Source organism: Aeromonas eucrenophila, from assembly GCF_000819865.1.
Taxonomy (GTDB): Bacteria; Pseudomonadota; Gammaproteobacteria; order Enterobacterales; family Aeromonadaceae; genus Aeromonas; species Aeromonas eucrenophila.
In genome coordinates, this window is record NZ_CDDF01000006.1 from 1 (window position 1) to 57671 (window position 57671).

The following is a 57671-nucleotide window of genomic DNA, read 5'->3' on the forward strand; positions in this document are numbered from 1 at the left end:
TTGATTCAAATTGTTAAAGAACGTCACGCTTATCGCGTTGAGGAGGCGCATATTACGCTCCTCACTTCGAAAGTCAAGCGCTTGTTTTCGCTTTTCTTTCGGCGCCCGCTTCACCAGGAAGCTAGCTCATCAGTCCGGCGTGTTCCGCCGTGCTGGTAGGGGCGCATTATAGGGAGCCAGCCCGCGATAACAAGGGATTTTTTGAAGAAAGTCACGGAAACCTCAAATTATCCAGTTAGAAACAGCTTACCCAGTGTATATATACAATGTTATCCACAAGCCGATGATTTCAGCGCTGTTTTATTGGCATTTAGCTGGCTCTTCCTTGCTTAAGGAATGCCATACTGAAGCGGATAATGGTCCATGGTAGCGCCCGGCCATAAAGCTGGTTACCATGGAGGTGAATAGAGTGTTGCACCTTTTTTGCTTTCATTTACAAAAGGTCTTTAAAGATGAATTTATCCAAGTTTCCCGTTTATATGCAGGCTGCCGTTCTCGCGCTGGTATTGGCGTTGGTCGGTTATCTGGTTGCCCAGGCCCTGCAGTTTTCTCTGAAAGCCGAAGTCATTTTTGCCGTGGGTCTGGCCATTGGCGGTTTCGTCGTACCGCTGTTCCTTAACCGGGCTCCCGCCACTGTGGCCGCACAGGCTGCAAACCAAGAGACTTGTACCTTATATGTAGGCAACCTGCCCTATCGCGCCAACGAGATCGCCGTGCGTGAGCTGTTTGCCGAACAAGGCCAGGTTATTTCCGTCCGCCTGATGAAAGACAAGGCCACCGGCAAGCGCCGGGGCTTTGGGTTTGTGGAAATGCCAGCCGCCGATGCGGCCAAGGCAATTGCTGCGCTCAATGACAAGGAGTATCAACAGCGCACCCTCAAGGTACGTGAAGCGAACGACAAGCGGGACAGGGATGAGCGGGAAGGCGACGACGTCGACGCCTGATACCTCAGTACACCACCTCTTCGAGTGATGACAGCCCCCATGCTTGCAAGGGGGCTGTCAGTTTTTGGGCCTCAGCGTCGAGCCGGGTGCAATATGCTCTGCCCTGACCACCCTCAGCGAGCTGGGTGGGACGGCTTGCCAACAAGTGATCCACCCTTCTTGCCACCGCACTGCCCGAGTCCACCAGCTGGCACTCAGGCATCAGCTGCCGGATCTCGTCACCCAGCAACGGGAAGTGGGTGCAGCCCAGCACCAGCGTATCCGGGGCATCCTCTCCTTCCAGCCAGTCCGCCAGCACCTCTCGCAGCAGCGCCATGTTGACCGGTCGACCCGCCAACTTCTGCTCGGCCTCGATCACCAACTCGGTCGCGCCCTTGAGCAGCACCCGCTTGCCCGGTGCGAACTGGGCGATGAGCTCATGGGTATAGGCGCGGCTGACGGTGCCCGGCGTGGCCAGCAGGCCGATGCAACCGTTGCGAGTCAGGGCGGCAGCGGGCTTGATGGCCGGCACGACGCCCACCACGGGAACGGTCAGCGCCTCCCGCAGGGAAGGCAGGGCTATGGTGCTGGCGGTGTTGCAGGCGATCACCACCAGGTCGATGCGATGCTCGGCCACCATGTGCGTCACCAGTCGGCAGCAGGCGGCGATCAGATCCGGCTCGCTCAGCTCGCCGTAGGGGAAGTGGGCGTTGTCGAAGCAGTAGAGATAGTTGTGTGCCGGCAGGGTGCGGCGGATCTCGCGATACACGGTCAAACCGCCCATGCCTGAGTCGAACACTAGAATATTGGCCACTTGAGCTCCCCCTTGGATGCGAAGCGGCGATCATACTCCCGCCAACGGCCCATAGAAAAGGCCCCGCACATGGCGGGGCCTCGCTTTTTCCTCTCTATATAAGCAGAGGTCGGGATCAGAGACGGTAATCGGCGGTCAGCTTGAACTCGGTGCCCGGTGAGGCGTAACCGTAAGCCGGCACATAGTCGCGATCGAACAGGTTGTCGATGCGGCCGCCCAGGGTCAGCTGAGGCAGTACATCGTAACTGGCCCCCAGGTTGACCAGGGTGTAGGAGCTCAGCACCACCCGCTCTGCGGGGAAGCTGCTGAAGTCCTTGTCATCCCGCTTGCCCACGTAGAGCAGCTCGGTCGACAGATCCACCGGGCCCAGCTGTACCTGAGTCAGCCAGCTGGCCTTCTGCTTGGCGCGGCGCAGCAACTGCTGATCCCCGTCGTTCTTGTCCTCGGTCTTGGTGTAATCGAAGCTCAAGTCATGACGCAACGGGCCGGTTTCCAGACCGAGTGCCACTTCCACCCCCCGGATCTCCGCATCGGTGTTGTCCGGCTTGCAGCTGGAGAAGGCGCTCTGGCAGGAGATCAGGTTCTGGATCTGGTTGCGATACAGGTTCAGCGACCAGTCCCAGGCGGTGTAACGGCCGGAGAAGTCCAGCTCCAGGTTTTTGCTCTCTTCCGGTTTCAGATCCGGGTTCTCGTAACCGGGATAATAGAGATCGAGGAAGGTCGGTGCCTTGAAGCCGGTGCCGTAGCTCAGGCGCACATTGTGGTTGTCGTCGATGTCCAGCCCCGTAGCGGCGGCCCAGGTATTGTGGCGACCATACTGCTTGTTGTCATCGGTACGACCGGACAGCTCAAACTGCAGGGCCTGCCAGCGATAGCTGCCCACCGCGAACAGACCGGTATTGTCGCGGTCCGGCGCATCAAACGACTGGCCATAGCTGCTCGAATCGGATTTCAGCTGCTCTTGCTGCCAGTCGGCACCACCGGTCAGCATCAGTCCTTCCACACCCGTCCAGCTGTTGATCCAGGAGAAGCGGGTCAGCCCGGTATGAATGGGCTCGGCGCTGGACTCTCCCTTGCTCTCCAGCCAGTTCTTCAGCTTGTTCTCGCCGTAGCTGGCCTCCAGCCGGCTGGTCAGGGCACCGCTCTGGTACTTGAGGCCGCCATCGTACTGGAAGGCCTGTACCCGGCTCTGATCCGCCGCCTGATAGGGGTCATCCATCTCGGTCTGGTTGTTATAACCCTGGGCGTTGAAGTCGGCGCTCCAGGCATCGTTGAAGGCATGATTCAGTCCGAACTGACCGTTCAGGCTGTCGAAGCCGTCCCGATCCGGCTGCTGGGCACCCGCCACCACGTCAAAGCCGTCGGTGCGCTCATAGCCGATCAGCATGTTCATGTCGGTCTGCTCGCCGAGCGCCTGCACGGTACGCACCTGCCCCTCTCCGTAACCGTGGCTGCCAACCCCGCCCTTCAGGTGGGTTTCGCTGCCACCCTTGGCCGAGGTCTTGCTGATGAGGTTGATGACGCCACCTATGGCATCCGAGCCATACACGGCGGCACGGGGGCCCCGGATATATTCGATGCGCTCTATGTTGCCGAGGGGGATCTGGCTGAGATCCGGCGTACCAGCCACCATGGCGGCGATGGGACGGCCGTTCATCAGCACCAGGGAGTGGTTGGAGTTGGTGCCACGGATGAACAGGCTGCTCATGTGCCCTCGCCCACCTAGCGTGGTGATCTGCACCCCCGGCAGGGTCTTCAACAGATCCGGCAGGCTCGACACCTGGCGGGCCTCGATCTCGGCGCGATCTATCACTATCACGGGAGCCAGCACAGAGCCGACGGATTGATCCACCCGGTTGGCGGTCACCACCATGGTGTCATTGGCAGGAAGGGAAGATTGGGCGAAGGCCGCCGCAGGCAACAGGGCAGCCGCCAATAATTTCTTGGACATTACAGATCCTTAAGTTCGCGTAAGCATCTTTCATGGCCGGTTTCTCTCGGCCAGAAATACGAACTTTGGCAGGTCTTCGGGCTGGGGGGCTGATGGCCTACGGCGACGGCTTCCCACCTGACGGCAGTGCCCTGATGTCGCTTCGTTCCCCCTTACCGCTGCGCGCCAGCTCCGGATTTTCACCGGATTCCCTATTAAGCATGATGCGCCAAAGCGGGAGGATTATAGGAAAGGGTGGCAGAAGAGTATAGCTATTTAGCCATCCATACGTCTTTTGCTCATCAAAACAAAAACCGGAGCTCGCAGGCTCCGGTTTGTCAGATTTATCAATAAGTTCGGCTATCAGTCTGCGTACTGCGCCTTGGGGGCCGGCAGGCGGATGGTGAGGGAGAGCACCAGGGCCACCACCATCAGTACCAGGATGAGGTTGAAGGTCGCCATAAAGCCGCCGAACAGGGACGCGACTATGGAGCCGATGATGCTGCCCAGCCCGAAGCCCAGGTAGATGACGCCGTAGTTCTTGGTCAGGTTGTTCAGGCCGAAGAAATCGCTCACCAGGGAGGGGTAGACGGTGATGGTGCCACCGAAGCTGAAGGCCACGCAGGCCACCGCCACGAAGAACAGGTTGGCATTGAGGGGCACGAACAGCAGCAGCCCCATGCCGCACAGGGTGATGACCTGGGCTATGGTGATGACCCGGATGCGGGACATCTTGTCAGACAGTATGCCCAGCACCAGCCGGCCACCCAGGTTGGCCATGGCGATCACCGCCACCGCATTGGCCGCCACCGCGGTCGACAGGCCGACCATGTTCTCGCCGATGTCCTTGGCCACGCCGATGACATAGAGGCCGCTCATGCAGGCGGTGAGGAACATCAGCGCCAGCATCCAGTATTGCGGCTTGCGCATCGCCTCGGCCAGGGTGAAGTCGCGGCTCTCGGTCTGCTGCAGAGAGGCTGCCTGCTTGGGTGCATCCTTCATCAGCATGCCGCCCACCAGCACCATGGACATGGCGATCAGCCCCCACAGCTGGAAGGTCGCTTCCAGGCCGTTGTTCGACAGCAGCAGCAGGTTGATGTACTTGAAGCCGAGACTACCGAGACCATAGGCGCCGATGGAGCAGGCGGAGATCAGCCCCTTGCGCTCCGGGAACCACTTCACGCAGTTGGAGAGGGTCATCAGGTAACCGGTACCGTCGGCGAAGCCCACCAGGATGCCGGCGCAGAGGTAGAGCATGGCCAGGTTGCTGGCATGGGCGGTGAGGAAGAAGCCGATGCCGAGCAACACGCCGGCGCCCAGGGTGACGTTGCGCACCCCGAACCGCTCCTGCAGCTTGCCCGCCATGGAGGAGGCAACCGCCAAGGACAGGCTGAGCAGACCGAAGGCGAAGGCCACCTGGCTGACCGGCTCGTCCAGCTTGTCGGAGAGCTGGGCGTTGAACAGACTCCAGGTGTAAACGGAGCCCAGTGCGAACTGGGTGATGATGGTACCGATCAGGGTCAGGTACCGGGTGCGGTTCATCTCTTTGGTCATGATGCGTCTCGGGCGATGGCCTTAAGGAAATTGAGCCCACTATAGGCAAGACGCAGCTCGTACCGACCGATTAAGGCATGAAATGCAGATCGGCGGGAATGAATGACAATCAGAGCCGCATCAGCTGACGGAACGCCTTGATGTTGCTGCGACTGACCGGCACCTCGAACGGCAGATCATGGAGCCGGATGAGGTAGGTACTGTTGAACCAGGGCACGATTTCGCGGATCTTGTTGATGTTGACGCAGTAGGACCGATGGCAGCGGAAGAACCCCTCCGCCGGCAGCCGGCTGACGAACTCGCTGATGGTCATGGGCATCACGTAGCGATCGGTGCGGGTATAGACATGGGTCAGCTTCTCGTCCGCCTCGGCGTAATAGATCTGCTCGCAGGGGGTGACTATGATGCGCTCCCCCTTCACCAGGTTGACGGTGCGATTCTGCGGCGCGCTCATCTCGGCCCCCTGCCCCGCCTGCGACTTGCCCGCGTGTTCGAGTTTTTGCAGCAGGCTGATGAGGCGCGGCTCGTTGTAGGGCTTGAGGATGTAGTCGAACGCCTCCAGCTCGAACGCCTCCACTGCAAACTCCTTGTAGGCGGTGACGAAGACGATGTGGGGCGGGTGGCTCGACTTGTGCAGGTTCTTGGCCAGCAGCAGGCCGTCGATGGAAGGGATCTGGATATCCAGAAACACCACGTCCACCTCGTGATCCTGCAGGTACTTGAACGCCTCCAGCCCATCCTCGAAGCTCGCCACTATCTCGATGCTGCTGTGCTGGTTCACCAGATAGATGAGTTCCTCACGGGCCAGATATTCGTCTTCAACAATGATGGCTTTCAACATGGCTGCATCTCTCGAGTCATATCTTCCTTCTCAATATTGATAGCGCTCAGCACGGCATGGCCTCCGGATCCGGCAGATAGAAACAGACTTCGGTGCCGGGTTCGAGCCGCCTGAGCTGCAACCCGTCCCCGTACAGCAGTTTGACCCGCTGATGAACGTTCATCAGGCCGATGCTGCGGCTCTCCACCCGGCCGGCGGCCACCCCGTCGATCACCGCCTGGCTGATACCGTAACCGGTGTCGCGCACCGCCACCCGGATGCCACCCGCCAGCTGCTTCACCTCTATGGTGACTCGGCCCGGCGCGCTGCGGGGCTGGATGCCGTGCAGTATGGCGTTCTCCACCAGGGGTTGCAGCAGCAGGCTCGGCACCTGGATGTGCACGTCGTCCACCTCGAACACCACCTCCAGCTTGTCGCCGAAGCGGGCCTGCTCGATGGCCACGTAGTCGCGCACCTGCTGCAGCTCCTCCTGGATGTCGATCAGCTCATCCCCCTTGTTGAGGTTGTAGCGCAGGTAATCCGCCAGGTTGGCAATGAGCTGGCGCGCCTGCTGGGGACGGATGCGGATCAGGGACGAGATGGCGTTCAGGGCGTTAAACAAAAAGTGCGGGTTGATCTTGCTCTGCAGGGCGGTGAACTCCGCCTTGCGGGTCATTTCCTTCAACTGCTCGATGCGCGACACCTCCATCTGGGTGGAGATGAGCTGAGAGAGACCCACCGCCATCTCCCGCAACGAACTGGTGATGCTGTGGGTGCGGCGGTAATAGATCTTGAGGGTGCCGCTGACGGCGCCGTTCTCCCGCAGGGGAATGATGATCACCGAGTGGAAATCCGACAAATGGTACTGGCGCAGATCGTTGTTGATGATGATCTGGTCCAGCAGCACGGCCCGCTGGGTCATGTCGCTGATGGCGTGGTGCTCGTCCAGCTCGTAGTAATCCTTGCCCACCCCCACATAGGCCAGCACGTCGCGGGTGTCGGTGATGGCCACCGCATCGGCGTCGATCTCGCGCCGGATCACCCCGCACACCTGGCCGAGGGAGTGACGGTCGATGTTCTGGAAGAAGGGCAGCGTCTGGTTCGCGATATCCAGCGCCAGCTTGGCCTGCTTGGCGGCAATCATCTCCTTCTCGTCGTCCAGATCCTGCACCAGCTTGATGATGAGGCCGATACAGAGCGCCCCGGCGATCATGGGATAGGCGATATGACTAACAATCTCAACCCCGACAGAATGAGGTTCTGTCAGGATCCAGATAAGCAGCATGGTCAACCCCTCACAGGCCATGCCCGCGAGTATCCCGTACAGCCAGAGCCGCGACTTGCGGCAGTTGAGGTGGATCCAAGTCGCCAGCAGGCCGGCGATGATGCTGGCGATGAGGCAGGGAATGGAGGTGTGGCCATCCATGTCGATGAGGTAGCGGTGCAGCCCGGAGATGACCCCGGCCGGGATGCCGACCCAGGGCCCGAACAGGATGCCGCCGGAGATGATGGCGATGATCCGCACGTTGATGAGCGCCCCCTCCACCGCGATGCCGGTGTAGGTGCTGAACACCGCGAACAGCCCGAAGATGCTGGCGACCAGCGTCAGCTCGGCCGGGGTGTGATCCCGTTTCTGGAACAGGCGCTGGAAGGGTCTGGTGCGGGTCAGCAGGAACAGCGTCATCAGCATCAGCGCCGCCCGTTCAAACACCGCCAACAACATCATCTGATTTTCGAGCATGGGGCCCTCCGGCCTAGGGCCACGACGGGCGCACTAATAGGGTGTATGGGGTCATGGGCTGCCGGCCCCGATCGAGGGGAAAGAAGAACACAGCAAGAGGGCAGCCCCTGAGCGGGCCACAGTTTACCTCAGACGACCCGCCAAGGGAGCAACGGCATTGCCGGCTGGCCAGGAGAAGGCCAGCCGGTTGGAGGGTGTCAGGACGAGAGGGTGGCAAGCCGGGCCGCAAAGCCCATGAAGAAGAGGCCAATCAGGCCGTTGCCGAGCCGGGCCAGGCGCCGCTTGCGCGCAAAGAAGCGCGCCATCAGGGTGCCGCCGAAGATCAGCAGGGTCAGATAGACGAAGCTCATGGCCTCCAGCATGCTCGCCAGCACCAGGTAGGAGACCCAGGTGTGGGCATAGTTGAAGTCGACGAACTGCACGAAGAAGGAGACGTAGAACAGGATCGCCTTGGGGTTGGTGAGGCTCAGGGTCAGCGCCTTGGAGAAGTAACGCTCGCCGGACTCGACCACGGATGCCTCCCCTTCTCTCCTGGCAACGAAGTTCGCGTGGAGGATCTTCACCCCCAGGTAGAGCAGATAGAGGGCGCCGAGGTATCGCACCAGGGTAAACAGCAAGGGGGTGGTGCGAATGAGGGAGGCGATGCCCAGATAGGCGCAGAAGATCAGGATGGCGTCGCCGACGAAGACCCCGAGGGCCGCCTTGTAACCCGGGCCTATGCCATGGGTCGCCCCGGTGCGCAGCACATAAATCGAGTTGGGGCCCGGCGCTATGATGATGAAAAACAGGCCGACCAAATAAGTCCAGACGTTGATGACTCCCAAGCTTTCGAACATGCTCCCTCCATGGCGGGTGATGAGCCGACTAACGACGGCAGGCTTTCTATACTAATCCGCCTCTAGCCAAGCACAAGATCCGAGCGGTCATCTGTTCACCCATCCTCTCGCCGCCCCGACTCCCACCCATTTTGCTATGTCCAGACGCGCCGGGATCAGGCATGGTAGAGGGATCCCAAGGACAACAGACACACCCACTCATGGAAAAGAGCCTCAGCACCGATAGCCCTCTCGTCGCGCCCCCCGCGACCGACACCCTCAATACCACCACCTATCCGGTGATCGCCGCGATCAGTTTCTCGCACCTGCTCAACGACATGATGCAGTCGGTGCTGCTGGCCATCTATCCGCTGCTCAAGCTCGGTCTCAACCTGTCGTTCGCCCAGATTGGCCTCATCACCCTCACCTACCAGTTCACGGGATCGCTGTTGCAACCGCTGATCGGCCTCTATACCGACCGCAGGCCCATGCCCTATTCATTGCCGTTCGGCATGGGATTCACGATGCTCGGGCTGCTGTCGCTGTCACAGGCCGGCAGCTTTGGCGCAGTGCTGCTGTCGGCCATGCTAATCGGCATGGGCTCGTCGGTGTTCCACCCGGAATCGTCCAGGGTTGCCCGCATGGCGGCCGGCAACCAGCCCGGCCTGGCCCAGTCCCTGTTCCAGATCGGCGGCAACCTGGGATCGGCCATAGGGCCGCTGCTCGCCGCGCTCATCATAGTGCCGCAGGGCCAGGGCAGCGCGGCCTGGTTCTCGCTGTTCGCCCTGGTCGGCGTCGTCGTGCTCAGCCTGGTCGGGCGCTGGTCCAGCCATCACGCAGCCAACTTCCATAAGCGGATGAAGGCGCACCTCGGCCACGGTCTGAGCCGCCGTCAGATCGGCTGGTCCCTGGCCATCCTCGGCCTGTTGATGTTCTCCAAGTTCTTCTACATGGCCAGCCTGAGCAGCTATTACACCTTCTACCTGATGGACAAGTTCAGCCTGTCACTGGACAGCGCCCAGCTCTATCTGTTCGCCTTCCTGTTCGCCGTCGCGGCGGGCACCGTGCTCGGCGGGCCCGTCGGTGACCGCATCGGTCGCAAGCGGGTGATCTGGATCTCCATCCTCGGCGTCGCCCCCTTCACCCTGCTGCTGCCCCACGTCGACCTGTTCTGGACCTCGGTACTCTCGGTCATCATCGGCCTGATCCTGGCATCGGCCTTCTCCGCCATCCTGGTGTATGCCCAGGAGCTGGTCCCCGGCAAGGTCGGCACCATCTCCGGCCTGTTCTTCGGCTTCGCCTTCGGCATGGGGGGCATAGGGGCCGCCCTGCTGGGCCAGTTGGCCGACGCCACCAGCATAGAGACCGTGTACCAGGTCTGTGCCTACCTGCCCCTCATCGGCTTGCTGACCGCTTTCTTGCCGACCATCCGAAAGGGCTAGCGGATCGCCCCGCGAGGGATACCGCCCATAAAAAACGCGGCCTGAGGGGCCGCGTCGGAGCAAATCAATAGAGCCGCTGATGCGGCTCTATTGTCTGGTATGGATGAGCGCGGGGGAACGTCAGCAATACTGGCCGGCGACCCAGCCGGAAGACCAGGCCCACTGGAAGTTGTAGCCGCCGAGCCAGCCGGTGACATCCACCACCTCGCCGATGAAGTAGAGACCGGGCACCTTGCGCGCCTCCATGGTCTTGGAGGAGAGCTCGTTGGTATCCACCCCTCCCAGGGTCACCTCGGCGGTGCGATAACCCTCGGTGCCATTCGGCAGGATCTGCCAATCCCCCAGCAGGGTGGCGATGGCCGCCAGCTCCCGCTCGTTGTACTGGCGCATCGGCTTGTTGACGAGCTGACCCAGCTCCACCAGCTTGTCGACGAAGCGCTTGGGCAGCTCGCGTCCCAGCACGGTTTTCAGCTCCTGGGCCGGATGAGCCTCGGCCCAGCCCCTGAGGGCAGCGGGAATATCCAACTCTGGCAGCAAATTGATGTGGATCTTCTGCCCTGGCAGCCAGAAAGAGGAGATCTGCAATATGGCCGGGCCGGATAGGCCGCGGTGGGTGAACAGCATGGCCTCCTTGAAGCGGGTGCCATCCTCGGCGGTCACCGCCACCGGCAGGCTGACCCCGGCCAGATCGGCGAACGCCTCTTTCTGCTCCTGATGCAGGGTGAAGGGCACCAGCCCGGCGCGGGTCGGCAGCACGGTGAGACCGAACTGCTCCGCCAGCTTGAAGCCGTAGGGGGTGGCACCGAGCTTGGGCATGGAGAGGCCGCCGGTGGCCACCACCAGGGAGTGGCTGCGCACCTCTCCCTTGCTGGTGTCGAGCAGGAAGCCGTCGTCCGTCTTGCTGACGGACAGAACCTCGGTCTGGTACTGCTGGGTCACCCCGGCCCATTCACACTCGGTGAGCAGCACCTCGACGATCTCCTTGGCGCTCTCGTCGCAGAACAGCTGGCCCAGGGTCTTCTCGTGGTAGTTGACCCCGTGCCTGTCCACCAGATCGATGAAATCCTGCTGGGTGTAACGCGCCAGCGCCGACTTGCAGAAGTGGGGATTGCCCGAGAGGAAGGCGTGGGGGCCCGCCTGATGGTTGGTGAAGTTGCAACGACCGCCACCGCTGATCAGGATCTTGCGGCCGGGCTTCTTGGCGTTGTCCAGCAGCAGCACGGAGCGACCCCGATAACCGGCCTGGGCCGCACACATCAAACCGGCCGCACCGGCCCCGATCACCACCACATCCACTTGCATCATCACAACCTTGTTTATCAAAAAATCACAGCATCGAGAGCGCCGTCATCAGGGCACAAACCGAGGCCTCGGTGTCCTGTACCAACAACAACGGCCCTCGAGAGGGCCGTCATTGTACTGACTGAACACTAAGTGTCCACGACTATCAGGCAGCGCCATCCATGATGCTGGCCGGGGCGCCCTTGGCCAGTTCGGCCAGCTCCTTGTCGATGAAGTAGAGGCCCTTGCCATCTTCGCCCACCAGCGACAGGCGATCGACGATGCTCTTGAACAGCTTCTCTTCTTCGTGCTGCTCGGCCACGTACCACTGCAGGAAGTTGAAGGTGGAGTAGTCCTGGGTGGTGAAGGCCACGTGGGCCAAGCCGTTGATGCACTTGGTGATGTGGTACTCGTGCTCCAGGGTGGTACGGAAGATATCGCCCAGGGAGTTGAACTCGTGGGGAGGCGCCTCGATGGCACCCAGCATCGGCATGGCGCCGGTCTCGCTCACGTAGGTGAACAGACGCTCCATGTGCTGGCGCTCCTCGACGGCGTGCTGGCGCAGGAAATTGGCCGCTCCTTCGAAGCCCTTGTCCTCACACCAGGCGCTCATCTGCAGGTAGAGATTGGAAGAATAGAATTCAAGATTAATCTGCTCGTTCAACTTCTCGATCATGGCTTTAGCCAACATGATGATTCTCCATGGTGATTTGATTCAGATTGTCGCCACTGTTGTAGCACGAATCAACTGTCCACTTCCGTCATAGGCCATTGTTGTGACGCATATTCCTCTCATCCTGACCCCCATACGGGCATAGAGAAGCAAAGAAGGATGGTGTAACCGGACTCAGCCTCTATGATGGCGCCAATGGTCAGGAAGAAGATGCAATGAGATTGGTGATGGTACTGGCGCTGCTCTGGACGACCCAGTTGCAGGCCTCCCCCCCGTTGTCGGAAGAGGCTGAATTGCAGGCGGCGCGTGATCCCGTCGGCTATTTGCAGCGCCTCGATGCCAGTCCGCAACAGGAGATGGAGCTGTTCCACGCCAGATCCCTGGCCAAGGCGGCACTGGGCCGCTATCCCGATGCCCTGCTCGACAATGCCCGTGCCCGCGCCCTGGCCACCGCCCGCCAGGAAAACGCGCGGCTGCTGGACTTCCAGCTGCAGCAGGTGGCACTCACTCTGGATACAGAGGCGCCACAACTGGCCCTCAGCCTGCTGGCCCAGCTGCAACCCGCCCTCGGCGGCCACCCGGCCCAGCAGTCCGAATGGCACGCCCTGAACGGGCTCGCCCTCTACCGCACCCAGCAGTTCAAAGAGGCCATCGCCGAGCTCAAGACCGCCTTCCACCTCAAGCAGCAAGAGCCAAAGAGCGCGCTCTCCGACCTGCAGTGCGCCCGCGTGCTGATGACCCTTGGCAACCTCTATGCCGATCTCAGCCTCCACCGGGAGGCCGAAACCTATTATCAGGATGCGCTGGGGCTGATGGTGCGGCTGCGTGAGCCCAACAGTCAGACCATCATCAGGGCCAATATGGCGCGGCTCTACATCGACATGGCCCGCCCCGCCAAGGCGAGGAAGCTGCTCGATGCCCTGCTGACCAACCCCGATCTGGCGCCGGACTATCGCGCCATCGTGCTCGGCTATCAGGCCATGGCCCTCAACGCACAGGGGGAGTGGCGTGCGGCCTGGCAGAGCCTGGACGAGGCCCAGGCCATCTATCAGCGGCTCGGCTATCCGCAGGCGGCCTCCCGCCTGACAGAGACCCGGGCAAGGACGTTGCAGGGCCGCGGGGAGAAGCAGCTGGCCTTACAGTTGCTGACGACCCGGCCCGACGCCATCACCATCGACGGCCAGGCGCTGCAGGCTCGCTTACTGGCGGATCTGGGGCGCTATCCCGAGGCGTATCGCGTCATGACCGAGTACATGCAGCATTACAAACAGCACTTCAATCAGACCCTGAGCCAGCATGCCAACGCCTTCCAGGCCGAGATGGAGCTGGCGCGCAGCGAGGCCAACAACAGGGCGCTGCAGCAGGAGAACGATCGCAAACGGCAGCAGCTGCTGTATCAGCAGAGCGCCCGTTACTATCAGCTGATGCTGGTCATACTGCTGGCGGGCGCCCTGATCCTGCTCGGGCTCACCACCCGCAGGCTGCACCGCAGCTCGCGCCACCTCTACAAGCTCGCCACCTTCGATCAGCTGACCGGGCTGCCGAACCGGCGCGCCCTGCTGGAGCGGTTAACCCAGCAGTGGCAACTGGACGAGCCGCTGACCCTGCTCATCATCGACATCGATCACTTCAAGCAGATCAACGACAGGCACGGCCATCAGACCGGCGACCTGGCCATCCAGAAGCTGGCCGAGGAGCTGAAGCGCTGGGCCCCCGACCTGCAACAGGTCGGGCGCTGGGGGGGAGAGGAGTTTCTGGTGGCGATGCCCCAGGACGGCACCACCTGCTGGCACCTGGCCGAACAGTTGCGCAGCCGGATCGAGAGCCTGGGATCCCCTCACATGACCATCAGCACCGGGGTGGCGGAGCGCTCCCCCGAGGATGACAGCCTGAATCAGCTGATCCACAGGGCCGACATGGCCATGTATCAGGCCAAGCGCCAGGGCCGCAACCAGACCATACTGGCGGCGGCCCCCAACCTGCTGTCCGAACTGACCAGCAGCGTTGCCTGAAGCGGGGCTAGATCAGCGCCCGCCGCTCCCTCAGGGCACCAGCTCGGTCAGTGACGCCTCATTCACCGGCGCCCCGTAATCGACCTCCTCCAGCTCGAAGCCATTGAGCTGCATGAAGTCCCGCTTCAGCCCGGCAAAATCCCCGAGGGCCTGGAAGTTGTCCGGCGTCACCTTGGACCAGAGCGCCGAGACCGCCGCCTGAATGGCCGGGTCCAGCTCGTGGTCGTCCATCCTGATCAGCCGGTTGCCGTCGGCCACCACCCCCTGGGGCCCGTACATCTTGTCGGCAAACAGGCGCCGCATCTGCTCGATGCAGCCCTCGTGCACCCCGCGCGCCTTCATCACCCCCATCAGCAGACCGAGGTAGACCGGCAGCACAGGGATGTAGGCGCTCGCCTTGGTCACCAGCGCCTTGCACACCGACACCCAGGCATGGCCGCCGAGTTGTGCAAGCTGCAGGTTGATGGTCTCGGCGGTGGCGTGCAGGTGCTCCTTGGCGTAGCCAATGGTGCCGTCTCTGTAGATCGGGTAGGTGGATTCCGGGCCTATGTAGGAATAAGCCACCGTCTGCACGCCCGGCGCCAGACAATCGGCCTGCTGCAGCGCCTGCAGCCAGAGTTGCCAGTCCTCTCCCCCCATCACGGTGACGGTGTCGCGGATCTCTTCCGGGGTGGCGGGTGCCAGGGATTGTTGCACCAGAGTGTCGTGTTCCAGATCCAGTCCCCAGCCGCTGAACGGCTGGCCCGTGGTCTTGAGCACGGAACGCACCTGAGTGCCGTCCGCCAGCACCCGGATGCCGCTCGCCAGGGAGTAGACCACCAGATCCACCTGCCCCAACTGCTGGCGGATGGTCTCCACCGCCTGCTGGCGCATGGCGTCCGAGAAGGCGTCACCGATCAGGTTGACGGCGATGCGCCCCTCCTGCTCCGCCGCCTGCCGGAACCAGATGTTGTTGTACCAGCCCGCACTGCCGAGCCCCTTGTCGGATGGCCCTCGCTCGAACGAGACACCGACGGTGTCGGCCCCGGCGCCGAAGGTCAGGGCGATGCGGGAGGCCAGCCCGAAACCGGACGAGGCCCCCAGCACCAGCACCCGCTTGGGCCCGTTGAAGTGGCCCGCCGCCCTGACGCCGGCGATCTGCTGCGCCACGGCGGCCCGGCAGCCGATGGGATGACAATTGCGGGCGACGCAGCCCTGGATCTGAGGATGAATAATCATGAGAAATCTCCGCTTGAACTGGCTACAGCATAGCCATGACGCAACGGATTACCTTGATGTCAGGGGGGATTGGGCACGGAAGGGCGCAGAAAAACAAGAGGGAGCACAAGGCTCCCCAAAGCGGTATTCAGATGCTTTTTGTTGTTTTGTGTTCATTGCGAAGCACGGGCACATCCTATTCCCCTCGCCGTTGCGGGGCAATACGCCGGCTGTGATCGGCTTCAAATTCCTGCTCAATTTACGCACAATTTTTCATCGAAGGCGGCAACATAGCCGTACAGATAACCCATTCCAATCCTGAGGCCGTGGTGACAGCACCGTTTTAGTTTCATCAGACATTGGTATAGTGAACCCAGGATCAGTGAGGAGAACTCCCATGAATGGAACCTATTACAAACACGTACTGGCCGCGATCGACCTGTCGGAAGACAACCGCAAGGTGATCGAGAAGGCGGTCGACCGGGCCCGCTCCAACGGCGCCAAGTTGTCCGTGATCCACGTCGACGTGGACCTCAAGGATCTCTACACCGAGATGATCGATATCGACATCGACAACGTGCAGGATCAGGTGATCGCCGAAGCGAAAGAGAAGCTGGAGGCCTTCCTGGCCTCGGTGGACTACCCCATCGAGAAGAAGCTGGTGATCTGCGGCGATCTGAGCGAGCGGGTCAACCAGGCGGTCAAGGATTACCAGATCGACCTGCTGGTGTGCGGCCATCGCCAGAGTTTCTGGAGCCTGCTCACCTCCAGCGCCCGTCAGCTGATGAATACCGTGCCCTGCGATCTGCTGGTCGTCCCCTTGCAGAAGTGATCAAACGGGCGTAGCTTGTTTATCCATGAACATGACCGCTTTCAATCACAACAACTGGTGGTGCTGCTCCTAAACAGGCGGCACCGCTTTTCTATGTGAGATTTCCAACAGAAAACACCGTGATCGCCGAGAGGCGGTCATTGTTTTTATCCCTTTGTCGCCTCCCGGCTCACCCCCAACCGGAGAGAATGACATGCATAACCCCATCATACTGACTGGCGACAGACCCACCGGCAGACTGCACATAGGCCACTACGTCGGCTCATTGCGCCAGCGAGTGGAGGCCCAGTCCCATTACCGCCAGTTCGTGATGATCGCCGATCTGCAGGCGCTGACCGACAACGGCCACAACCCGGCCAAGGTCACCGACAACGTGCTGGAGGTGATGGCCGACTACCTGGCGGCCGGTCTCGATCCCGCCAAAACCACCTTCTGCCTGCAGAGCGCCCTGCCCGCCCTCGCCGAGCTCACCTGCTACTACCTGAACCTGGTCAGCGTCGCCCGGCTGGAGCGCAACCCCACGGTGAAGGCCGAGATCCAGCAAAAAGGGTTCGAGCGCAGCCTGCCCGCGGGCTTCCTGGTCTACCCGGTCAGCCAGGCCGCCGACATCACGGCGTTTCGTGCCACCCATGTGCCGGTCGGCGAGGATCAGCTGCCCATGCTGGAGCAGACCAACGAGATAGTGCGCCGCTTCAATGCCCTGGTGGGCAAGGAGGTGCTGACCGAGTGCCAGCCAATCCTGAGCGACACCGGCCGCCTGCCCGGCATCGACGGCAAGGCCAAGATGTCCAAGTCCCTCGGCAACACCATAGAGCTCGGCATGTCAGCGGATGAGATCAAGCAGGCGGTGTTCGCCATGTACACGGACCCGAATCACCTCAAGGTGAGCGATCCCGGTCAGGTAGAGGGCAATACGGTGTTCGCCTATCTGGATGCCTTCCACCCGGACAAGGCGCTGGTGGCCGAGATGAAGGCCCACTACCAGCGTGGCGGCCTCGGCGACATGCGCTGCAAGCAGGTGCTGAACGACTGCCTGCAGGCCCTGCTCGCCCCCATGCGGGAAAGGCGGCAGGCGGCGATCGCCGACAAGGGGCAACTGCTGGCGTTATTGCATCAGGGAACGCAGCAGGCCCGCACCCTCACCGACGAGGTGCTGGCCGAGGTCAAGAGTGCCATGGGGCTGGATTACTTCGCCGGGCTGCGCTGAGCCGCCGTGCCCAGCGCGGCTTTGCCGTAACGCTCGAAGGCGAGCCGGTGCAGCAGCCCCTTGAACCAGCCAATCGCCTCGTCGTGGGCGGTGAGGGGGTGGCCCGCCATCAGATAGACGATGGGGATCTCCGGCTCCAGCTGATGGAGCCGCAGCGGGTAGTAACGGCAGAAGTGGCGGCCGATCATCTCCGGCACCACCACCAGATAGCGGCCGGTCGCCATCAGCTGCGGCACCGCCATAAAGCTCGGCAGCCGCACTCCCAGCTCACGCGCCACCGCGAAGCGGGCCAGCCAGAGATCCACCATGGCCTGGCTGTGTCCCCAGCTGGAGGTGTAAATATGGGGCCGACTGACCAGGTCGGCTGGCCCCAGCGCATCCGGCAGCTCGCTGCCAAGGGGTGACAGGCACACCAGCGGGTTGCTGAACCACTCCTCGCGCCACAACCGGGGCGACAGGTTGTTGGCATCGGCGAACCCGATCACCAGATCCAGCTCCCCCTTCTCCAGCTCCCGCTCGTAGTCGCTGTCCGCCAGCTCGCACACCTCCAGCCGACACTGGGCCGCCTGCTGGTGCATGCGCTCCACCAGCGTCGGCACCAGGCCGTGCTCCACCGAGCCCGGGGTGGCGATGCGAAACACCCGCTGGGCGCTGGCGGGATCGAACCCCTTCGCCTGGCGCAGCCCTTGCTCCAGCATGGCCAGCGCCTGGCGCACCGGCCCCGCCAGCGCCTTGGCACGCTCGGTGGGCATCATCTCCCGCCGGCTCATGACAAACAGCGGGTCATCCAGCGCACTGCGCAGCCGCCCGAGGGCATGGCTGACGGTGGACTGTGAGAGGTGCAGACGCTCGGCGGCACGGGTGACGTTGCGCTCCTGCATCAGCATGTCGAACACGGTGAGCAGGTTGAGATCGAGTCGGGAAAGGGGGAGTTCCATCGATAATGGCCATAGTGGAATGACGACAATTCATTTTTGGCATAGTAGCAGATTGCATAGAATGCGCGGGCAAATTACATCGGAGATTAAAATGCGTAGCTATCTGTTGTTGCTGGCGATCGGCCTGTTGTGGGGTTCCCAGTTCATCTTCATGCATCAGGCCGTCACCGAGATGCCCCCCATCATGGTGGCATCCGTGCGCGCCCTGTGCGGCAGCCTGACCCTGGGTCTGCTCTGCCTGTTCATGCGCCTCAAGAGCGAACACACGCCTTGGCGCACCTATATGCTGATCGCCCTGCTCGATGCCACCATCCCCTTCATCATGGTGGCCTGGGGTCAGCAGTACGTGGATAGCGCCATCGCCGCCGTGGTGATGGGTTGTATCCCCTTTGTCACCATCTTGATGGCACCCTTGTTGGTTTCCGGTGAAAAAATCACCAAGGGCGGCCTTGTCTCCGTGGTCATCGGCTTCGTCGGCGTGCTGGTACTGTTCTGGCCGAAACTGGCCAATGGCATGAACGCCGGCCTGCTCGGCGCCGTCGCCATCCTGTTCGGGGCCAGCTGCTTCGCCATCGGCCTGCTGATGATCAAGCGCTTCGCCAAAGACCACCCCGTGGTCGTCGCACGCAACATCCTGATCTCGTCGGCCGTGCAGTTGCTGCTGGCCGCGCCCTTCGTCACCGATCTGAGCGCGCTCACCATGCCGAGCCATCAGGCCATGGGAGCGGTCGCCGTGCTGGGCGTGTTCTGTACCGGCCTGGTCTACTTCCTCTACATGGCGCTGATCCAGCAGGCGGGCCCGACCTTTGCCTCCTTCAGCAACTACCTGGTGCCGCTGTTTGGCGTCATGCTCGGTGCCCTGTTCCTCGGTGAGCAGATCCAGTCCACCACAGGCGCGGCACTGGCGCTGATCCTGGGCTCGGTCGCCCTCAACCAGTGGGCACAGCAGCGTCGCACCCAGCGGGAGGCGACCCTATGTCAGGCATCCTGACCACCCTGTGCGGCGGTCTGGTACTGATCGCCGGCTGGCAGTATCGCCACCGGCTGGCCGGCGTGCTCGGCCTGCTGATGCTGACCCTGCCCTGGCTGTTCGACAGCAAGCTGCAGACCATGCTGAGCTATGCCCTGCACGCCTGAAGGCCGATGCTGAATGCGTGATGAGAGTGTACCTCTCTGTTTTTTGGGACCGTTTTAAAAAAACCTCCGATTTGTCCCCTCTACCGGCGCTCTGCGCCGGTTTTTTTATGCCTCCTCCCCGCTTCGCAGGTAGCGATACTCGAGCCGCTCGTTCTTGCGCGGGCCTGTGATCTGCCAGCCAAGCCTGAATCCGCCCGGCAAGGGGGTCAGCTCGGCACTGTAGTGATCCTGACCGCACAGATGGGGCTCGGCGGTCAGCCAGCGCCCGTCCGGCCCGGGTCGCAGCTCAAACAGCAGGACCGGCGCCCCGTGGCGCAGATGGGAGAGCGAGATCCCCCGCTCGCTGCGCCGCCACCAGAAACTGTTGTGCATGGCGAGCTCACGGCCATGGGGCGTGGTATAGCGACCCGCTTCGGCAAACAGCCAACCCCTCTGATGATCGGTCACCAGCACCTCTCCCTCCCCCCGCCCGTTCCAGTCGGTGGCGGAGCCCACCCCGTTGCTCGCCTCGAAGGCAAATGCTCCGATCTGTGGCAACAGTGCCCATAAACGCTGGATCGCGCCTTCCAACTCGGCCATCATAGCGCCCTCCAAATTGACAACTGACGACAATTCAATCACATGAACTACTTGATAGGGGTCACCCTGCTCTGGTCCTTCTCCTTCAGCCTGATCGGGGTCTACCTCGCCGGCCAGGTGGATGCCTACTTCTCCGTGCTGACCCGCATCGCTCTCGCCAGCCTGGTGTTTCTGCCCTTCCTGCGCCGCCGCTGGCTGAGACCCGATCTGGTCGTCAAGCTGATGGCACTCGGCGCCACCCAGCTCGGCATCATGTATCTGTTCTATTACCACTCCTTCCTGCTGCTGACGGTGCCTGAGGTGCTGGTGTTCACCATCTTCACCCCCATCTACGTGACGCTGATCCACGATCTGCTGGAATCCAGATTCAAGCCGACCTACCTGTGGGGCGCCCTGCTCGCCGTGCTGGGGGCGGCCGTCATCCGCTTCGATGGCTTGACCGAGAGCTATGTGATGGGATTCCTGGTGGTGCAGGGGGCCAACATCTGCTTCGCCATCGGCCAGGTCGGCTACAAGGTGCTGTTGGCGCGGGAGAAGGAACAGCCCCCCCAGCTCGCGGTGTTCGGCTGCTTCTATCTCGGCGCCCTGGTGATCGCCCTGCCCGCCTGGCTGCTGCTGGGCCAACCCCAATACCCGACCAGCAACCTGCAATGGGGCATTCTGCTCTGGCTGGGGGTGGGGGCATCCGGGCTGGGTTACTTCCTGTGGAACAAGGGCGCGACCCTGGTCAGCAGCGGCGTGCTGGCCATCATGAACAACGCCCTGATCCCGGCCGGTCTGCTGGTCAACCTGGTACTCTGGGGCAAGGATGCAGACCTGCTCAGGATCTCACTGGGCGGCTTGCTGATGCTGGCCTCTCTCTGGGTCTGTCAGCGTCAGCCGGCGCATAAAGCGAACTGACGATCAGCCGACCGATGGGCCTGCCGATGCAGGCCTTCTTTGAGCCACCGGCATCATCCGGTGAGTGAGCGCTGACTAAAAATCAACCGATGACGGTGTTGTGCTCCCGTTTGGCCTGGCCGTGACAGGAGGCCAGCCGGGCCAGCAGGTGATCGATCTGCTCGGCGCTCTGGCTCTGTACCAGCCCGATGCTGACGGTCACCGGCCGCTCAGGCAGCAGGTTGGCATCGGCAATTTCGAGGCGCAGCCGCTCGGCGATCTCCAGACCGCTCAGGCGATCGGTCTGGGACAGCATCAGGATGAAGCCATCCTCGTCCCAGCGGGCGAAGGGATCTTCCCGGCGCAGCTCCCGGCGCACTATACGAGCCAGCTTCGCCAGCATGGCATCGCAGGCCACCTCGCCAAACAGCTGCAATATCTTGCTGCTGTGATCCACTGTGAATTGCAGCAGGCAGAAGCTGCCGCTCTCGTGCGCCAACCGCTCATCCAGCAGCAGCTCGAAGTAACTGCGGCTCTCGAGACCGGTGAGGGGGTCCGTGTGGTGGCGTTCGTCCGCCTGAGGGGCGGCCGGATCGAGATGGCGGACCACCCCCAACAGCTGACCCTGTCCATCACGCTGTATCCGCTCCTCCAGCCGGAGGTAGTGGCCCTGATGGTGCAAGATGCGGTATTCGAGGCGCAGCCCGTTACCCTGGCCGCTCTGGCAGGCCCTGACGGCCTCTTCCAGCCGGGTGGCATCGTCCGGGTGCACCCGTGCCAGCCAGCCGAGGTCATCCAGCTCATCCCCTTCCAGCCCCAGCAGTGCCAGGCAGGAGGGATCGCGCCTCAGCCCCAGCTCCGCCGACCAGACCCAGATCCCGGCCTCCAGCATCGCCATGGCTTGCGCCATCAGGGACATATCGAGCCGGGTCACGGTCTCAACCCAGGGAGTTACATCTCTTTCCATCACACGCCTCGAAACCGGATCCAAATATCAGCCCAAATAAGTAGCATTGGCGCTCCCGCCGAGCAACAGGCTCGGCCTGCTTTTCCCTACTAGCCCACCATCGGTCTCCAACACGAATTGGAAGCCAACATACCGCTGGCACTCAGCCCGCGGTGCCCTGATAACCAGACATCAGCGCCTGCCAGTTTTCCGGCACGAAGTGGAAGCTGGTGTGCAGTTGGGACTCCTTGGTGAAGGAGCGCAGCAACCGCTCAAGGTTCGCCTGCTGCCAGCTGCCGGGGGAGCGGATAGCCCCCTTGTCGAAATCGATCACCCAGACCTTGCCCTCCTTGTCGAGCAGCAGGTTGTGGCTGTTGAGATCCGCGTGATAGACGCCGGCATCATGAAGCTGACGCACCGTCTGGCCGACCTTGTGCCACACCTCGCCGGCGATGCTGCCCTGCTTGAGCAGCGCCACCAGATCCTTGGCGCCGCGGATGCGCTCGATCAGGATGTCGGCACGATAGAAGGGACCCTGCTTGACCATGCGCGCCGCAAACGGGCGCGGCACCGGCAGTCCCTGCTCGCTCAGCCTGGCCAGCAGGCGGTATTCGGCCATGGCGCGGCTGGTCTCCACCCCTTCAAACCAGAAGCGATCCCGCACCAGCTTGCCCACCATGCCGCCGCGGTAATAGTGGCGCAGCACCAGGTGGCGCGACTCATCCTTCACAAACCAGGTCACCCCGCGACCGATGGCGGAGCCCACCACCTGGCGATGGGTCTGCCACCAGGCCGGATCGAACAATTCGGGGGAAGGGTCGCGGAAGGCCCCTTCGGCATACCAGCAGATCTGGTTATGGATGGTCTGTGTCAACATCTGAAGATTCCGGTCGATAGTTGGGCGCAATGCATCAATCCATGAAGAATGTGCCGGTCAGGCATGCCAGCGGGTGCGATTTTACAATCCACAAGGGAGTTTGCATAATGCCATCCATCCATTCTGCCACCATTGCGCCACATCATGCCGCTGTTCCAAACGCCACCTTCTTCCATCTGCATCCTGCGGCTCTCCGCCATCGGGGATTGCTGCCACGCGCTGGCGCTGGTGCGCGTCATCCAGCGGGAGTGGCCAGAGACTCGCATCACCTGGATCACCGGCAAGATTGAAGCGACACTTTTTGCCGACCTGCCCGGGGTCGAGGTCATCGCCTTCGACAAGAGCAAGGGCTGGCGTGGCTATCGCGCGCTGTGGCAGAGGCTCGAGGGCCGCCAGTTCGACGCCCTGCTGCACCTGCAGGCCGCCCTGCGGGCCAGCATCGCCACCCTCGGCATCAAGGCCAAGGTCAAACTCGGCTTCGATAAAGAACGCGCCAGCGACGGTCAGTGGTTGTTCACCAACCAGCGCGTGCCCTCGCCCGCCTCTCCTCATGTGCTCGACGGCTTCCTCGCCTTCGCCAAGGAGCTGGGCATCCGGGATCTGACGCCGGACTGGCAATTGCCCATCAGTGCCGAACACAGGGAGTGGGCCAGGGAGAAGGTAGCCGGCAAACCCACCCTGCTCATCTGCGCCGCCGCCAGCAAGGCGTTCAAGAACTGGACCGCCGAAGGTTATGCCGCCTTGGCGGATCACGCCGCCGGCAAGGGTTTTCAGGTCTACCTCTGCGGCGGTCCGGCCAAGCTGGAGCGGGATCTCGCGGCAGAGATAGCCCGGCTCAGCCACAGCAAGCCGGTGGATCTGGTGGGCCAGACCAACCTCAAACAGCTGCTGGCACTGATCGCCGAGGCTAGTCTGGTGCTGGCACCGGATACGGGCCCCACCCACATGGCGACCCTGGTCGGCACCCCTGTCATCGGCCTCTACGCCCACCACAATCCGGCGCGTACCGGCCCCTATCTGTGCCGCGACCATGCGGTCAGCGTCTATCAGGAACTCATCGAGCAGGAGACCGGCAAGCCGCTGGCCGAGCTTAGCTGGCGCACCCGCCTCAAGGATCCGGACGCCATGAGCAAGATAACCAGCGAGCGGGTGATCGCCGCCTTCGACCGTATCTGTTTGGAATATCGACTGCCAGGCGGTGAAAGACTCGGGAATTCCGAAGCCTGAGGCTGGGATAATCTGCTGGCCCATCTCCCGCACCAGGGGCAGAATAGCAGCCTGTGGGTGACGCTCCCGCAGCAAGCTACGAATACTTTGATCGGCTGGAATATGATTCCGGCCGTTTTTTTATCCGCCACCATCTGCTAAAATTCGCCGCCTTTAGATCCCCCTGATTCTGATTTTTCCGTGTTTTGCGAGCGACTGTCTCCCTTATCGGGCACAAGACGGCAGCCTCTGCTACAACCAAAACACTGTCATCGCTTAAAGGTACAGACATGGCGCAACAAGGCACTCTCTACATCATCTCCTCCCCGAGCGGGGCGGGTAAGTCCAGCCTGATCAATGCCTTGCTGACCAAGCATAACGATGCTGGCAAGATGCAGCTGTCGGTCTCCCACACCACCCGCGCCATGCGCCCGGGGGAAGAGAACGGGGTGCACTATCACTTCGTGCAGGTGGAAGAGTTCAAGGCGCTGATCGCGCGCGGCGACTTTCTGGAGTGGGCCGAGGTCTTCGGCAACTACTATGGCACCTCCCGCGCCGCCATCGAGGCCTGCCTGGCCCAGGGCATCGACGTCTTCCTCGACATCGACTGGCAGGGTGCCCGCCAGATCCGCGAGCAGATGCCGACCAAGTCCATCTTCATCCTGCCTCCCAGCCGCGCCGAGCTGGAGCAACGCCTGATCGGACGCGGCCAGGACAGTGCCGAGGTGATCAAGGGACGGATGGAGAAAGCCATTGCCGAAATGGTGCACTACGACGAGTATGACTATGTCATTATCAACGAAGACTTTGAGCAGGCGCTGTTCCAGCTCAGGGCCATCATCGAGTGCCAGCGGCTGGCATTGCACCAGCAACAGCAGGCCCAACAAAACTTGCTGCAACAGTTGCTGGCAGAATAGTCCAAAAACAAGTAAACTTTTGCGTCATTTTTAAACACCGCTTTTTTCAACACAGAAAGCCCAAACACTGGAGTCCTGCATGGCACGCGTTACTGTAGAAGATGCTGTAAAACAGGTAGGTAACCGTTTTGACCTGGTGCTGGTCGCCGCGCGCCGCGCCCGTCAAATCGCGGTACAAGGTAAAGATCCCCTGGTCGACGAAGAGAACGACAAGCCGACCGTGATCGCCCTGCGCGAGATCGAGCTGGGTCTGGTGAACAATCAAGTGATGGACACCCAGGACCGTTACGAGCAGCAAGAGCAGGAAGCCGCCGAGCTGGCTGCCGTTGCTGCCATCGCCGAAGGCCGCGGTTAAGTCATTCTTCCGGTTGGCACCCGCCTGGGTGCCGACTGTTCTCCCCATTTACAACCGCTCGAAAACCTCGCAAACTCGGAGACATACCCTCAATTCCACGAATTGCTGTTTCGCCACTGCGGGGACTGTCTTGTATTTATTTGAAAATCTTAAAGAAATAGCCAATTCCTACCTGCCTTCCGAGCAGGTCGAGAAGCTCAGGCAAGCCTATGTGGTGGCCCGTGATGCTCACCAGGGACAGATGCGTTCCAGCGGCGAGCCCTATATCACCCACCCCGTTGCCGTGGCCCGGATCCTGGGCGACATGCGCCTCGACCACGAAACCCTGATGGCCGCCGTGCTGCACGACGTCATCGAAGACACCCCCGTCACCAAAGACGATCTGGCCGAATTGTTTGGCAATGCCGTCGCCGAGCTGGTGTCCGGCGTCTCCAAGCTCGACAAGCTGAAGTTTCGCGATCGCAAGGAAGCCCAGGCCGAAAACTTCCGCAAGATGATGATGGCCATGACCCAGGATATCCGGGTCATCCTGATCAAGCTCGCCGACCGCACCCACAACATGCGCACCTTGGGCTCACTGCGGCCGGACAAGCGTCGCCGCATCGCCCGCGAGACGCTGGAGATCTTCGCCCCCATCGCCAACCGGCTCGGCATCCACACCATGAAGAACGAGCTGGAAGAGCTCGGCTTCGAGGCGCTCTACCCCATGCGCTCCCGGGTGCTGCGGGAATCGGTGCGCCGTGCCCGTGGCAATCGCCGCGAGATCATCGACTCCATCCAGAGCGAGATTGAAGGACGCTTGCGAGAGGCCGGCATCGACTCCCAGGTGAGCGGCCGCGAGAAGAATTTATTCTCCATTTACAACAAAATGGAGAAGAAAGAACTGCAATTTCACGAAGTAATGGATATCTATGCCTTTCGCGTGAGGGTAAAGGACATAGATACCTGTTACCGGGTTCTGGGCCAGATGCACAGCCTCTACAAGCCCCGTCCCGGCCGCTTCAAGGACTACATCGCCATCCCCAAGAGCAACGGCTACCAGTCCCTGCACACCTCCCTGGTGGGGCCACACGGGGTGCCGGTCGAGGTGCAGATCCGCACCGAGTTCATGGATCAGATGGCCGACAAGGGGGTTGCCGCCCACTGGGCCTATAAGCAGGATGGCGACAGCTCGGGCACCACGGCCCAGATCCGCGCCCAACGCTGGATGCAGAGCCTGCTGGAGCTGCAACAGAGTGCCGGCAGTTCGTTCGAATTCATCGAAGGGGTCAAGACCGACCTCTTCCCCGACGAGATCTACGTGTTCACCCCGGAGGGCCGCATCATGGAGCTGCCCGCCGGCGCCACCCCGGTGGATTTCGCCTACACGGTGCACACCGACATCGGCCACGCCTGTGTCGGCTCCCGGGTCGATCGCCATCCCTACCCGCTCAGCAGCCCGCTGCATTCCGGTCAGACGGTGGAGATCATCACGGCCCCCGGCGCCCGTCCGAACGCGGCCTGGCTCAATTTCGTGGTGACCACCAAGGCCCGCTCCAAGATCCGCCAGTTCCTCAAGAACCTGCGCACCGAGGAGTCGGTGGTGCTGGGCCGTCGCCTGCTCAACCATGCCCTCGGCGCCAAGAACATCGAAGACATCCCGGAGCCGCGCATCAAGCAGGTGCTTGCCGACACCAAGCACGAGAACCTGCAGGGCCTGCTGGCCGACGTGGGCCTCGGCAACGCCATGAGCGTCATGGTGGCGCGCCGCATGCTGGGGGATGAACTGCCGCCGGAAGAGCAGCCCAAGTCCACCGGCAAGAAGATGCCGATCAAGGGTGCCGACGGCATGCTGGTCACCTTCGCGAATTGCTGCCGCCCCATCCCGGGGGACGCCATCATCGCCCACATCAGCCCGGGCAAGGGCCTGGTGATCCACCAGGAGTCCTGCCGCAACATCAAGGGCTACAGCCGCGAACCGGACAAGTATCTGCCGGTACAGTGGGAGGTAGACAAGGAGCAGGAGCAGGAATTCCGCACCGGCATCAGCATCGAGATCATCAACCATCAAGGGGCGCTGGCGGAGCTGGCCAACGTGATCGCGGCCACCGGCGCCAACATTCACGCCATCAGCACCGAGGAGAAGGATGGCCGCGTCTATCTGGTCACCCTGCTCATCACCACCAAGAGCCGTATCCACCTTGCCAACATCATGCGCAAGATCCGGGTGATGCCGAACGTGCTCAGGGTGAGCCGACAGAAGAACTGAACACAGGCGGCGCAAGCCGCCTGCTGCTTTTACAGAGACAACCCTGGCGCCCGGGCGCGTTAACCGCCTCTTCACCATACTGGCCAGGTGTCAGCGCGATCTGACCGCCTGCATGCCCGAGCCCCACTGCATAGAAACTGATATGACACCTGAACGCTTTAAACGGATTTCCGACATGCTGGCCATGCGCCAGCTCGACCTGACCGTCTGCATGGAAGAGGTTCACAAGCCTCACAACCTGGCCGCCATAGTGCGCACCGCGGACGCCATCGGCATCCATCGGGTGCACGCAGTCTGGCCCAAGACCTCCATCCACCCCCGCAAGGGCACCGCCCGCGGCAGCCAGAACTGGGTGGATGTGAAGCTGCACCCGGACATCGGCACCGCGGTCGGCGAGCTGAAAGCCGCCGGCATGCAGATCCTGGCGACCCACCTCTCGGAGAGCTCGGTGGACTTTCGTGCCATCGACTACACCAGACCCACCGCCATACTGGTGGGCCAGGAGAAGCACGGCATAGGGGAGGAGGCGCTGGCATTGGCCGATCATCATATCGTCATCCCCATGGTGGGCATGGTGCAGTCCCTCAACGTCTCGGTGGCCGCCGCCGCCATCCTGTACGAGGCCCAACGCCAACGCGAGCTGGCGGGCTGCTACCAGCGCGGTTGCCCCCTCAGCCTCGACGAGCAGAACAGCATCTTGTTCGAGGGGGGCTACCCCGTCTATACCCAACTCTGCAAAGAGAAAGAGATGCCCTACCCCCAGCTCGGCCCGGCCGGTGAGATCCTGGCGGACGAGAGCTGGTGGCAGCAGATGCAGCTGACCCGCAAGGGCTGGGCCGCGCAACAGGAAGACCCTCTGGATAGGGAGCAACCCACCGATGAAATTTAACTGCCTGCCCTTGCTGGCCCTGACCCTGTTTTCTGCCGGAGCCCTCGCCGTGGACAATCCCTATCAACTCACCGTGGAAGCCGACGTCCCCGCCCTCCACCAGCAGACCCTGCCCGATTTTTGGCGCGACCATGCGGTAGAAGGGGAGTTCAAGGGCAAGGACGGCGTGAGCATCCGCTACGCCGCCCTGCGCCAGGCCAAGGTGGACAGAGCCATCCTCATCGTCAACGGCCGGGTCGAGAGCTACCTCAAGTATCAGGAGCTGGCCTGGGATCTGTGGCGCCAGGGCTACAGCCTCTACCTCATCGATCACCGCGGTCAGGGGCTGTCCGGCCGCATGCTGGCGGATCCCGAGAAGGGTTATGTGAGCGACTTCGACGACTATGTGGTGGATCTGAAGCAGTTCCACGATCAGGTCATAGTCCCGGACAAGCCCGCCAAGTTGTTCCTGCTGGCCCACTCCATGGGAGGCGCCATCTCGGCGCGCTATCTGGAGCGCTGGCCAGATGACATCAAGGCGGCCGTGCTCTCCTCCCCCATGCTGGGCATCAATCTCGGCGGTCTGCCCAAATGGCTGGCCAAGGGTTTGGCAGCCACCATGGACACGGTCGGCAGCTGGTGGGGCGAGCCGCCCTACGGACCGGGCCAGGGGGGCTATGTCTCCCACGACTTCGCCGACAACGGCCTGAGCCACAGCGAGCCACGCTATCAGGTGTTCCGCCAGCTCTATGAGCAGCGGCCGCAGATCAAGCTGGGCGGGGTGACGGCTCACTGGATCCGCGAGGGCATCGCCGCTGGGGATGCCGCCATCGCCGAGGCGGACAAGATCAAGACTCCGCTGCTGCTGATACAGGCGGGGGATGACGGCATCGTCGACAATGCGGCCCAGGACGAGTTCTGCACCAGGGCTGGTTGTGAAGGGGGCAAGCCGCTGCGCATCGAGGGAGCCTGGCACGAGCTGTTTGTTGAGGCAGATACCCAGCGCCTGCCCGCGCTGACCGCGACACTGGCGTTCTTCGCTCGTTTCTAGCGCGGATACTGGCTATTTTTTGGATCCCTAAATAAATGGGGTGAGGTAACACGCTGGGGTACACTGCCCCGGCATTCCATTCATGCCGAGGTAATGATGTTCAAGGTAGTTGTATCCGATCTCGATGGCACCCTGCTCAACAAGCAGCACCAGATCTCCCCCCGCACCCGTGACACCCTGCACCGCCTGGTCGATCAGGGGATCAAGTTCGTGGTGGCCACCGGTCGCCATCATGTGGACGTGCGCGGTATCCGCGATGCGCTCGGGCTCGATATCTATCTCATCACCTCCAACGGCGCCGTGGTGCACGACAAGCAGGATCGGCTGATCTTCAATCAGGCGCTGCCCGCTTCGGTGGCCGCCGAGCTGATCACCCTGGAACGGGATCCCTCCATCCACCTCAACGTCTACTACGGCGACGAGTGGCTGGTGGAGGAAGAGATGCCCAAGATGCTGCAATTCCACGAAGAGTCGGGCTTCGCCTACCGCTTGACCGACCTCGCCACGCACCCGATGGACAAGATCAACAAGGTGTTCTACATCGGCGATCACGAGAAGCTGCTCGAGATCGAGACCCGGCTCAACCAGCAATATGGTGATCGGCTCAATGTCACCTTCTCCCTGCCGGACTGCCTTGAGGTGATGCACGGTGGCGTGCACAAGGGCAACGCCGTGCGCGCCGTGCTGGCCCAGAATGGGCTGGAGATGTCCCAGGCAGTCGCCTTCGGCGATGGCATGAATGACTTCGAGATGCTGAGCATGGTGGGTCGTGGCGTGGTCATGGGCAACGCCCACGATCGCCTCAAGCTGGCTCTGCCTGAGCATGAGCAGACCCTGAGTTCAGACGAGGATGGCGTCGCCGTCTACCTGGAGCAGCTGTTCGCCCCCAGCGTCGCCTGATCCCGTTCATCTCCTCGCCAGAAACGCAAAAGGGTGGTCGCATGACCACCCTTTTCACATCTGCTCATCGCCTCTCTTCATCCAGAACGGCGGACCTGCCCCTCGCGTTTCTTACCAGGCGAGGTTGGGCAGTGCCAGCCGCTCCAGCAGGCTGGTGGCTGGCTGCCACTCAAAACTCTGGTTGGCACCGCCGTAACACTCCGCCAGCCGCAGCGGCGTGCCGGGCTGGTGACGACGCCCGGCCACATCCAGACAGAGCGAGACCTGCCGGTTGAACAGGCGATCCGCCTGCCACTGCCATTGGTGGCTGTTATCCTGGCAATCCGCCATGACGAGATCGTCGCTGCCCCTGGCGATCAAGCAATGCTCCGACAGCTGCAAGGCGCCCGCATCCCACTCGAACTGCTGGCGGGGGCTCCGATCACAGGGCTGAGTCAGCAGACCGCCCTTCTCGCTCAAGGCCACACAGAAGCCGCCATCGGTCACCAGGGCCGCCGAGGGGGGGGCGGTCGACTTGGGGGCCGCCCCCATCAGCAATGCCTCCGGCTTGGGTTGCAACGCACAACCGCCGAGGGTCATGACCACCAGCGCCAGGGTGCAGGCTTGAAAGAGCATTGGATGAGGATACATGTGACCTTGTGCCTGAAAGTGTTCGATGAAGTCCACTACTTGGGTAGTCCGGCCCCCAGCATAACGAACTCCAGGCGAACAGGCGCCAACAGAAGTGTAAAAAGACGTGACAGAGAGGGAGAGCAAATCGCAGAAAAGCAAAAACCCCGCCGAAGCGAGGTTTTCAAATGTGGTCGGTGATAAAGGATTCGAACCTTTGACCCTCTGGTCCCAAACCAGATGCGCTACCGGGCTGCGCTAATCACCGATGGGGTACTTCTTTTTTCAACTACCAAGATAACCTATGGTCACCTTCATCATACAGCAAGTATGGTGCGAAGAGAGGGACTCGAACCCTCACACCCGGGGGGCACTAACACCTGAAGCTAGCGCGTCTACCAATTCCGCCACCTTCGCATACCTAACATGCCGTAAAACAGCTTTAAAATGGGGTGGCTGATGGGGCTCGAACCCACGACAACCGGAATCACAATCCGGGACTCTACCAACTGAGCTACAGCCACCACAGCTGTTTTCGTTCCACAACACGCCCGCTTAACTGGCGCACGTTTTATGGTGCGCCCGACAGGATTCGAACCTGTGACCTCTGCCTCCGGAGGGCAGCGCTCTATCCAGCTGAGCTACGGGCGCTACGCTGTCGAACGGGGCGCATTATTGATGATGGTGCCCACCTTGTCCACTCTTTTTTTATCGAAATGAATCAACCGATTGTTTTTGCGTCGCTTTGTACAGTTTTATATCTCTTCTCTCCGCTTTCGGCCAGAATCGTTCTCACTCGGCCCACTTCTGTGCCCTCATCTGGCAGGGAACCGATTCTCATCCTTGACTTGCTTGCTTCTCCACCTAGAATGAATGAACGTTCATTCATTGTGATCAGCAGAGTCATGGATAAAAAAGAGCGCATTTTCGAGGCGGCGCACGAGATCCTCGGCGAGCAGGGCTTCTATGGTCTCTCCGTTGCCGCGGTTGCCAAGCAGGCCAAGGTGGCGGCAGGCACCATCTACCGCTACTTCAGCGACAAGGATGACCTGATCCGCCAACTTTATCTGCACACCATTCTGAAGTGTCATCCGCTGGTCATGGAGGATGTGCAGATAGAAGAGGTGTCATATCGGCAGTATCGACGCCTGTGGCTCAACATCGATGCCATCTTTACCCACTACCCCAATGCCCTCAAATGCAAATTGCAGTACGAAAGTTCTCCATTGGGGGCTGAATTGGAGCGGGATCCGGTCATAATGGCAACCTGGGCGCCACTTGAGCGCTTCTTCGAACGGGGACGCCAGCAAGGACTGTTTATCGATTTACCCGTCCTGGTGCTGCAGGCGCTGAGTCTGGATTGCGTGGCCAACTTGGCACAACAACGCCGGGTTCACGATTTTGTATTGACGCAAGAACAGTTGGAGACGGTGATCCGGGCCAGCTGGAATGCCATTTTAAACCCTCATATTTCCACTACAGGAGCCTGTTCATGAAAAAGTGGATGGCCATCATGCTGCTGATAGCGCTCGCCTTGTTTGGCAGTGTCATCGGCTTCAATATGTTCAAACAAAAGAAGATCGCAGAGTTCATGGCCAATCGACCAGAGCCTGAGTTCCCGGTCACCGCCATGGTGACCAAGGCGCAAGACTGGGTTCCGACCATAGATGCCATCGGCTTCATCGAGCCCAAGCAAGGGGTCACCCTCTCCAGTGAACTGGCGGGCACCATAGACGTCATCAGCTTTGAGTCGGGCAATCCGGTCAAGGCGGATCAGTTGCTGCTGAGCCTGGACTCCAGCGTGGAAAAGGCCAACCTGCAATCGTCCCAGGCCAGACTGCCAGCGGCGCGGGCCAAGTTCGAGCGCTACCAGAACCTGTACCAGAAGAACTCCATCTCCCGGGATCAGCTGGATGACGCCGAAGCCAGCTACCGCTCGCTGGAGGCGGATATCGAGAGTCTGAAGGCCACCATAGCCCGTCGCGAAGTGCGTGCGCCCTTCGGTGGCGTAGTGGGCTTGCGCAACGTCTTCCTCGGTCAATACCTGGAACCGGGTACCGAGATAGTGCGACTGGAAGACACCAGCGTGATGCGCCTGCGCTTCACCGTGCCCCAGACCGATATCTCCAAGATTGCCCTGCACCAGACCATCAAGATCAACGTGGATGCCTACCCCAATACCCAGTTTGACGGCCACATCACCGCCATCGAACCGGCCGTCAACTATCAGAGCGGCCTGATCCAGGTGCAGGCTGACATCCCGAACAACGATGGCCAGCTCCGCTCCGGCATGTTTGCCCGTGCCAGCATCATACTGCCCACGGTGAAGGATCAGATCGTGATCCCGCAATCCGCCATCTCCTTCACTCTGTATGGTGAGAACGTCTACGTCATCCACGAGGCGGACGGCGTGAAGCGTGCCAAGCAGGTGGTGGTCAAGGCGGGTGAGCGTCGCGGCAATGATGTCCATGTGCTGTCGGGCCTCAAGGCCGGCGATGAAATCGTGCTGTCGGGTCAGGTTCGCCTGAGTAACGATACCAAGGTGCGCGTAGTCGACAACGATGCCCTTGCCGTTCCGGCACAAACCCCGATGCTGTAAGCGCGGAGATCTGCGATGCGATTTACTGACATATTCATAAAAAGGCCCGTGCTGGCGATCTCGCTCAGCTTCCTGATAGCCCTGCTGGGCTTCCAGGCCATCTTCAAGATGCAGGTGCGGGAGTATCCGGAAGTCATCAACACGGTGATCACGGTCAACACCAGCTACTACGGTGCCAGTGCTGACCTGATCCAGGGCTTCATCACCCAGCCCCTTGAGCAGGCGGTCGCGCAAGCCGACAACATCGACTTCATGACCTCCTCCAGCCAGCTGGGCAGCTCCACCGTCACCGCGTACATGAAGCTGAACACCGATCCCAACGCAGCCCTGGCCGACATCCTGGCCAAGGTCAACTCGGTGCGTTCCCAGTTGCCCAAAGAGGCGGAAGACCCCTCGGTCACCTCCTCCACCGGTTCGACCACTGCGGTGCTCTACATGGGCTTCACCAGCCCCGAGCTGAACTCCAGCCAGATCACCGACTACCTGGAGCGGGTCATCAAGCCCCAGCTGTTTACCGTGGGCGGGGTCTCCAAGATCGACATCTACGGCGGGGTCGAGTTTGCCCTGCGGGTGTGGCTGGATCCGGCCAAGATGGCGGCCTTCGACCTGACCTCCAGTGACGTGATGACGGTGCTCAACAGCAACAACTATCAGTCTGCAACTGGCCAGGCGACCGGCTACTTCACCCTGTTCAACGGCAACGCCGAGACCCAGGTCAGCAACACGGGTGAACTCAAACGGCTGGTGGTGGCGACCCGGGATGGCAAGGTGATCCGCCTCTCCGACATCGCCAAGGTGACCCTGGAGAAGAGCCACGACATCTACCGTGCCAGTGCCAACGGCAAGGAAGCTGTGGTGCTTGCGGTCAACGCAGCGCCGACCGCCAACCCCATCACCATCGCCCACGATGTGATGGAGCTGCTGCCGAGCCTCAAGAGCAACATGCCGAGCACGCTGCAGACCAACGTGCTGTATGACTCCACCATCGCCATCAACGAGTCCATCAACGAGGTTATCAAGACCATACTGGAAGCGGCCGCCATCGTACTGGTGGTGATCACCCTGTTCCTCGGCTCCTTCCGCGCCGTCATCATCCCCATCATCACCATACCGCTGAGCCTGATCGGCGTGGTGATGATGATGGACCTGTTCGGTTTCTCCATCAATCTCATGACCTTGTTGGCCATGGTGCTGGCGATCGGTCTGGTGGTGGATGACGCCATCGTGGTGCTGGAGAACGTCGACCGTCACATCAAGGAGGGGGAAGAGCCGTTCCGGGCGGCCATCATAGGCACCCGTGAGATCGCCGTACCTGTCATCGCCATGACGGTCACCCTGGCCGCGGTATATGCGCCTATCGCTCTGATGGGGGGCATCACCGGCTCCCTGTTCAAGGAGTTCGCGCTGACCCTGGCGGGGGCGGTCTTCGTCTCCGGCATCATAGCCCTGACCCTGTCGCCCATGATGTGCGCCAAAATGCTCAAGGCCAATGAACAGCCGAACAAGTTCGAGAGCACGGTGCACCACCTGCTGGATCGGATGACGGATCGCTACGACCGCATGCTGCACGCCGTGATGCAGAAACGCATCGTGGTGGTGCTGTTCGCCGTCATCGTGTTCGGCAGCCTGCCGCTGTTGTTCAAGTTCATCCCGAGTGAACTGGCGCCGTCGGAGGACAAGGGGGTTATGGCCGTGCTGGGGACGGCACCCTCCAATGCCAACCTGGACTACATCGAAAACACCATGGCGGACGTGAACAAGATCCTGGATAAGCAGCCCGAGATCGCGTATTCCCAGGTCTTCTCCGGGGTGTTCAACGCCAACCAGGCCTTCGGTATCGCCTCCATGGTCCCCTGGAGCGAGCGTGAGGCAAGCCAGAAAGAGGTACTGGATCGGGTAGCCGGTCTGGTGACGGACATCCCCGGGATGGCCATCACCACCTTCCAGTTCCCGGAACTGCCGGGTGCTTCGAGCGGCCTGCCCATCCAGTTCGTCATCACCACCCCGAACAGCTTCGAGAGCCTGTTCCTGATCGCCGGTGAGATGCTGACGGCCACCCAGGCCAACGGCCAGTTCGTCTATTCGGATCTCGATCTGAACTACGACTCCGCCACCATGAAGATCAAGATCGACAAGGACAAGGCGGGTGCCTACGGCATCACCATGCAGGACATAGGCGTCACCATGGGCACCATGATGGCGGATGGCTACGTCAACCGGATCGATCTGGATGGCCGCTCCTACGAGGTGATCCCGCAGGTGGAACGCAAATTCCGTATGAACCCTGAATCCATGAAGGGCTATTACGTGCGTGCCGCCGATGGCAAGTCGATCCCCCTTGGCAGCCTGATCAGCATCGAAGTGGTGGGCGAGCCCCGTGCCCTGCCCCACTTCAACCAGCTGAACTCGGCCACCATAGGCGCAGTTCCTGCTCCGGGTGTCGCCATGGGTGATGCGATCAACTGGTTCAAGGCCACCGCAGAAGAGAAGCTGCCGCAAGGCTATCGCTACGACTTCATGGGGGAAGCCCGCCAGTTCGTGACCGAAGGCAACGCCCTGTACGCCACCTTCGCCCTGGCCCTTGCCATCATCTTCCTGGTGCTGGCGATCCAGTTCGAATCCGTGCGTGACCCCTTGGTCATCATGGTCTCGGTCCCGCTCGCCATCAGCGGCGCCTTGATCGCGCTGGCCTGGGGACTGGCCACCATGAATATCTACTCTCAGGTGGGCCTCATCACCCTGGTCGGCTTGATCACCAAGCACGGCATCCTGATCTGTGAGGTGGCGAAGGAAGAGCAACTGCTGCACGGCATGAACCGGATGCAGGCGGTGATGCAAGCCGCCAAGGTGCGTCTGCGCCCGATCCTGATGACCACGGCGGCCATGATTGCGGGCCTCATCCCGCTGCTCTATGCCGCGGGTGCAGGCGCTGCCCAGCGCTTCAGCATCGGCATCGTGATCGTGGCGGGTCTGGCCATCGGCACCCTGTTCACCCTGTTCGTGCTGCCGGTGATCTACACCTACCTGGCCTCCGAGCACAAACCGCTGCCGGAATTCGATGAATCCATTCCGGCCAAGGCGAAAGGGAATCACTAATCCCTCCTCGCGAGCACAAATAAGGCCCCGAAAGGGGCCTTATTTTTATCCGTTTTATGACACACGACATAGGTAGATGAAGCAGTTACACTAAACCGCACTCAATCCAGACCGCAAGGATGCCATGTCAGGAATCTTCTCCAAGGCCATCGGCCTTAACGGACTGTCTTACCGTCTGCTCTCCTACATTCTGATATGCAGTACCGTCTTGGCCATGATCATCACGGTGTTGCAGCTCGCCTGGGATTACAACAAGGATGTGACCGTCATAGAGGCGAGCATCGATCAGATCGAGGCTTCCTTCCTGCAGCCCATCTCCGCCAGTTTATGGAACCTGGATGAAGAACAGGTCAAGGTGCAGATCGAAGGCATCATGAACCTGCCCAACATGCAGTTCGTGATGGTCAAGGAGATGCTCGGCAACTCGGAAGTGCCGCTGCTGACCCAGGGGGTGGAAAAAGAGCAATACGACATCTCCCGGGAGTTCAGCCTCACCTATCAGGGCGAGATCGTCGGCAAGCTGTTTGTCGCCGCCTCCCTCGAGCAGATCTACCAGCGGCTGATCGAGAAATCCGTGCTGATCCTGGTCAGCCAGACCATCAAGACCCTGGTCGTCTCCTTCTGCATCCTGATCATCATCTACTACCTGGTGATCCGTCATATCAATCGCATCGTCAACTACGCCCAGAAATTGAACCTGGATCGACTCGCGGTGGAGCTGACGCTGGAAGGCCGTACCCTGCCCCGCAAGCACCCCGACGAATTCGATGCGCTGGCCGCGACCCTCAACCAGATGCGCACCCGGCTGAACGATGAGTTCACGGCCCGTCATCAGGCGGCCGAACAGCTTCAGCAGGAGCGGGACTTCTCCGCCACCCTGATCAACTCGGCCAACATGGTCATCTGCTGCATGGAGCCGGATCTCACCATCGCCAGCATCAACCCTGCCGCCATCCTGCTCACCGGCTATCACCATGAGGAGCTGTTGCAGCACAACTGGCTGGATCTGTTCGTCAGCCAGGAGCAGCGGACCGAGCTGGGCACCCTGCTCGCCGAACAGGGCTCCCTCGAAGACAGGGAGATCATCATGCACGATCAGCAGGGCAACGAACTCGTCCTACAGTGGACCTTCGCCCCCTTCTACGAAGGTCCAAACCTCAAGTATTTGATTGGATTTGGTTATGACATCACCCGCCTGAAGAAGGTAGAGCGGGAGATCACCCTGTTCAACGAGCAGCTGGAAGGCAAGGTGGACGAGCGCACCCGCCGCCTGAGCGATGCCAACGATCAGCTGGGCAAGGCCTACGACGACCTGAAACAGGCCCAGCAGACCCTGGTGGAATCGGAGAAGATGGCCTCGCTCGGTTCGCTGGTCGCCGGGGTGGCCCACGAGATCAACACCCCCATCGGCATCAGCGTGACCGCCTCCTCCTACCTGCAGGAGCAGGTGGCCGACTTCAAGCAGCACATCGAGGCCAAGCAGCTCTCCCGCTCCTATCTGAATGAATTCACGGTCAATCTGGATGAATCCATGCAGTTGCTGCAGGGCAACCTGAGACGCGCCTCCGAGCTGATTGCCAGCTTCAAGCAGGTGGCGGTAGATCAGTCGTCCGAGGCTCGTTACAACTTCAGCCTGGCCGACAACCTGCACCAGGTGGTGGTCTCCCTCGGCCATAAACTCAAGAAGGCCCAGTGCGAGGTCGACATCCAATGCGATCCCAAGCTGACCCTCTACTCCTTCCCCGGCAGCTTCACCCAGATCTATTCCAATCTGCTCCTCAACTCCATCAACCACGGTTTCGATGGCTGGGACAGGCCTAAGAAGATCAGCATCCGGGTGGAACAGCAGGACAATGAGCTGATCATCGACTACAGCGACAACGGTCGCGGCATCCCCCCCGAGATACTGCCGCGCATCTTCGATCCCTTCGTCACCTCCAAGCGGGGCCACGGCGGCAGCGGGCTCGGCACTCACATCATCTACAACCTGGTGGTGCAGCTGCTGCGCGGCCGCATCCACTGCGCGAGCGAACCCGGCCTGGGCGCCCACTTCCATATCCGCCTGCCCATCCAGCAGAACTGAGCACCGGCCCTTGTGGGCCGGCGCCTTTGTCCCCATCATGCTGTGACAGCATTTTTCACAAGCGGAGAACCTACCATGACACAGCATTTTGACTACATCGCCATCGGCGGCGGCAGCGGCGGCATCGCCTCGGCCAACCGGGCGGCCATGTACGGCAAGAAAGTCGCCCTGATCGAAGCCAAGGCACTGGGCGGCACCTGCGTCAACGTGGGTTGCGTCCCCAAGAAGGCCATGTGGTATGCCGGCCAGATCGCCGATGCCCTGAGATATGGCGCCGACTACGGTTTCGACACCACACTCAACCACTTCAGCTGGGCCAAGCTGGTGGAATCCCGTCAGGCCTATATCAGCCGCATTCATCAGTCCTACGAGAACGTGCTCGGCAAGAACCAGATTACCGTCATCCGGGGGTTCGCCCGTTTCGTCAACAGCAACACGGTAGAAGTGAATGGTGAGCAATACAGCGCCGATCACATACTGATCGCCACCGGCGGCCACCCCGAAGTGCCGGCCATCCCCGGCGCCGAGCTCGGCATCGACTCAGACGGTTTCTTCGCCTTGCAGGAACAACCGAAGCGGGTCGCTGTAGTCGGTGCCGGTTACATCGCAGTCGAGATCGCCGGTGTGATGCAGGCGCTCGGCTCTGAAACCCACCTGGTGGTGCGCAAGCAGGGCCCATTGCGCAGCTTCGATCCCATGATCCAGGAGACCCTGGTGGAGATCATGGCCGCCGAAGGCCCCAAGCTGCATACCCACGCCGTGCCCAAGGCGGTGATCAAGAACGCCGACGATAGCCTGACCCTGCAGCTGGAAGATGGCCGTCACCTCACCGTCGATTGCCTGATCTGGGCCATCGGCCGTGCCCCGGCCACCGACAAGCTCAACCTCTCTGCCACCGGCATAGCGCTGGATGACAAGGGCTATATCCCGACCGACAAGTTCCAGAACACCAATGTGGACAACCTCTATGCGGTGGGTGACAACACCGGCCGCATCCAGCTCACCCCGGTGGCCGTCGCCGCCGGCCGTCGCCTGTCGGAGCGGTTGTTCAACAACAAGCCGAACGAGCACCTCAACTACGATCTGGTGCCAACCGTGGTGTTCAGCCACCCGCCCATCGGCACCATAGGGCTGACCGAGCCTGAGGCCATCGCCGAGTATGGCGAGAGCCAGATCAAGGTCTATCGCAGCCAGTTCACCGCCATGTATTCGGCCCTGACCCAGCACCGCCAGCCCACCCGCATGAAGCTGGTCTGCGTCGGGCCAGAGGAGAAGGTGGTCGGTCTGCACGGCATCGGCTTCGCCATGGACGAGATCCTGCAAGGCTTCGGTGTGGCCATGAAGATGGGAGCCACCAAGGCGGACTTCGACAACTGCGTCGCCATCCATCCCACCAGCGCGGAAGAGTTCGTCACCATGCGTTAATCGCACCTGAAGCCGGCCTGTAATCAGGCCGGCTTTAATCACTGCGTTGCAATACCATCCCACCAGCGCGGAAGAGTTTGTCACCATGCGTTAATCACACATGAAGCCGGCCTGAAATCAGGCCGGCTTTAATAACTGCGTTGTGATACCCACCCCACCAGCGCAGAAGGGTTCGTCACTCTGCGTTAATCACAGCGTTACGATGCTCACTCCACCAGCTCCTCCCCTCCGCCGAATCCGGCCAGATCCGCAAGACATGCACAACACGCCTCCAGCCCCTCCTCCGGCAGATTGGTGATACCGAGCAGCAAGCCGCGTCGAGCCTGCGCCGGATCGGCATACCAGCTGGACAGCGGTGCCGGCGCCAACCTGAAGGCCTGTGCCTGACGGGCGATATCGAGATCATCGGCCCCCTCCGGCAGATGCAGCAGCAGCGTCAGCCCCGCCATGGTGATCGCCTCGGCCGGCACCGGCAGGGCCTGTTGCAGCGCCGCCGCCCGTGCCCGGTAGATCCGTTTCATCCTGCGCAGGTGGCGCAGGTAATGCCCCTTGCGCATGAATTCCGCGAGTGCCAGCTGGCTGGCAACCGAGGTGGCGGGCGCCAGGGCGGCAGCCACATCTCCCACATGGTTGGCCAGCGCCGGAGGCACCACCACGAAGCCGAGCCGCAGCGCCGGGCTGATGGTCTTGCTGAAGGTACCGGCATAGATGACCCGGCCATGGCTGTCCTGCGAGGCCAGCGCCGGGGCCGCCCGGCCGACCAGTTGCAGCTCGCTCAGGTAGTCGTCTTCGATGATCCAGGCGCCGCTGCCGGCCGCCCACGCCAGCAACTGGTTGCGACGAGCGAGGGACATGGTCATTCCCAGAGGGGCCTGCTGACCGGCGGTGACGATGGCCAGCGCCGCGTTGGCGGCCAGGGCCATGCCAGCGTCCACGTCGAGGCCCTGTTCATCGACCGGTATGGGAACCGCCTCCACTCCCATCATGGCGAGCGCCATCCGGGGCAGTGGATAGCCCGGATCTTCAATCCAGGCGGACCTGCCTTTCAGATCCAGCGCATGGCTGAGCAGCCCCAGCGCACCGCTGTAGCCGGAGGTGACGATGATCTGGGCGGGGGAACAGCTCAACCCACGGGCAACCGAGAGATGGGCCGCGATCTCGGTGCGCAGGGCCAGCTCCCCCCGTGGATCGGGGTAGCTGACCGCCGCCATGGCGGCCTCACTGGCGGCGCGGCTCGCCATCCTGGCCCACAGCTTGCCAGGAAAGCCGTCCTACGCCGGGACGCCGATCTGGAACACCAGGGGGATGGCGCTGAACGGTGGCTGATAGATGCCGGGCAAGGGGGCCCTCAAGCCGCTGATGTCCGGCGACTGGGGCGCCGGCAAGCAGTGCGCCACGAAGGTGCCCGCCGCGCCACGGGAGACGATCAGTTGCTCGTCGATCAGGCGCTCATAGGCAGCACGGACAGTGCCCCGCGCCACCCCGAGCTGAGTGCTCAGATCCCGCCAGGAAGGCAGCCTGGCCCCGGCGTAAAGCCGCCCCTGACGGATCGCCTGGCCAATGGCCGCCACTATCTGATCGACCAGGGAAACACCGGCTTCGCGCCGAAGCTCTATGGGTAAATCGTTCATAGCATTCTGCTCACATGCTGGGAGGACAACCGCCGGCCGCTGTCGGCTGGCCTGTTGCCGTGAATGGTACAGTTAAAATGCAACTTCATGGTCCTTATGGATGCACCGTTAGACATAGTACAATTAATCATAAAACCATCAACAATCTGCACTCTGAAGTAAGGAACCCGTCTTGCGACTCTCCGCCCTCTCTACCCTGATGAAACCGCTCGCCACCCTGTTGCTCCTGCTGGGCACGGCTCAGCTCTGCTACGCAGACGACAGCTATGACGCCGAAGGCGAGCGACGCGCAAAGAGCGCCGGCACCTCCCTGATCGGCCAGCCGGCCCCGGCGGCCAAGCTGGCAACCCTGGATGGCAAGCTGATCGATCTGGCGCAGCTCTATGGCAAGAAGCCGGTTTACCTGAAGTTCTGGGCAACCTGGTGTGTGCCTTGCCGCCAGCAGATGCCCGGCTTCGAGGCCATTCAGCAGAAATTTGGCGATCAGATCGCGGTGATCGCGGTCAACACCGGCTTCTCCGACGATGCCGACTCCATCCGCGCCTACCGCAAGCAGCTCGGCCTGACCATGCCTATAGCCATCGACGACGGCAGCCTGGCGACCGCCCTGAACCTGAGGGTCACGCCACAGCACGTCGTGATCGGTCGAGATGGCCGGATCATGCACGTCGGCCATCTGGACAATCAGGAGTTGCATACCGCGCTGCAACAGGCGATAGCGGAAGGCGAGCAACCGGCCGTTCAAGCCGACAAGTCCACCGCCGCCCCTGCCTTTGCCGTGGGCGACAGGGTCACCGGCCTGGGCATCAACCTGCTGGACGGCACCCGACTCGATTTCGCCGCCCCTGCCAAGCCAAGGGCCCTCGTCTTCTTTGCCCCCTGGTGTGAATCCTACCTGGCCGACAGCCGTCCGCAGACCGCCAAGGCTTGCCAGCGGGTACGCGAAGAGGTCGAGCAGCTGATGGCCAGCAAGCGAGACATCGACTGGGTGGGCATCTCATCCGGCCTCTGGGTCTCGACCGCCGATCTGCAGGACTATCAGAAAACCACCGCCAGCAGCCTGCCCCTGGCGCTGAACGAGGATGATTCCCTGTTCCGAGCCTTCGGGATCCGCGACATCCCGAGCGTGCTGCTGCTGGATGGCCAGGGCCGCGTCACCCATATCCTGGACCCGCAAGACACCAAGCTGGCCGAGGCGGTCAACAGCCTGAAGTAACGGCTGGCCGCATGGACACCAACCCGGCCTCACCGGGTTGGTGTTATCTTTTCTCCCTCATCAAGATACCTATGAAATCACTGTCGCTGACGTCGTTGCTGCTCGCTCTTTGCCTGCATCTCACCCCCACCACGCTGATGGCAACCGAGATGCCAGGCAGTGAAGAGGTGTTGATCGCATCTTCCCTGATCGCCGCCAGCCCCACCCCGGCGGCCAACGCCAGCACCACGCTGGCAATCCACATGACGCCGCAAGAGGGGTGGCACGGTTACTGGAAACAACCCGGGGATGTCGGCCTGGCCCCCAGGTTGACCTGGCAACTGCCGGCGGGGGTCAGCGTCGGTGAGCCGGCCTATCCGCTGCCGGAGACGCTGCTGATCGACGGCATGATGAACAATGTCTACGGCCAGCCCTACGCACTCCTGGCCGAGCTGACCATAGCCGAGGACGTCCCCCTCGGTACCCTCTTGCCGATCCGGCTTGAGATGCAATACCTTGCCTGCCGCCACGACGCCTGCGTGCCCGAGCGGGCCTCCTTGCAGACTACCCTCAAGGTCGGCCATGGCGAGCCGGATCCCAATCTGGCCGCCGACTTCGCCAGGTGGCGCCAGGCGCTACCAAAACCCCTCGCCACCGCCGTCACCTTTACCCGCAGCGGCGAGACCCTGCGCCTCAAGGTGCCCTTGCCCGCCAGCGTCAACATAGCGCAGCCACACCTGTTCTCCGCCACCAGACAAGCCATTGTCGATGCGGCGCCCCAACGCTTCGAGCGCCACGGCGACCTGCTCATGATCGAGACCCAGGCCGGGCCCAAACTGGGCGATGCATTCCAAGCCACCCTGGCGCTGGGCCATGGCCTGGGGCTGGATCTGAGCGCACGGCATGAGGCCGGGGTGGAGGGAAAAGATGAGGGGATCTCCACCCTGTTGCTGGCCCTGGCGGGTGCCATCGTCGGCGGCCTGCTGCTGAACCTGATGCCCTGCGTCTTCCCCATCCTCAGCCTCAAGGCCTTGAGCCTGGCCCGCTCCGGCGCCAGTGCCGGCACCGCTCGCCGCGAGGCGGTGGCCTATACGGTCGGCGTGATGGCGATGTGCATGGTGCTGGGGGGCGTGCTGCTTGCCCTGCGGGTCGGTGGCGCCCAGATCGGCTGGGCCTTCCAGCTGCAAGACCCGCGCATGATACTGCTGCTGTTGCTGCTGACCTGCATCATCGCCTTCAACCTGGCCGGATTGTTTGAGCTCGGCACCATCAATGCCGGCGCCGAGCTGACCAATAGCGGCGGCACCCTCGGGGCCTTCTGGACCGGTGTGCTGGCCGCCTTCGTCGCCACCCCCTGCACCGGCCCCTTCATGGCCGCGGCCCTGGGGACGGCACTGGTCCTGCCCCCGCTGGCCGGCATGCAGGTGTTCGCCGGACTCGGGCTCGGCATAGCGCTGCCCTTCCTGCTGCTCGGCTTTATTCCGGCCCTGCAGCGCCGGATGCCCAAACCCGGGCCCTGGATGGCCACCCTGCGCCATCTCCTGGCGGTGCCCATGTTCCTGACGACCCTGGCGCTGATGTGGGTGCTCGGCCAGCAGGTATCGACCAACCAGCTGACCGCGACCCTGGGTTGTGCCATGTTGCTGGCATTCGGACTCTGGTTGACCGGCCTGCGCCAGCGGGCGATGAAACCGGCCGCCTGGCTGCCCGCCGTGTTGGCGACCTTGCTGGCGATCGGCCTCGGCGTGAGTCAGATAACGAGCGGCGCGGCGCGCCCTGCGCCCCCCACCAGCGAGATCCCGTTTAGCCAGGCAAAGCTGGCTGAATTGCGCGCGGGAGACAAGCCGGTTTTCCTCTATTTCACCGCCGACTGGTGCATGACCTGCAAGGTCAATGAGCAGGTCGCCATCGAGCGCGGCGCCACTGCCGAGGCATTTGCCGAGGCGGGGGTGCAGGTGATGCGCGGTGACTGGACCAATGGCGACGCCGAGATCACCGCCTTCCTGGCGCAGCAGGGGCGCTCTGGCGTGCCCCTCTATCTCTGGTACGAGCCGGGCCAAGGGGATCCCCAGGTGCTGCCGCAGATACTCGGTCCGGATACCCTGATCGAGCAGGCTCGGCCATGACACCTCGCCGCGATCCGGGCCCTTGATTGGTGCCTGGCTCGGCGAGACGACAAGTCCCCCTCCCCACCTTTATAAACCCGGCCAAGGCCGGGTTTTTCCATTCAATCCCTCCCCCATATCTTCGCTTTTTACGCCGATTTTACGCCCGTCAAAGGGGGCTTTATGGCGCCTTTACGCCGGTTTTACATACCCTTGTGCAGTCAATTACACCAAGGGAATTTATATGAATTGGCTCTATCTGCTGCTGGTCCTCGCCCTGCTGGGCTATCTGATGCGTGCATTGACACGCAGTGACGAGTGAGGGATCCGATATGTGGCAAGAAATGATTTATCCGGCGGCCTTCGTGCTGCTGGTCCTGCTGCCGGCACCCCTGCTCGGCAACTACATGTACAAGGTGTTCGAGGGGCAGAGCCGCTGGCTATCCCCCATCGAGCGAGCGACTATGGCCTGTTGCGGCACCGATGGCCGGGAGCAGGACTGGAAGTCCTACGCCCTCAGCCTGCTGGCCTTCAACGGCGCCGGCTTCGGCCTGCTGTTCCTGATCCTGATGGCGCAAGGCCTGCTGCCCCTCAACCCGCAGCAACTGCCCGGCCTGAGCTGGCAAATGGCCTTCAACACCGCGGTCAGCTTCATGACCAATACCAACTGGCAAGCCTATTCCGGTGAGGCCAGCCTCTCCTACTTCAGCCAGATGGTGGGGCTCACCACCCAGAACTTCGTCTCCGCCGGCACAGGCGCCGCCGTGGCCGTGGCGCTGTTCCGCGGCATAGCCCGCCAGCAGACCACCCATATTGGCAACTTCTGGCAGGATCTGGTGCGCTTCTGCCTCTACGTGCTGCTGCCGATGGCGCTGATCATGGCGCTGCTGCTGGTGTGGCAGGGCGTGCCCCAGACGCTGTCGGCCTATCTGCCGTTCCACAGCCTGGAAGGTCAGGAACAGCTGCTGCCGCTCGGCCCTGCCGCGTCCCAGATCGCCATCAAGCAGCTCGGCTCCAACGGCGGCGGCTTCTTCGGCATCAACTCGGCCCACCCGTTCGAGAACCCGACCGCCCTCTCCAACTGGCTGGAAATGGTCGCCCTGCTCACCATAGCCGCCGCCATGGTCTGCACCCTGGGCCGCTACGTGAAGGACAGCGGCCACGGTCGCGCCATCCTCATCGCCATGACCATCATGCTGGGGCTGGGGCTCTGCCTCTCCCTCTCCCAAGAGATGAAGCCGGATCCCGCCCTCGCTCACCTCACCACTCAGATGGGCAACTGGGAAGGCAAGGAGAGCCGCTTCGGCCCAGTGCTCTCCAGCATCTGGGAAGTGGCGACCACGGCCGCCTCCAACGGCTCGGTCAACGCCATGCACGACAGCTTTGCTCCCCTCGCCAGCATGGTCGGCATGATCAACATGCTGCTCGGTGAAGTGGTGTTTGGCGGCGTGGGTGCCGGTATCTACGGCATGATGCTGTTCGTGCTGCTGACCGTGTTCCTGTGTGGCCTGATGGTGGGTCGCACCCCGACCTATCTGGGCAAGCGCCTCGGCATCACCGAGATGAAGTGGGTAGTCGCCAGCATGCTGGTGATGCCGGTCGGGGTATTGGTGATCGGTGGCGTGACCCTGCTGATGCCGGATGCCGCCACCGTCATCGGTCACGACGGCCCCCACGGCCTGTCACGGCTGATCTATGCCTACGCCTCAGCTGCCGGCAACAACGGCTCCGCCTTCGCCGGCTTTGCCGCCGCCGATAGCTGGCAGTGCATCGCCATCGGCCTGGCCATGCTGCTCGGCCGCTTCGGTTACATCATCCCTGTGCTGGCCATCGCCGGCCAGCTCGCCCGCGCCCCGCGCCAGGAGACGGGTGAAGGTGACTTCCCGATCCGGGGGCCACTGTTTATTACCTTGCTGATCATCACAGTACTGCTGATTGGCGGCCTCTCCTTCCTGCCACTGCTGGCACTGGGACCGGTGGCCGAACATCTGAGCCTGATACAGGGAGCAATCCAATGAGCAAGTCCATCTCCATGACAGCCCGCACCAACAAGGTGAAGGGCAAGAAACAGCGCTCACAAATCGTGCAAGCCATGGTCGAGGCGATCTATCGCTTCAACCCAAAGGCACTGTTTGGCAGCCCCATCCTGTTCACCCTCTGGCTGGCCGCCGTGATGGCGACCGTCGAGTCCCTGCTGGGCCAACCCCTGTCGGGAGTGGCCCCCAGCCTGGCCTGGCAGCTGACCGCCTGGCTCTGGCTGACCCTCTGGTTTGCCAACTTCGCCGAGACCCTGGCCGAAGGGCGCGGCAAGGCGAGGGCCGACAGCCTGAAGGCCGGCATGAGCCAGCTCAGGGCCCGCAAGGTCAGCGATCCTCGCGATGGACATGGGGAGTGGGTGCCCGCCACCAGCCTGCTCAAGGGAGATCTGGTGCTGGTGCGCAGCGGCGAGATGATCCCGGCCGACGGTGAAGTGGTGGCCGGCATCGCCTCGGTCAACGAGGCCGCCATCACCGGCGAATCCGCCCCCGTCATCCGCGAATCCGGCACCGACCGCAGCGGCGTGACCGGCAACACCACAGTGGTCTCCGACGAGATCTGGGTAAAGGTCAGCAACAATCCGGGGGAAAGCACGCTGGATCGGATGATTGCGCTGGTGGAAGGGGCCAAGCGCCAGAAGACCCCGAACGAGATGGCACTCGATGCCCTGCTGGTGGGGCTGACCCTGATCTTCCTGCTGGTGGTCGCCACCCTGCCCTGGTTCCTCGACTACAACGGTACCCAGGTGCCGAGGCTCTACCTGCTCGCCCTGTTCATCACCCTGATCCCGACCACCATAGGCGGCCTGCTCTCCGCCATCGGCATCGCCGGCATGGACCGGCTGGTGAAGCTGAACGTGATCGCCAAGTCGGGTCGTGCGGTGGAAGCCGCCGGTGACGTGCGCACCCTGCTGCTGGACAAGACCGGCACCATCACCTTCGGCAATCGCATGGCCGACGAGCTGATCCCGGCCCCCGGTGTGGATCCCGCCCTGCTGGCCCAGGCGGCCATGCTGGCCTCCCTCGGTGACAATACACCGGAAGGCAAGTCCATCCTGACCCTGGCCGGCAAGAGCATGGCCAAGCCGAGCCAACTGGAGAGTGACAAGTTGATCCCGTTCAGCGCCGAGACCCGGTTGAGCGGACTGGATCGCAACGGTCATCAATATCGCAAGGGGGCTGTGGATGCTGTGCTCAACTACCTCTCCCTCGAGCGCAAATCGGTGCCGGAGCCGGTCCTGAAGGCGGTCGACCACATCGCCCGCCAGGGCGGCACCCCGCTGCTGGTCTGCACCCAGGAGCAGTTGTTGGGGGTGGTGTTCCTCAAGGACATCATCAAACCCGGCATCAAGGCCCGCTTCCAGATCCTGCGCCACATGGGGATACGGACAGTGATGATCACCGGAGACAACCCGCTGACCGCCGCCGCCATCGCCGCCGAGGCCGGGGTGGATGACTTCATCGCCGAAGCCACCCCGGAGAAGAAGCTGGCCTACATCCGCCAGGAGCAGGCCGATGGCCGCCTGGTCGCCATGTGCGGCGATGGTGCCAACGACGCGCCGGCGCTGGCCCAGGCCGACGTGGGTCTGGCCATGAACGAAGGGACCCAGGCCGCCAAGGAGGCGGGCAACCTGGTGGATCTGGACTCCAACCCCACCAAGCTGCTGGACGTGGTGCTGGTGGGCAAGCAGTTGCTGGTGACCCGCGGGGCGTTGACCACCTTCTCCATCGCCAACGACGTGGCCAAGTACTTTGCCATACTGCCGGCCCTGTTCATCGCCGCCTATCCGCAGCTGGGTGCGCTGAACCTGATGCAGCTGGGCAGCCCGCAGAGCGCCATTCTGTCGGCCATCATCTTCAACGCCCTGATCATAGTGGCGCTGGTGCCGCTGGCCCTGCGCGGGGTCAGCCTGAAGGGATCCGCCGCCAGCCTGCTGCGCCGCAACCTGCTGATCTACGGCGTCGGTGGTCTGCTGGTGCCTTTCATCGGCATCAAGCTGATCGACTTGGTCATCACGGGCCTGGGTCTGGTGTAAGGGGACGCGATGCAGGTTGTGGAAGCGAGGACATCCATGGCCTGCTGGTGCCCCCCATTAATCAGCATCAAGCTGATCGACCTGATCATCATCGGCCTGGGGCTGGTGTAACGACGACATAGCGGGGTGCAAGCCTGGCCTGCACCCCATCAATCTGTTTGGAGCAAGAAAATCATGATAGCAATCAGAACCCTGCTGACCCTGACCCTGCTGCTGGGCGTCGGCTACCCGCTGGCGGTGACCGGGCTGGCCCAGCTGATGTTCCCCTGGCAGGCCAACGGCAGCCAGCTGACCAACGGCAAACAACAGCTGATCGGCAGTGCCCTGCTGGCGCAAAAATTCGAGCGAGCCGAGTACTTCCACTCCCGCCCCTCCGCCAGCGACTTCGCCACCCTAGGCGGTGGCGCATCCAATCTGGGCATGAGCTCACCGCTGCGGGCCGAGTTCGCCAAGGCAGAAGCCAAAGTGCAGGGCGGTGACCCCTCGCCAACCCTGCTGACCCGCTCCGCCTCCGGCCTGGATCCTCATCTGCCGCTGGATGCCGTACAGGCCCAGGTGGAGCGCATCGCCAAACAGCGTGGGCTGGATCCCGCCGCCTTGACGGAGCGGGTTCAGTCCGGGGCGCAAGCTGGTATCCTTGGCCCCCGGGTGGTCAACATTCTCCAGCTGAATCTCTGGCTAGATAAGGACAAGGATGCATGATGAGGGTTCTGGCTGGCTCAGCCGGCAAGGGTACGACATTGCCGGCGATCCCCGTTTTCGAGCCGAGCCTGCAGTTGCTCGATAAGGATAATGATGCGTGATGAGGTACGGGCCGACGCCTTGCTGGCGAGCCTGGAGCAGGAACACAAGGGCAAGCTGAAGGTCTTTCTCGGCGCCGCGCCCGGCGTCGGCAAGACCTACGCCATGCTGCAGGCGGTGCGGGAACAGGCAAGGGAAGGGGTCGATATCCTGATCGGGGTGGTGGAGACCCACGGGCGCCAGGAGACCCTGGCCCTGCTCGACAAGCTCGCCATCCAGCCGCGCAAGATCCATCTCCACCGCCAGCAACGGCTGGAGGAGATGGATCTGGATGGCTTGCTCGCACGCAAACCCGCCATCGCCGTGGTGGATGAGCTGGCCCACAGCAACGCCCCGGGCAGCCGTCACGAGAAGCGCTGGCAGGATGTGGAGGAGTTGCTCGGTGCCGGCATCGACGTCTACTCCACCCTCAACGTGCAGCACCTGGAGAGCCTCAACGATCTGGTGTGGCAACTGACTGGGGTCAGGGTCAAGGAGACACTGCCGGATCAGGTGCTGCTGGAAGCGGACAGCATCATACTGATAGACCTGCCCCCCAAGGAGCTGCTCGGCCGGCTCAAGGAGGGCAAGGTCTATGTGCCCCATCAGGCCAAGGCCGCCCTGCAATCCTTCTTCTCCCTCAACAACCTGACCGCCCTGCGCGAGCTGGCGATGCAGACGGCCGCCAGCCACGTGGAGGGGGATCTGCAACTGCAGTGGCAGGCGGCGGGCAAGACCACCCAGCCGCTGCGGGGCAAGCTGATGGTCTGCCTAGGTGATCAGCACGGCTCGTCCCTGGTGCGCTACGGTCACCGCTTCGCCCAGCGCCGTCAGCTGCCCTGGCTGGTGGTCCACGTGGACAGCAAGGGGCGCCGCACGGCCGAGCTGGAGCAGGCGCTGGCACTGGCCTCCCAGCTGGGGGCCAAGGTGCTGACCCTCTCCAGCCCGGCGGTCGCCGATACCCTGCTGGAGACAGCCGAACAGCAGCAGGTGTCGCAACTGCTGCTCGGCAAACCCCACAAGGCGCCCTGGCGCCGCTCCTTGGTGCAGCATCTGCTGAAACAGGCGCGGGGACTCGAGATCACCCTGGTCGACACCGAGAAACGCAGACCGAGCCTGGGGCTGCATCCCTCGGATCCCAAGGATATTCGACAGAGCCTGCTGGCCCTGCTGATCATGGGCATCACCTCGGCCACCGCCTGGGGTCTCTCCCACTGGTTGCCCCCGGCCTCAATGCCATTGCTGTTCGTGCTGGGGGTGCTGGCCACGGCGCTCTCCACCAGCCTGGTGCCGGCTATCCTGGCGGCGGTGCTGGGCTTCGTCGCCCACAACCTGTTGTTCACCGCCCCCCACTTCTCCCTGAGCGTGGCCAGTCACAGCGATCTGCTCAACCTGTTCGTGCTGCTCATCGTCGGCATGGCGGCCGGGCGGCTCGCCTCCCGCCAGCGCCAGCAACTGGTGGGCCTGCGCGAGACCCAGCAGCTCGGCAATGCCCTGCTATCGCTGAGCCAGGGGCTGGCCACCGCCAGCAGCCCGGTCGAGGTGCTCAGGCAAGGCACTCAGGCCATCTCGCTGGCACTGGGCCAACCCGTGTTCGCCCTCGATGAGGATTACCAGTACCGGGCGGGAGACGAGCAGAAGCCGCCGGGCCAGACCGACAAGGCGGCCATCGACTGGTGTCTGGCCCAGAAGCTGAGCGCCGGGGCCCACACCGCGACCCTCAACGCGGCCGAGGCCCAGTATCACCACCTCACCGACGAGCTGGTGCTGGGCATCAGGTTGGCCAATCCGCTCGCCTCCTCCGCCGAGCATCAGTTGCAGGCGCTGCTCACCGATATCCGCGCCGCCCTTGCCCGGATCGATCTCAACGAGCGGCTGGCCGACAGCCAGCTGCAGGCCGAAACCGACCGGCTGCGCGCCGCCCTGCTCTCCTCGGTGTCGCACGATCTGAAGACACCGCTGGCCACCATCATAGGGGCCGGCAGCACCCTGCTGGAATACGGTGATCGGATAAGCCCGGAGGATCGCGACGAGCTGCTGCATTCGGTGCAGGACGAGGCGCGCCGCCTGCACAGCTATGTGCAGAACCTGCTGGACATGACCCGCATCGGCTCACCGGACTTCCAGCTAAAACGGGACTGGGTCGATCTGGCGGATCTGGTGGAGAGTGCCCGCAAGCGGCTGGACTCCTCCTGGCGCCAGCACAAGCTGCTCATTCACTTCGATCAGCAGATCCCCCAGCTCTACGTGCACGGCGCCCTGATCGAGCAGGTGCTGGTCAACATACTCGACAACGCCTCCCGCTACTCGCCGGCCGGCACCCCCATCGAGTTCAAGGTGATGCTGGCCACCCCGGATCTCATCATCGACATCATCGACATCGGGGTCGGCATCGCCACCGCGGACAGGGACAAGATCTTCAATCTGTTCTACACCCAGCCGGTCGGCGATGGCGGCAGCCGCGGCACCGGGCTTGGCCTCGCCATTTCTCGCGCTATGATAGAGGCCCACGGCGGCCGCATCTGGGCATTTTCCGGCCCCAACGGCAACGGTACCTGCATGCGCATCTCCCTGCCGCTCGCCCTCAATTCACCGGAGGTGTAATGGCGCACATATTGGTCATCGACGATGAGACGGCCATCCGCCGCTTCCTGCGCATCAGCCTGACCGCCGAGGGGCACCAGGTCAGCGAGGCGGTCGGCGTCAATGACGGCCTGGCCCAGTATCGCCACCTCAACCCCGACCTGGTGATCCTGGATCTGGGGCTGCCGGACGGAGACGGCATCCAGATCCTGCAAGCCATCAGGGAGCATCATCAGCACCCGGTGCTGGTGCTGTCGGCGCGGGATTCGGAGCAGGAGAAGGTGCGGTTGCTGGATGCCGGCGCCAACGACTACATGAGCAAGCCGTTCGGCATCGGCGAGATGATGGCGCGGATCCGCGTGCTGCTGCGGCAGCGGGCCGGGGCCAGCAGCGGCGAGTGCCGCCACTTCCCCCAGTGCGGCCTGAGTCTGGATACCAGCAGCCACAAGGTGAGCCTGCACGGAGAGGAGATCCCCCTGTCCCGCAAGGAGTTCGCCCTGCTGCAGGCGCTGGTGTGCCACCCCGGCAAGCTGGTGATGCAGACCCAGCTGCTCAACGACATCTGGGGACCGAGTCACAAGGAAGACACCCACTACCTGCGCATCGTCATCGCCAGCCTGCGCAAGAAGCTGGCCGACAATCCCCAACAGCCCAGCCTGATCGAGACAGAATCCGGCATCGGCTACCGCTTTATCGGCAGCTGATGTTTCAGCAAGAAGAAGCTGGCCAGCAGCATCATCCCCATCAGCCCAGCCTGATCGAAACTGAATCCGGCATCGGCTACCGCTTCATCGGCAGTTGATGTTTCACGTGGAACGACGCCAGCTGCACAACACGGCCAGCAAGCCGCAGCCGATAAGCAGCAATCCCAGATCCTGCAAGGCGGCTGCCAGCGCCAACCCCTGGCTGAGCAGCAGGTAGTAGGCCAGACCGAACAGGGCACCGGCACTGCCCGCCACCTCTCGATAGGCCAGCAAGGCCTGACTCAGCACGTTGGGGATGGCGATACCAAAGGCCACCACTATTCCCATCATGGGCAGCAGGAACCAGAGCGAGCCTTGCGTCGCCCACAGAACCCCACCTGAACCCAGCGCCAGGCCAGCGGCCAAGCGGATAAGGGATGACGGCTGCCAACCCTTTCTCAGCAGGCGCTTGTTCAGCAGGCTGCCGGCAAGCGTCGCCAGAGCCAGCCCCATGCCGGAGTAACCAAACTCGTTGATGCTCAAGCCGAGCGAGGCGAATAGGAAGGGGGCCAGGCTGTAGTAGCCAAACAGCATGGTGTTGAACAGGGCGACCAGCAGGGCGCTGTGCCAGAGCCCGGCATCCCGCGCCATCCGGCGCGCCAGCGGCCACAAGGCAATCCGAGTAGTAGTTTCTGGACGGGTTTCCGGCAACCGCCAACCGGCGATCAGCAACAGTCCAAGGGCCAGCATCAGCAAGGCGCCGAACACACCGAGATGGCCAAAGCGCCCGACCAGCAGGCCACCGCTCATCAAGCCCATCACCGGGCTGAGAGACAATGCCACCCCCATCACCGAGAAGACCTTGGCCAAATCGCTACCCTGGTAGCTGTCGCGCAGCATGGTCTGGGTTACGACGGATCCCACGGCGGCACCGAAGGCCGAGATGACCCGCGCGACCAGCAGAGTTTCAAATTCGGTAGCCAGCAGCGCCAGCAGGGTGCCGAGCCCGTAGGTCAGCAGACCGGCCAGCATGGCCGGACGCCGTCCGATCAGATCGCACAGCCGCCCCCAGCAGACCACGCCCACCGCAAACGCCAGAAAATAGACCGACAGGGTCTGGGACGCCAGCCCTTCGCTCACCCGGAACGCCGTGGCGATCTGGGTCAGTGCGGGGCTATAGATGGTCTCCACTATCTGCGGGAACATCATCAATCCAACCACCAGCCAGAGCGGTGGCGACTTGTTGTTCATGACAAACCTCCTCAATCAAGGCGGCCAGTCTAGTGAGAAACAGCATGTCTGATTACAATAAGCAGGACTATAAACATCAATAATCAGACAGATGGCCTTTATTCTTCCCGATCACCCTTTCGATCCCGATCAGCTGGCTGGCGACATCAGCGGCATCGCCTCCGATCTCGGCTGGCATGACTCTGGCTTGCACCGGCATGGCCGTCACCAGTTGCTGTTCGCCCAGGCGGGCTGCATGAGCATAGAGCTGGCGCACAGGATCTGTCTGTTGCCACCGAGCCGGGCGGCCTGGCTGCCGGCGGGCACGCCCCATCGGGTGTTGATGCGCGGGGTGGTCGCCTACCGCTCTCTCTACTTCAGACCGCAGGCCGAATTGCCGACCGAGGTGCAGGTGATCGCGGTCAATCCCCTGTTGCGGGAGATCATCGAGCGGATGGCATTCTGGCCCTGGGACAAACCGAGACAGGAGCAGAGCCGGCTGCTGGCACTCTTCATGGAGGAGCTGGCAGAGGCACCGCAGGAATCCTGGCAACTGCCGCTGCCCGCCGATCCGCGGCTGGACACCTGGTTGCAGGAGGTGACCCGAGACGGCGCCCTGCCCGATCGGCTCAACCGGCTGGCCGAGCGGGTAGGTGCCAGCGACAAGACCATTGGCCGCATCTTCCTGCGGGACACCGGCATGAGCTATCAAGCCTGGCGCCAGCAGTGGCGATTGCTGCGCGCCATGGAATTGCTGGCCGAGCAGACCCCCATCGGCCAGGTAGCCGGCCAACTGGAGTTCTCCAGCGACAGCGCCTTCATCAGCTTCTTCAAACAACACACAGGGCAGACCCCCTTGCGCTACCTGGGCGCGCGGGGCAAATAGCCGCCAGCAGTATGCTTCCCCCCCCTTGCCATCCAACGCCTGGCAGCAGGTTCAACTCACCGTTTTTATAAGCCGATGATTTTATTTAAATTAATCATCATTCAGATATGAGGGGTGAGAGATATCCATTTCGGATTAGGCATTCTCAAATCCCTGGGTAGCCAGCCCTGTTCCACGTGAAACGTCCGGTTTTTTTGATCGACACCCGCTTTTGAACTGAGCTATGGTGCTACATCCCCGTTACTCAATCTGGATCCGCCACCGAATGGAATTTTCCTTGTTCGGCGAGAAGTTCACTCGCCACGCCGGCATTACCCAACTCATGGATGACCTCAATCAGGGGCTGCTCAATCCGGACGCCATCATGCTGGGGGGCGGCAACCCGGCCCCCATCCCCGCCATGCTGGAACGCTTCCAGGCCGAGGCGCAGAGCCTGCTCGATAACGGTGAACTGGTCAAAGCCATGGCCAACTATGACGGCCCGCAAGGCAAGGACAGGTTCACCAAGGCACTGGCCGCCCTGCTCAGCAAGGAACTCGGCTGGGACATATCCGCTCGCAACATCGCCCTGACCAACGGCAGCCAGAATGCCTTCTTCTATCTGTTCAACCTGCTGGCCGGCGAGTTTGCCGATGGCCGCAAGAAGAAGGTGCTCTTCCCCCTGGCTCCCGAATACATCGGCTATGCCGACTCGGCCCTCGCCGACGATTACTTCGTGGCCTACAAGCCCACCATAGAGAAGCTGGCCGATGGCCAGTTCAAGTACCATGTGGATTTCGAGAGCCTGCAGGTGGGTGATGACATCGGGGTAATTTGCGTCTCCCGCCCGACCAACCCGACCGGCAACGTGCTGACCGATGAGGAAGTAGAGCATCTGGATCAGATCGCTCGCGACAAGGGCATTCCGCTGCTGATCGACAACGCCTACGGGGTGCCCTTCCCCGGCATCATCTTCAGCGAAGCCAAGCCGTTCTGGAATGCCAACACCATCCTCTGCATGAGCCTCTCCAAGCTCGGCCTGCCGGGCACCCGCTGTGGCATCGTCATCGCCGATGAGAAGATCATCCAGGCCATCACCAACCTGAGCGGCATCATCAACCTGGCGCCGGGCAGCCTGGGGCCCGCCATCACCATCCCCATGATAGAGAGCGGCGAGATCATCGCCCTGAGCGAACAGGTGGTGAAGCCTTTCTACAAGCAGAAGGCCGAGCTGGCGGTGAAGCTGCTACGTGAGGCGATCCCGGATCCCCGCTTCCATATCCACAAGCCGGAAGGCGCCCTCTTCCTCTGGCTCTGGTTCGAAGACTTGCCGATCCACAGCCAGACACTCTATGAGCGGTTGAAGGAGAAGAACCTGCTGATAGTGCCGGGCCACTACTTCTTCCCCGGCATCGATGACCCCGAGTGGCGCCACAGCCAGGAGTGCATCCGCCTCAACTACTCCCAGAGCGAGGAGCTGGTGCGCCGCGGTGTCGCCATCCTGGCCGAGGAGATCAATCGCCTCTACGCCGGCGGCTGAAGCCCGGTGCCAGAAAATAAAAAAGGCCTGCGATTGCAGGCCTTTTCGATCTAAGGGCTTAGCTCGGCAGCGCCAGCTGCTCCGCCTGACCGATGGGAATGGCGCGGGGCTTGAGCGCTTCGGGCAGCTCGCGGGCCAGGTCGATGATCAGCAGACCGTGTTCCAGTCTGGCGCCTCGTACCTCGACATGCTGGCTCAGCTTGAAGGCGAGCTCGAAGTCACGCTCGGCTATGCCCTGATGGAGGAAGCGACGCTCCCCGGTAGCGGGTGTCTTGCGGCCCTTCACCTTGAGGGTGCCGTTTTCGGTCTCCAGCTCCAGCTCTTCACGCTCGAAGCCCGCCACCGCCAGGGTGATGCGGTAGCCATCTTGCTCCAGCTTTTCGATGTTGTAAGGGGGATAGGCCGATGTCTTGTGTTCAAACAGGCCTTCCAGCTCACGGGCCATCCGCTCGAAGCCGACGGCATTGGAAGAGAGATGAGAAAAATCGAGGTTACGCATAATCCTATCCTTCTAATAAGCAACAGGTTTGAATCTCCACAGGCCCATCATAGGCACCCGGGAAACCGGATTTAAAACGGTAGTCAGCGGCTCTTAGCCGTTGATCTCGATCTTGCGCGGCTTCATCGCCTCGGGCACTTCACGCGCCAGTTCGATGTGCAACAGACCGTTCTTCAGATCGGCCCCCTTCACCCGCACATAGTCGGCCAGCTGGAAGCGACGCTCGAAGCCTCGCTCGGCGATGCCTTGATAGAGATAGTTGCGATCGGTATCGACCTGCTTGCTGCCCTTCACCGTCAGCAGGTTTTCCTGGAAGCTCAGCTCCAGCTCCTCCTGGGTGAAGCCCGCCACCGCCATGCTGATGCGGTAGTCGTTGTCCCCCAGCTGCTCGATGTTGTAGGGGGGATAACCGGCATTGCCATTGCTGGCCGCAGATTCGATGAGATTGGCCAGACGATCGAAACCGATGGCAGAACGATAGAGCGGAGAGAAGTCGATAGAACGCATAGTATTACCCTCTTTTGAGCGATAACA

At 62.1% G+C, this 57671-nt stretch carries 47 protein-coding genes, 4 tRNA genes, 1 pseudogene and 1 riboswitch; of the genes and pseudogenes, 29 read left to right on the forward strand and 23 right to left on the reverse strand.

The window, feature by feature from the left end; all coding sequences use genetic code 11:
* The first annotated feature begins 452 nt into the window (after window positions 1-452).
* Window positions 453-944: an RNA recognition motif domain-containing protein gene (locus BN1124_RS08525; RefSeq protein ID WP_042641009.1), complete on the forward strand. Its 492-nt coding sequence runs from the start codon at window positions 453-455 to the stop codon at window positions 942-944.
* A 4-nt stretch (window positions 945-948) separates the two neighbouring features.
* On the opposite strand, the gene murI is transcribed toward BN1124_RS08525, so the two are convergent.
* The 6 genes from murI to leuE all read right to left on the reverse strand — a co-directional run bounded on the left by murI (window position 949) and on the right by leuE (window position 8618).
* Complete coding sequence (gene murI, locus BN1124_RS08530) at window positions 949-1737, reverse strand: glutamate racemase (protein WP_042641011.1); 789 nt, start codon at window positions 1735-1737, stop codon at window positions 949-951.
* Between the two features lie 115 nt (window positions 1738-1852).
* Window positions 1853-3688, reverse strand: coding sequence for a TonB-dependent receptor domain-containing protein (locus BN1124_RS08535; protein ID WP_042641012.1), 1836 nt, complete (start codon window positions 3686-3688; stop codon window positions 1853-1855).
* A 50-nt stretch (window positions 3689-3738) separates the two neighbouring features.
* Window positions 3739-3916, reverse strand: a riboswitch (cobalamin riboswitch).
* A 114-nt stretch (window positions 3917-4030) separates the two neighbouring features.
* Window positions 4031-5221, reverse strand: coding sequence for an L-lactate MFS transporter (locus BN1124_RS08540; RefSeq protein WP_042641014.1), 1191 nt, complete (start codon window positions 5219-5221; stop codon window positions 4031-4033).
* Window positions 5222-5330: 109 nt separating this feature from the next.
* Window positions 5331-6062, reverse strand: a complete 732-nt coding sequence (locus BN1124_RS08545) for a LytR/AlgR family response regulator transcription factor (protein WP_042641016.1) — start codon at window positions 6060-6062, stop codon at window positions 5331-5333.
* 46 nt (window positions 6063-6108) lie between these two features.
* A complete protein-coding gene (locus BN1124_RS08550) occupies window positions 6109-7782 on the reverse strand; it encodes a sensor histidine kinase (protein ID WP_033130887.1) in 1674 nt (557 codons plus the stop codon).
* A 197-nt stretch (window positions 7783-7979) separates the two neighbouring features.
* Window positions 7980-8618 carry a leucine efflux protein LeuE gene (gene leuE / locus BN1124_RS08555; protein WP_042641019.1) on the reverse strand — a complete coding sequence of 213 codons (639 nt, stop codon included), beginning with the start codon at window positions 8616-8618 and terminating at the stop codon, window positions 7980-7982.
* 200 nt (window positions 8619-8818) lie between these two features.
* On the opposite strand from leuE, the gene BN1124_RS08560 reads away from it, so the two are divergent.
* The gene (locus tag BN1124_RS08560; RefSeq protein ID WP_042641021.1) at window positions 8819-10039 is read left to right on the forward strand and encodes an MFS transporter; all 1221 of its coding nucleotides are present in this window, start codon (window positions 8819-8821) and stop codon (window positions 10037-10039) included.
* A 120-nt stretch (window positions 10040-10159) separates the two neighbouring features.
* Here BN1124_RS08560 and BN1124_RS08565 read toward each other — a convergent pair whose 3' ends face one another.
* Together BN1124_RS08565 and ftnA are read right to left on the reverse strand one after the other, a co-directional pair.
* Window positions 10160-11344 (reverse strand): BaiN/RdsA family NAD(P)/FAD-dependent oxidoreductase, encoded by a 1185-nt coding sequence (locus BN1124_RS08565; RefSeq protein WP_042641023.1) that lies wholly within the window; start codon window positions 11342-11344, stop codon window positions 10160-10162.
* A gap of 142 nt (window positions 11345-11486) precedes the next feature.
* Window positions 11487-12011 carry a non-heme ferritin gene (gene ftnA / locus BN1124_RS08570; protein ID WP_042641025.1) on the reverse strand — a complete coding sequence of 175 codons (525 nt, stop codon included), beginning with the start codon at window positions 12009-12011 and terminating at the stop codon, window positions 11487-11489.
* Between the two features lie 209 nt (window positions 12012-12220).
* On the opposite strand from ftnA, the gene BN1124_RS08575 reads away from it, so the two are divergent.
* Window positions 12221-14005, forward strand: a complete 1785-nt coding sequence (locus tag BN1124_RS08575) for a GGDEF domain-containing protein (protein ID WP_042641027.1) — start codon at window positions 12221-12223, stop codon at window positions 14003-14005.
* A gap of 30 nt (window positions 14006-14035) precedes the next feature.
* On the opposite strand, the gene fabV is transcribed toward BN1124_RS08575, so the two are convergent.
* On the reverse strand, window positions 14036-15223 hold the full coding sequence (gene fabV / locus BN1124_RS08580) for an enoyl-ACP reductase FabV (RefSeq protein WP_042641029.1): 1188 nt from the start codon (window positions 15221-15223) through the stop codon (window positions 14036-14038).
* A gap of 376 nt (window positions 15224-15599) precedes the next feature.
* On the opposite strand from fabV, the gene BN1124_RS08585 reads away from it, so the two are divergent.
* Entirely contained in the window at window positions 15600-16034 is a 435-nt protein-coding gene (locus tag BN1124_RS08585) for a universal stress protein (RefSeq protein WP_033130880.1), read from the forward strand.
* A 193-nt stretch (window positions 16035-16227) separates the two neighbouring features.
* Entirely contained in the window at window positions 16228-17241 is a 1014-nt protein-coding gene (gene trpS / locus BN1124_RS08590) for a tryptophan--tRNA ligase (protein WP_042641031.1), read from the forward strand.
* Here the strand turns inward: trpS and BN1124_RS08595 are convergent.
* The gene (locus BN1124_RS08595; protein WP_042641033.1) at window positions 17220-18179 is read right to left on the reverse strand and encodes a LysR family transcriptional regulator; all 960 of its coding nucleotides are present in this window, start codon (window positions 18177-18179) and stop codon (window positions 17220-17222) included. The two genes, trpS and BN1124_RS08595, sit on opposite strands and share 22 nt — an antisense overlap.
* A gap of 91 nt (window positions 18180-18270) precedes the next feature.
* Here BN1124_RS08595 and BN1124_RS08600 point away from each other — a divergent pair, with 91 nt between their 5' ends.
* Window positions 18271-19170, forward strand: a complete 900-nt coding sequence (locus BN1124_RS08600; protein WP_042641036.1) for a DMT family transporter — start codon at window positions 18271-18273, stop codon at window positions 19168-19170.
* A complete protein-coding gene (locus BN1124_RS21260) occupies window positions 19155-19316 on the forward strand; it encodes a hypothetical protein (protein WP_156128213.1) in 162 nt (53 codons plus the stop codon). The genes BN1124_RS08600 and BN1124_RS21260 overlap by 16 nt, the downstream gene beginning before the upstream one ends.
* A 105-nt stretch (window positions 19317-19421) precedes the next feature.
* On the opposite strand, the gene BN1124_RS08605 is transcribed toward BN1124_RS21260, so the two are convergent.
* Window positions 19422-19895, reverse strand: coding sequence for a DUF6314 family protein (locus tag BN1124_RS08605; RefSeq protein WP_042641132.1), 474 nt, complete (start codon window positions 19893-19895; stop codon window positions 19422-19424).
* 42 nt (window positions 19896-19937) lie between these two features.
* Here BN1124_RS08605 and BN1124_RS08610 point away from each other — a divergent pair, with 42 nt between their 5' ends.
* Complete coding sequence (locus BN1124_RS08610; RefSeq protein WP_042641038.1) at window positions 19938-20795, forward strand: carboxylate/amino acid/amine transporter; 858 nt, start codon at window positions 19938-19940, stop codon at window positions 20793-20795.
* 82 nt (window positions 20796-20877) lie between these two features.
* Here the strand turns inward: BN1124_RS08610 and BN1124_RS08615 are convergent, their stop codons facing one another.
* Window positions 20878-21741 (reverse strand): sensor domain-containing diguanylate cyclase, encoded by an 864-nt coding sequence (locus tag BN1124_RS08615; RefSeq protein ID WP_042641040.1) that lies wholly within the window; start codon window positions 21739-21741, stop codon window positions 20878-20880.
* A gap of 142 nt (window positions 21742-21883) precedes the next feature.
* Window positions 21884-22597, reverse strand: a complete 714-nt coding sequence (locus tag BN1124_RS08620) for a 3-deoxy-D-manno-octulosonic acid kinase (protein WP_042641042.1) — start codon at window positions 22595-22597, stop codon at window positions 21884-21886.
* Window positions 22598-22741: 144 nt separating this feature from the next.
* On the opposite strand from BN1124_RS08620, the gene BN1124_RS08625 reads away from it, so the two are divergent.
* The 7 genes from BN1124_RS08625 (at window position 22742) to BN1124_RS08655 (ending at window position 30142) form a co-directional block, all read left to right on the forward strand.
* The gene (locus BN1124_RS08625; RefSeq protein ID WP_042641134.1) at window positions 22742-23824 is read left to right on the forward strand and encodes a glycosyltransferase family 9 protein; all 1083 of its coding nucleotides are present in this window, start codon (window positions 22742-22744) and stop codon (window positions 23822-23824) included.
* Window positions 23825-24093: 269 nt separating this feature from the next.
* Window positions 24094-24720 carry a guanylate kinase gene (gmk, locus tag BN1124_RS08630; RefSeq protein ID WP_042641044.1) on the forward strand — a complete coding sequence of 209 codons (627 nt, stop codon included), beginning with the start codon at window positions 24094-24096 and terminating at the stop codon, window positions 24718-24720.
* Between the two features lie 79 nt (window positions 24721-24799).
* Window positions 24800-25075, forward strand: coding sequence for a DNA-directed RNA polymerase subunit omega (gene rpoZ, locus BN1124_RS08635; protein WP_005307060.1), 276 nt, complete (start codon window positions 24800-24802; stop codon window positions 25073-25075).
* A 130-nt stretch (window positions 25076-25205) separates the two neighbouring features.
* On the forward strand, window positions 25206-27323 hold the full coding sequence (gene spoT, locus BN1124_RS08640) for a bifunctional GTP diphosphokinase/guanosine-3',5'-bis pyrophosphate 3'-pyrophosphohydrolase (RefSeq protein ID WP_042641049.1): 2118 nt from the start codon (window positions 25206-25208) through the stop codon (window positions 27321-27323).
* A gap of 142 nt (window positions 27324-27465) precedes the next feature.
* Window positions 27466-28212 carry a tRNA (guanosine(18)-2'-O)-methyltransferase TrmH gene (gene trmH / locus BN1124_RS08645; protein ID WP_042641051.1) on the forward strand — a complete coding sequence of 249 codons (747 nt, stop codon included), beginning with the start codon at window positions 27466-27468 and terminating at the stop codon, window positions 28210-28212.
* Window positions 28202-29242 (forward strand): alpha/beta fold hydrolase, encoded by a 1041-nt coding sequence (locus BN1124_RS08650; RefSeq protein WP_042641053.1) that lies wholly within the window; start codon window positions 28202-28204, stop codon window positions 29240-29242. Before trmH ends, BN1124_RS08650 begins: the two co-directional genes overlap by 11 nt.
* Before the next feature lie 96 nt (window positions 29243-29338).
* The gene (locus BN1124_RS08655; protein WP_042641136.1) at window positions 29339-30142 is read left to right on the forward strand and encodes a Cof-type HAD-IIB family hydrolase; all 804 of its coding nucleotides are present in this window, start codon (window positions 29339-29341) and stop codon (window positions 30140-30142) included.
* A gap of 111 nt (window positions 30143-30253) precedes the next feature.
* Here BN1124_RS08655 and BN1124_RS08660 read toward each other — a convergent pair whose 3' ends face one another.
* From BN1124_RS08660 to BN1124_RS08680, 5 genes are all read right to left on the reverse strand, one after another.
* The gene (locus BN1124_RS08660) at window positions 30254-30757 is read right to left on the reverse strand and encodes an RICIN domain-containing protein (protein ID WP_042641138.1); all 504 of its coding nucleotides are present in this window, start codon (window positions 30755-30757) and stop codon (window positions 30254-30256) included.
* A gap of 185 nt (window positions 30758-30942) precedes the next feature.
* Window positions 30943-31019: transfer RNA gene (locus BN1124_RS08665), tRNA-Pro, on the reverse strand.
* 63 nt (window positions 31020-31082) lie between these two features.
* Window positions 31083-31168 (reverse strand) — tRNA-Leu (locus tag BN1124_RS08670).
* A gap of 31 nt (window positions 31169-31199) precedes the next feature.
* Window positions 31200-31275: transfer RNA gene (locus tag BN1124_RS08675), tRNA-His, on the reverse strand.
* 50 nt (window positions 31276-31325) lie between these two features.
* Window positions 31326-31402 (reverse strand) — tRNA-Arg (locus tag BN1124_RS08680).
* Window positions 31403-31656: 254 nt separating this feature from the next.
* Here BN1124_RS08680 and BN1124_RS08685 point away from each other — a divergent pair.
* The 5 genes from BN1124_RS08685 to gorA all read left to right on the forward strand — a co-directional run bounded on the left by BN1124_RS08685 (window position 31657) and on the right by gorA (window position 39954).
* A complete protein-coding gene (locus BN1124_RS08685) occupies window positions 31657-32247 on the forward strand; it encodes a TetR/AcrR family transcriptional regulator (protein ID WP_042641055.1) in 591 nt (196 codons plus the stop codon).
* The gene (locus BN1124_RS08690) at window positions 32244-33350 is read left to right on the forward strand and encodes an efflux RND transporter periplasmic adaptor subunit (protein WP_042641057.1); all 1107 of its coding nucleotides are present in this window, start codon (window positions 32244-32246) and stop codon (window positions 33348-33350) included. The genes BN1124_RS08685 and BN1124_RS08690 overlap by 4 nt, the downstream gene beginning before the upstream one ends.
* Before the next feature lie 15 nt (window positions 33351-33365).
* Complete coding sequence (locus BN1124_RS08695; protein WP_042641059.1) at window positions 33366-36446, forward strand: multidrug efflux RND transporter permease subunit; 3081 nt, start codon at window positions 33366-33368, stop codon at window positions 36444-36446.
* Window positions 36447-36570: 124 nt separating this feature from the next.
* Window positions 36571-38529 carry an ATP-binding protein gene (locus BN1124_RS08700; protein WP_042641061.1) on the forward strand — a complete coding sequence of 653 codons (1959 nt, stop codon included), beginning with the start codon at window positions 36571-36573 and terminating at the stop codon, window positions 38527-38529.
* 75 nt (window positions 38530-38604) lie between these two features.
* On the forward strand, window positions 38605-39954 hold the full coding sequence (gene gorA / locus BN1124_RS08705; RefSeq protein WP_042641063.1) for a glutathione-disulfide reductase: 1350 nt from the start codon (window positions 38605-38607) through the stop codon (window positions 39952-39954).
* Window positions 39955-40160: 206 nt separating this feature from the next.
* Here gorA and BN1124_RS08710 read toward each other — a convergent pair whose 3' ends face one another.
* Window positions 40161-41195: an aminotransferase-like domain-containing protein gene (locus BN1124_RS08710; RefSeq protein ID WP_197066196.1), complete on the reverse strand. Its 1035-nt coding sequence runs from the start codon at window positions 41193-41195 to the stop codon at window positions 40161-40163.
* Between the two features lie 30 nt (window positions 41196-41225).
* Window positions 41226-41585 (reverse strand): GntR family transcriptional regulator, encoded by a 360-nt coding sequence (locus BN1124_RS21545; RefSeq protein WP_197066197.1) that lies wholly within the window; start codon window positions 41583-41585, stop codon window positions 41226-41228.
* A 172-nt stretch (window positions 41586-41757) separates the two neighbouring features.
* Between BN1124_RS21545 and BN1124_RS08715 the strand changes: the two genes are divergently transcribed.
* The 7 genes from BN1124_RS08715 (at window position 41758) to BN1124_RS08745 (ending at window position 53024) form a co-directional block, all read left to right on the forward strand.
* Window positions 41758-42801 (forward strand): TlpA family protein disulfide reductase, encoded by a 1044-nt coding sequence (locus BN1124_RS08715; protein ID WP_197066198.1) that lies wholly within the window; start codon window positions 41758-41760, stop codon window positions 42799-42801.
* Window positions 42802-42872: 71 nt separating this feature from the next.
* Entirely contained in the window at window positions 42873-44906 is a 2034-nt protein-coding gene (locus BN1124_RS08720; RefSeq protein WP_052445581.1) for a protein-disulfide reductase DsbD family protein, read from the forward strand.
* Window positions 44907-45217: 311 nt separating this feature from the next.
* Window positions 45218-46903: a potassium-transporting ATPase subunit KdpA gene (gene kdpA, locus BN1124_RS08725; RefSeq protein ID WP_042641068.1), complete on the forward strand. Its 1686-nt coding sequence runs from the start codon at window positions 45218-45220 to the stop codon at window positions 46901-46903.
* On the forward strand, window positions 46900-48957 hold the full coding sequence (kdpB, locus tag BN1124_RS08730; protein ID WP_052445582.1) for a potassium-transporting ATPase subunit KdpB: 2058 nt from the start codon (window positions 46900-46902) through the stop codon (window positions 48955-48957). The genes kdpA and kdpB overlap by 4 nt, the downstream gene beginning before the upstream one ends.
* A gap of 174 nt (window positions 48958-49131) precedes the next feature.
* Window positions 49132-49659, forward strand: a complete 528-nt coding sequence (locus BN1124_RS08735) for a potassium-transporting ATPase subunit C (protein ID WP_042641070.1) — start codon at window positions 49132-49134, stop codon at window positions 49657-49659.
* 93 nt (window positions 49660-49752) lie between these two features.
* Window positions 49753-52341: a sensor histidine kinase gene (locus BN1124_RS08740; RefSeq protein ID WP_042641073.1), complete on the forward strand. Its 2589-nt coding sequence runs from the start codon at window positions 49753-49755 to the stop codon at window positions 52339-52341.
* Window positions 52341-53024, forward strand: coding sequence for a response regulator (locus BN1124_RS08745; protein WP_042641074.1), 684 nt, complete (start codon window positions 52341-52343; stop codon window positions 53022-53024). Before BN1124_RS08740 ends, BN1124_RS08745 begins: the two co-directional genes overlap by 1 nt.
* A gap of 102 nt (window positions 53025-53126) precedes the next feature.
* Here BN1124_RS08745 and BN1124_RS08750 read toward each other — a convergent pair whose 3' ends face one another.
* Window positions 53127-54254: a multidrug effflux MFS transporter gene (locus tag BN1124_RS08750; RefSeq protein ID WP_042641076.1), complete on the reverse strand. Its 1128-nt coding sequence runs from the start codon at window positions 54252-54254 to the stop codon at window positions 53127-53129.
* Between the two features lie 91 nt (window positions 54255-54345).
* On the opposite strand from BN1124_RS08750, the pseudogene BN1124_RS08755 reads away from it, so the two are divergent.
* Window positions 54346-55190: pseudogene (locus BN1124_RS08755) on the forward strand (AraC family transcriptional regulator).
* A 194-nt stretch (window positions 55191-55384) separates the two neighbouring features.
* Complete coding sequence (locus BN1124_RS08760; protein ID WP_042641081.1) at window positions 55385-56638, forward strand: valine--pyruvate transaminase; 1254 nt, start codon at window positions 55385-55387, stop codon at window positions 56636-56638.
* A gap of 58 nt (window positions 56639-56696) precedes the next feature.
* Here the strand turns inward: BN1124_RS08760 and BN1124_RS08765 are convergent, their stop codons facing one another.
* Window positions 56697-57137 (reverse strand): Hsp20 family protein, encoded by a 441-nt coding sequence (locus tag BN1124_RS08765; RefSeq protein ID WP_042641083.1) that lies wholly within the window; start codon window positions 57135-57137, stop codon window positions 56697-56699.
* A 93-nt stretch (window positions 57138-57230) separates the two neighbouring features.
* A complete protein-coding gene (locus tag BN1124_RS08770; protein WP_042641086.1) occupies window positions 57231-57644 on the reverse strand; it encodes an Hsp20 family protein in 414 nt (137 codons plus the stop codon).
* Between the last annotated feature and the right edge of the window lie 27 nt (window positions 57645-57671).

Bases quoted from the DNA above. Each gene is read 5' to 3' on its own strand.
- BN1124_RS08525 (WP_042641009.1), top strand. From the start codon at position 453: ATGAATTTATCCAAGTTTCCCGTTTATATGCAGGCTGCCGTTCTCGCG.
- BN1124_RS08535 (WP_042641012.1), bottom strand. From the start codon at position 3,688: ATGTCCAAGAAATTATTGGCGGCTGCCCTGTTGCCTGCGGCGGCCTTC.
- BN1124_RS08540 (WP_042641014.1), bottom strand. From the start codon at position 5,221: ATGACCAAAGAGATGAACCGCACCCGGTACCTGACCCTGATCGGTACC.
- BN1124_RS08545 (WP_042641016.1), bottom strand. From the start codon at position 6,062: ATGTTGAAAGCCATCATTGTTGAAGACGAATATCTGGCCCGTGAGGAA.
- BN1124_RS08550 (WP_033130887.1), bottom strand. From the start codon at position 7,782: ATGCTCGAAAATCAGATGATGTTGTTGGCGGTGTTTGAACGGGCGGCG.
- leuE (WP_042641019.1), bottom strand. From the start codon at position 8,618: ATGTTCGAAAGCTTGGGAGTCATCAACGTCTGGACTTATTTGGTCGGC.
- BN1124_RS08560 (WP_042641021.1), top strand. From the start codon at position 8,819: ATGGAAAAGAGCCTCAGCACCGATAGCCCTCTCGTCGCGCCCCCCGCG.
- BN1124_RS08565 (WP_042641023.1), bottom strand. From the start codon at position 11,344: ATGATGCAAGTGGATGTGGTGGTGATCGGGGCCGGTGCGGCCGGTTTG.
- ftnA (WP_042641025.1), bottom strand. From the start codon at position 12,011: ATGTTGGCTAAAGCCATGATCGAGAAGTTGAACGAGCAGATTAATCTT.
- BN1124_RS08575 (WP_042641027.1), top strand. From the start codon at position 12,221: ATGGTACTGGCGCTGCTCTGGACGACCCAGTTGCAGGCCTCCCCCCCG.
- fabV (WP_042641029.1), bottom strand. From the start codon at position 15,223: ATGATTATTCATCCTCAGATCCAGGGCTGCGTCGCCCGCAATTGTCAT.
- BN1124_RS08585 (WP_033130880.1), top strand. From the start codon at position 15,600: ATGAATGGAACCTATTACAAACACGTACTGGCCGCGATCGACCTGTCG.
- trpS (WP_042641031.1), top strand. From the start codon at position 16,228: ATGCATAACCCCATCATACTGACTGGCGACAGACCCACCGGCAGACTG.
- BN1124_RS08595 (WP_042641033.1), bottom strand. From the start codon at position 18,179: ATGGAACTCCCCCTTTCCCGACTCGATCTCAACCTGCTCACCGTGTTC.
- BN1124_RS08600 (WP_042641036.1), top strand. From the start codon at position 18,271: ATGCGTAGCTATCTGTTGTTGCTGGCGATCGGCCTGTTGTGGGGTTCC.
- BN1124_RS21260 (WP_156128213.1), top strand. From the start codon at position 19,155: ATGTCAGGCATCCTGACCACCCTGTGCGGCGGTCTGGTACTGATCGCC.
- BN1124_RS08605 (WP_042641132.1), bottom strand. From the start codon at position 19,895: ATGGCCGAGTTGGAAGGCGCGATCCAGCGTTTATGGGCACTGTTGCCA.
- BN1124_RS08610 (WP_042641038.1), top strand. From the start codon at position 19,938: ATGAACTACTTGATAGGGGTCACCCTGCTCTGGTCCTTCTCCTTCAGC.
- BN1124_RS08615 (WP_042641040.1), bottom strand. From the start codon at position 21,741: ATGGAAAGAGATGTAACTCCCTGGGTTGAGACCGTGACCCGGCTCGAT.
- BN1124_RS08620 (WP_042641042.1), bottom strand. From the start codon at position 22,597: ATGTTGACACAGACCATCCATAACCAGATCTGCTGGTATGCCGAAGGG.
- BN1124_RS08625 (WP_042641134.1), top strand. From the start codon at position 22,742: ATGCCGCTGTTCCAAACGCCACCTTCTTCCATCTGCATCCTGCGGCTC.
- gmk (WP_042641044.1), top strand. From the start codon at position 24,094: ATGGCGCAACAAGGCACTCTCTACATCATCTCCTCCCCGAGCGGGGCG.
- rpoZ (WP_005307060.1), top strand. From the start codon at position 24,800: ATGGCACGCGTTACTGTAGAAGATGCTGTAAAACAGGTAGGTAACCGT.
- trmH (WP_042641051.1), top strand. From the start codon at position 27,466: ATGACACCTGAACGCTTTAAACGGATTTCCGACATGCTGGCCATGCGC.
- BN1124_RS08650 (WP_042641053.1), top strand. From the start codon at position 28,202: ATGAAATTTAACTGCCTGCCCTTGCTGGCCCTGACCCTGTTTTCTGCC.
- BN1124_RS08655 (WP_042641136.1), top strand. From the start codon at position 29,339: ATGTTCAAGGTAGTTGTATCCGATCTCGATGGCACCCTGCTCAACAAG.
- BN1124_RS08660 (WP_042641138.1), bottom strand. From the start codon at position 30,757: ATGCTCTTTCAAGCCTGCACCCTGGCGCTGGTGGTCATGACCCTCGGC.
- BN1124_RS08685 (WP_042641055.1), top strand. From the start codon at position 31,657: ATGGATAAAAAAGAGCGCATTTTCGAGGCGGCGCACGAGATCCTCGGC.
- BN1124_RS08690 (WP_042641057.1), top strand. From the start codon at position 32,244: ATGAAAAAGTGGATGGCCATCATGCTGCTGATAGCGCTCGCCTTGTTT.
- BN1124_RS08695 (WP_042641059.1), top strand. From the start codon at position 33,366: ATGCGATTTACTGACATATTCATAAAAAGGCCCGTGCTGGCGATCTCG.
- BN1124_RS08700 (WP_042641061.1), top strand. From the start codon at position 36,571: ATGTCAGGAATCTTCTCCAAGGCCATCGGCCTTAACGGACTGTCTTAC.
- gorA (WP_042641063.1), top strand. From the start codon at position 38,605: ATGACACAGCATTTTGACTACATCGCCATCGGCGGCGGCAGCGGCGGC.
- BN1124_RS08710 (WP_197066196.1), bottom strand. From the start codon at position 41,195: ATGGCGAGCCGCGCCGCCAGTGAGGCCGCCATGGCGGCGGTCAGCTAC.
- BN1124_RS21545 (WP_197066197.1), bottom strand. From the start codon at position 41,585: ATGAACGATTTACCCATAGAGCTTCGGCGCGAAGCCGGTGTTTCCCTG.
- BN1124_RS08720 (WP_052445581.1), top strand. From the start codon at position 42,873: ATGAAATCACTGTCGCTGACGTCGTTGCTGCTCGCTCTTTGCCTGCAT.
- kdpA (WP_042641068.1), top strand. From the start codon at position 45,218: ATGTGGCAAGAAATGATTTATCCGGCGGCCTTCGTGCTGCTGGTCCTG.
- kdpB (WP_052445582.1), top strand. From the start codon at position 46,900: ATGAGCAAGTCCATCTCCATGACAGCCCGCACCAACAAGGTGAAGGGC.
- BN1124_RS08735 (WP_042641070.1), top strand. From the start codon at position 49,132: ATGATAGCAATCAGAACCCTGCTGACCCTGACCCTGCTGCTGGGCGTC.
- BN1124_RS08740 (WP_042641073.1), top strand. From the start codon at position 49,753: ATGCGTGATGAGGTACGGGCCGACGCCTTGCTGGCGAGCCTGGAGCAG.
- BN1124_RS08745 (WP_042641074.1), top strand. From the start codon at position 52,341: ATGGCGCACATATTGGTCATCGACGATGAGACGGCCATCCGCCGCTTC.
- BN1124_RS08750 (WP_042641076.1), bottom strand. From the start codon at position 54,254: ATGAACAACAAGTCGCCACCGCTCTGGCTGGTGGTTGGATTGATGATG.
- BN1124_RS08760 (WP_042641081.1), top strand. From the start codon at position 55,385: ATGGAATTTTCCTTGTTCGGCGAGAAGTTCACTCGCCACGCCGGCATT.
- BN1124_RS08765 (WP_042641083.1), bottom strand. From the start codon at position 57,137: ATGCGTAACCTCGATTTTTCTCATCTCTCTTCCAATGCCGTCGGCTTC.
- BN1124_RS08770 (WP_042641086.1), bottom strand. From the start codon at position 57,644: ATGCGTTCTATCGACTTCTCTCCGCTCTATCGTTCTGCCATCGGTTTC.